Here is a 54,468-nt window from a genome sequence, read left to right on the forward strand (position 1 = left end):
CGCGCGCAGCCTCGGCAAGCCCGCGCCCAGTGCCGACACCAACGCCGAGCCGACAATGACACCGTCGGCGTAACGTGCGATCTGCGCGGCTTGTTCTCGTGACCGCACCCCCAACCCGACCCCGACCGGTATGTCCGACACTGCCTTCACCCTCCCCACCAGCTCGGGCGCGGCCTTTGAAACCACATCGCGCGCCCCGGTCACGCCCATCGTCGACGCCGCATAGACGAACCCACGCGACGCCTTGACCGTGATTGCCAATCGTTCGGGCGTCGATGACGGCGCCACCAGAAAGATGCGGTCCAATCGATGCTCGTCGGATGCGGCGAACCAGGGTTGCGCCTCGTCGGGAATCAGGTCGGGAGTGATGAGGCCCTGCCCGCCGGCCGCTGCCAGGTCCCGGGCGAATGCGTCGACTCCGTAGCGCAGCACCGGGTTCCAGTACGTCATCACCACGGCATTTCCACCCGCCCGGCTGATCGCCTCAACCGCGGCCAACGTATCCCGGACCCGTACTCCCCCACGCAATGCCGCCTCGGTAGCCCGCTGGATGGTGGGTCCGTCCATACCCGGGTCCGAATACGGAACACCGACTTCGACTATGTCGCAACCAGATTCAACCAGCGCAGTCATTGATTCCACCGACGTGCGCACGTCGGGATACCCGGTGGGCAGATAGCCGATCAGCGCCGCGCGACCAGCTGCCCGACACGACTCGAAAAGTGGCCCCAGCCTGCTAGTTTCACGTTGTTCGACAGTCATCATCAAACAAACCTGTCCGCGTCCGCGCCGGGTGTCAGCAGGCCGAACCATCTGGCGGCTGTCTCGACGTCCTTGTCGCCGCGTCCTGACAGATTCACCACAATGACTGCGCCCCTTCCTAATTCAACACCCAGCTGGAGCGCACCGGCCACTGCGTGCGCGGATTCGATGGCGGGGATGATCCCTTCCATCCGGCACAGCAGGCCGAATGCCTCCATCGCCTCGGAGTCGGTGATCGGTTGGTAGCTGACGCGTCCGGTCTCCTTGAGCCATGCATGTTCGGGGCCGACTCCGGGATAGTCCAGACCTGCTGAGATCGAATGCGATTCGATGGTCTGGCCGTCTTCGTCCTGCAACAGATAGGAGTACGAGCCCTGAAAGGCACCGGGCGAACCTCCGGTGAATGTTGCCGCGTGCCGACCGGTCTCGACGCCGTCACCGGCCGCCTCGTATCCGACCAATCGCACCCCCGGATCGTCGAGGAACGCGTGAAAGATACCGATCGCATTGGATCCGCCGCCCACGCATGCCACGACCGCGTCCGGCAACCTGCCTGCCTGGTCCTGGATCTGGACGCGTGCCTCCATGCCGATGATTCGCTGAAAATCGCGCACCATCGTGGGGAAGGGATGCGGCCCGGCGGCCGTGCCGAAGCAGTAGTACGTGCTGTCGGCATTGCTGACCCAATCCCGGAACGCCTCGTTGATCGCGTCTTTGAGCGTCTGGGAGCCGGTCTGCACGGAGACGACCTGCGCCCCGAGCAGTCGCATCCGTGCCACGTTGAGTGCCTGGCGCGCGGTATCGACGGCACCCATGTAGACGACGCACTCCAGGCCTAGCAGTGCGCATGCGGTGGCGGTGGCCACCCCGTGCTGGCCGGCGCCCGTCTCGGCGATCACCCGGGTCTTACCCATCCGGCGGGCCAGCAACGCCTGACCGAGCACGTTATTGATCTTGTGAGAACCCGTGTGGTTCAGGTCTTCTCGCTTCAAGAACAGTCGTGCTGACCCGGCATGTTCGCCGAGTCGGGTTGCTTCGTACAGCGGCGACGGACGGCCGGCATAGTTGGCTTGCAACGTGTCCAGGGTGTCCAGGAAGTCCTGGTTGACGCGTTCCTTCTCGTAGGCGACGGTGACCTCCTCGATCACCGCCATCAGCGCCTCGGGGACGTAGCGGCCACCATAACCACCGGGGCCTCCGAAATGACCGCCGGAATCAGGATCGTGGCTGGTCCGTTCGGCGATGGCAGCACTCGTACGCGGCAGGTCCGGGCGAGATAGATCTGCCATCACCGACGCTCGAGGTGCACGCGGGTCATCAACGACTAACGAGCCGGCTTCGGGCAGGACGGGTGGGTGCCCGCAGTGACGAGATCGGCAACCGCCGCACGCGGGTCACCGCTTTTCACCAGACCTTCACCGACCAGCACCGCATCAGCGCCCGCGCCGGCGTACGCCAGCAGGTCACCGGTGCCGCGGACCCCGGACTCGGCGATCCTGATCACGTTGCTGGGTAGCCCGGGAGCGATTCGCGCGAAGCAATCCCGGTCGACCTCCAGGGTCGTGAGATCGCGGGCGTTGACGCCGATGACCTTGGCTCCGGCCTTCAACGCCCGGTCGGCTTCCTGCTCGGTGTGCACTTCGACGAGCGCGGTCATACCGAGTGATTCGGTGCGGTCCAGCATCGACACCAACACCGACTGGTCGAGCGCGGCGACGATGAGCAACAGCATGTCGGCACCGTGCGCACGCGCCTCGTGAATCTGATAGGGCTGCACCACAAAGTCTTTGCGCAACACCGGAATCGAGACGGCGGCACGCACCGCGTCGAGATCATCGAGGGAACCGTGGAACCGCCGCTCCTCGGTCAACACACTGATGATGCGAGCACCGCCGTCTTCATAGGCCCGAGCCAGCTTCGCCGGATCGGCGATGGTCGCCAGCGAGCCCGCCGATGGGCTGGCGCGCTTGACCTCGGCGATCACCCCGATGCCGGGCGCGCGTAGCGCGGCCATCACGTCAAGCGGCGGTGGCGCCGCGGCCGCGGCAGCCTTGATCTCCGGCAGGCTGACACGTGCTTCGCGCGCGGCGACGTCGGCCCGGACTCCCTCGAGGATGGAGTCAAGCACGGTTGCCGGACTCATGCCTGCTGTTTCCCTTCCCAACGGTTCCCAACGGTTCCCAACGGTTCCCAACGGTCTCCAATGGTCTCTAACCGTCACCACCGTGACCCGCGCCCCGCAGCCGATTGCGATGACGTTCATGAAGGGTAGCGACCCTCGGCGCGCCCTTCGTCACCGACCCTCGGTGTCGGACCCGTGCGGTCGGTCGGTCGGGTCGACACCGTGGTCAAGGGCATCCCAAATCATTCGTTCCGACATGGGTCCGTCGTCGCCGTGGCGCGCCGTAGCCTGGCGCGCCGCAGGTCCGGCGTACTTTGTGGGGCCCGGATGCGCCGACTCGGCATTCGACGCCGAGCGCAGCAGCACCGCGGCGGCCATCAGGGTGCACACCGCAGCGCCCACCGCCACCGCTGCACCCCAGTAGTAACGTCCGCTGCCAACCAGGGCGGTCAGCGGGACATGGGCAAGTTCGGCGCCACGGGCCGCGACGTCGGGAATCACCCACAGACTGACACCGAGATAACCGACCGCGAAGCTCGCCGCCGCCAGCAGAGCCGCCAGCACCCGCAGCGGCCAACCGCGCACTGCGAGTGCCGCCACCGCCGCAGCCAGCAGCAACATCGCCACCGGCAGCAACGCAGTCGACCAGGTCGCACCGGTCAACGTCACCTGCCGAGGCGGCCCCAGCCCGTCGAACGAGCGAATGACAACCCACGGCAGCCGCGATGCCACCCACAGCGCCCCGGCGGCAATCACCAGAAGCACTTGAGCGATTGCGATCGGTCGAGTCGTCCGGCGACGGGGCCGGGCGGACGAGGAGTCGGTCACGGCGGCGTTCCTCCACCGGGCTGTTCCGCGACGTCCGGACTGGTCAGCGTCTCGGCGGCGGCAATCGCACTAAGCACCGCCCGCGCCTTGTTGCGCGCCTCGTTGTATTCGTAGGGCCCGTTGGAGTCGGCCACCACGCCGCCACCGGCCTGGACGTAGGCGGTGCCGTTCCGCATCAGCGCGGTGCGGATGGCGATCGCGAAGTCAGCGTTGCCGGCGAAGTCGAGGTAGCCCACCACGCCGCCGTACAGACCACGGCGGGTCTTCTCCACCTCTTCGATCAACTCCATGGCCCGCACCTTCGGTGCGCCCGACAGCGTGCCCGCCGGGAAGCAGGCGGTCACCGCGTCCAGGGCGGTATGACCGTGGTCGAGCAGACCGGTCACCGTCGACACCAGGTGCATGACGTGGCTATAGCGTTCGATGTGGCTGTAATCCTCGACCCGAACGGTGCCCGGGGTACAGACCCGGCCCAGGTCGTTGCGGCCCAAGTCGACCAGCATCAGGTGCTCGGCCAGTTCTTTCTCGTCTGCCAGCAACTCCTTCTCCAGCAGCTGATCCTCTTCGTCGGTGTTTCCGCGCCATCTCGTCCCGGCGATGGGGTGGGTCGTCGCCCGGCCCTCATGGACGGTGACCAGCGCCTCGGGACTGGATCCGACAATCGAAAAGTCAATTGCACCAGCGCTATTCGGTATGTGAAGCAGATACATGTAGGGGCTCGGGTTGGTCACCCGCAGGATTCGGTAGACGTCGATGGGGTCGACGTCGGTGTCCATCTCGAAGCGCTGCGAGGGCACCACCTGGAAGGCCTCGCCGGCAGCGATTTGTTCGACCAGGTATTCGACGATCGCGCCGTACTCTTCGGCGGTGCGCTGCGCGCGGTAGCGCGGCTCGGGTCTGCTGAAGGTGGCGACCGTCGACGGTAGTGGTTGACCCAGTGCCGCGGTCATCACGTCCAGGCGCGCGACCGCGTCGTCGTAGGCCCAGTCGACCCGCTCATCGGTGCCGTTCCAATTCACCGCGTTGGCGATCAGCGTGATGGTGCCCTCGTGGTGGTCGACCGCGGCCACATCGGTGGCCAGCATCAGCAGCATGTCCGGCAGCTGCAGATCGTCGACTGCCAGTTCGGGCAACCGCTCGAGGCGCCGCACCATGTCGTAGGCGAAGAAGCCGACCATGCCGCCCGATAGTGGCGGAAACCCGGGATCGGATTGGCTCGGCGCCGCTGTGGCCAAAAGGTCAAGGGTCGCCTGCAGCGCGGCCAGCGGGTCGCCTCCGGTCGGGGCATCCTTCGGGACGGTGCCCAGCCACACCGCTTCGCCGTCGCGCACCGTCAATGCCGTCGGCGCTCCGGCGCCGATGAAGGACCATCGCGACCACGACCGACCGTTCTCGGCCGACTCGAGCAGGAACGTCCCCGGCCGGTTGGCGGCGAGTTTGCGGTACGCCGACAGCGGAGTTTCGCTGTCGGCCAAGACCTTGCGAGTCACCGGAACCACCCGGTGCTCTGCCGCCAGCACACGGAAATCAGCCCGCGTGGTCGTGGTTGCAAGGTTGGCGTGCACCGACCTATCCAACCAGATGCGCAGATCAGCACCGGCCTATCCCGGTGACCGGAAAGCCGGAGACGCGGCTCAGAACTCCGGAATGACCCGCGCGACCTGACCGAACCTTACGGCCCGAAGAAGTCCAATGCCGGCGGCAAGAACTTGAAGGTGCTCTTCAAGCTTCCCAGGGCATTCGCCGTGAGGTTGTTGGTGCCGGGGAGCAGGCCCGAGACCCCGGCCGCGTTGAAGTTGCCAAAGCCGGCTTGGGCGGAACAGCCGGTGCCGAGGAAGACGCCGGCGACGTTGGCGTTGCTGGAGATATTGGTAAGGGTCCCGGCCATGACACTGCTGTTGTTCCCCTGCGCGAAGCCAAGGTTGAGGTTGCTGGTGGCGCCGCCGGCGACAGCCGGGTTGCCCCCGGCCCTAACCGTGTTGTCGTTACCGAAGGTCACGGCCGAAGTTGCCGCTGCCGGACCCGGCGAGAGCCGAGCTGTAGTTACCGGAGACGGCGGCGAGGTTGCCGAAGTCGCGATTGCTGAACCCGGCAGAAGCTCCAGAGTGGTCGCCGGTGACGAAGGCGGTGCTGCCGAGCCCGCCGAAGCCCCCGGTGGCATTGCTGTAGTCGCCCAACACGGTTGCCGTACACAGCGTGCCGTTGCAGTGGCAAAGGAACCCCAGCCCGGGGTGAGCATGGTGGTGTTGGCGGTGGCGTTGCTGTTGGCGCCGACGGCAAACGCGACACCCCCGAAACCGGAGGTGGCGTGCGCCGTGCCCGACTGGAATAGCGTCGTCCCGAACATCGACAAGGCGATGTCCGGACCCGCCGGGGCGGACGCACTGACCTGGCCGGGCAGGCTTTGCGGCATCCGCTGGAACGGGGTCAGCCGCGCGGCCACCGCCGAGGCGCAGCCGTGATAGCCGGCCATCGCGGCCACTCCCGCCTGCGCCGCCGCCGCGGTCAGCCACCCCATGTAGGGTGCGGCCGCGGCTGCCATCGCCGCCGACGCCGGCCCCTGCCAGGCGGCGCCCGCCAGCTCCGAGGTCACCGACGAAAACGAGGTTGCCGCGGCCTGCAACTCGGCGGCCAGCCCATCCCAGGCCGCCGCCGCCGACAGCATCGGACCCGGGCCTGCACCGACGAACATCCGCGCCGAATTGACCTCCGGCGGCAATACCGAAAAATTCATCACAGCCGTCCCTTCTTAGGTGGCCTGCCGGGCTGGCCCCCCAAATCCACGGTGACGGCCGTGGCGCTCCCAGTTGACGCGAGCAGTTCGGTACCAGAACTTCATGACAATCACGGCACCAAATCCTGGTAGTCAGCAAACTGGTGCAGGTCTTTTCGGAAACGTTTTCCGACCGCGCTTCCCGCCCCGTCGGCCCGCAAACCGCGAGCCGATCCAGCGCCGCCACCTCGAACCCCGCGACCACCCGGCTACCGCCGGCCCTGCCGACAAATCTCTTCGACCACCTGCCGGTCGAGATCCTCGCCGAGCAGAGTCGGCCGGTCGGCGTAGCCTGACGGCCATGAAAACTGGTGACACCGTAGTCGACTTCGAGCTTCCCGACCAGACCGGCTCGCCTCGCAAGCTCAGTACGCTGCTATCCGACGGACCGGTGGTGCTGTTCTTCTACCCGGCGGCCATGACGCCGGGCTGCACCAAGGAAGCCTGCCACTTCCGCGACTTGGCGGCAGAATTCGCCGCCGTCGGCGCCACCCGGGTCGGCATCAGCGCCGATCCCGTCCACAAGCAGGCCAAGTTCGCCGACATGCAGCACTTCGACTACCCGCTGCTGTCCGACACCGACGGCACCGTCGCCACCCAATTCGGCGTCAAGCGAGGCCTGCTGGGCAAGTTGCTTCCGGTCAAGCGGACCACCTTCGTCATCGACACCGACCGCCGGGTGCTCGAGGTGATCTCCAGCGAATTCAGCATGGACACTCACGCCGACAAGGCACTGCAGACGCTGCGCGCGCGGTCTTGACGCCGCGTCACGGGACGATCGAAAGAAAGAGATACGCGGCCAGCAACACCAAATGCACCTCGCCTTCCAGCCGGGTGGCCCGGCCCGGCACCACCGTCAGCATGCTGACCGCGACGGTCAGTATCAGCAGCACCAACTGGGTCGGACCGAGACCAAGTAACAGCGGGCCACTCAGCCAGAGCGAGGCCAGGGCGATCGTCGGGATTGTCAGCCCGATGCTGGCCATCGCGGAGCCGTACGCCAGGTTCAAGCTGATCTGCAGGCGACCCTGCCTGGCCGCGCGCGCTGCCGCCAGCGTCTCTGGGAGCAGCACCAACATGGCGATCACCACGCCGACGAACGACGGCGGAAACCCGACCGCCGCGACGCCGCGCTCGATGATCGGCGATTCCACCTTGGCCAGGCCCACCACCGTCACCAGCGCGACCAGCAGCAGCCCGAGGCTGCGCAGCGCCACACGGGTACTCGGAGGGTCCGCATGGCGATCGTCATCGACGGCGCCTTTTTGGGCCACCGGCAAAAAGAAATCTCGATGCCGGACCGTTTGAGTGAACACGAAAAGTAGGTACAAGCCCAACGAGGCGACCGCGGCGAACGCGAGCTGGCTGGGGGAAAACTGCGGCCCCGGTTTGCTGGTGGTAAACGTCGGCAGTACCAGGCTCAACGTTGCCAACGTGGTGACCATCGCCAGGGCGGAGCCGCTGCCCTGGTCGTTGAACAGGGTCACACCGTAGCGGCGGGAACCAAGCAGCAGCGCCAACCCGGCGATCCCGTTGGTCGTGATCATGACCGCGGCGAACACGGTGTCGCGGGCAAGCGTGGCCGTCTCGTGTCCCCCGCCAGCCATCAGCGTGACGATGAGAGCCACCTCGATCACGGTCACCGCGATGGCCAACACCAGTGACCCGAACGGCTCGCCGACCCGGTGCGCGACCACCTCGGCGTGATGGACCGCGGCCAGGACCGCACCGGCGAGCAGCACCGCCACGAGCAGGCCCGTCACGGGCCCGATTTTCTGGCCCCACGTCAATGCCAGCGCGATGAACGCAAGCACCGGCGCCACCACGCTCCAGGGCATCCGTTTGACCATCAACCGCCATTGTTGCCGATGCCCTCAGCCGGCCGATCATCCCCTAAGCCGGTTGGCGGGACCCGAAGTGGGTGCCTGTCATTTCGGGACGGTATTCGCGGCGGACCGAAAGAGGTCGCCGAGCGCCGGATTGCGGGCCCGACGCAGCGGTGTTAGCACCGCGGTCGTCCGCAAGCGCGCGGTGGGCCATGGCGCCGCGTCAGTAGCATGCTCACATGCCGACCAGCGACGGCCAGAGTGACGGCCTCAGTGAAGGCGAGTTGTTCGCCGGATACACCATCGTGCGCCGGCTCGGCACGGGTGGGATGGGCGAGGTTTACCTGGCGCAGCATCCGCGGTTGCCGCGGCGCGATGCCCTCAAGATTCTGCCCCGCGAACTGACCGGCGACCTCGAGTTTCGTCAGCGCTTCAACCGCGAGGCCGATCTGGCCGCGAGCTTGTACAACGAACACATCGTCGGCATTCACGATCGCGGCGAATTTCACGGACAACTGTGGATCTCGATGGACTACGTCGAGGGCACCGATGCCGCCCAACTGCTGCGCAGCCGGTACCCCTCCGGGATGCCGCACGGGGACGTCGTCAAGATCATCTCGGCCGTTGCCGACGCGCTCGATTACGCCCATTCGCGTGGTCTGCTGCATCGTGACGTCAAACCCGCCAACATTCTGCTGGGCGAAGCCACGCCCCAACGGCGGATTCTGCTGGCCGACTTCGGGATCGCCCGCCGGCTGGGCGAATTCAGCGGGCTGACCGCGACGAACATGCTGATGGGAACCATCGCATATTGCGCCCCCGAGCAACTGCGGGGTGCAGATCTGGACGGACGGGCCGACCAGTACGCACTCGGGTGCACCGCGTTTCACCTGCTGGCAGGCTCGGCTCCGTTCCAGCACTCGAATCCGGCGGTGGTCATCAGCCAGCACCTGTCGTCGCCACCGCCGTCGATCAGTACCCGGCGTCCCGAACTGGCCCACCTCGATGGCGTCATTGCCAAAGTGCTGGCCAAGGACCCCGCCGAGCGTTACCCGACGTGCACGGATTTCGCTGCCGCACTCGCCGGCCGGCCCGGCGCCGGCCCGGCAACCGTGACGAGTCCCGCGGCGGCGACGGACTTACCGACGCAGGTCAGCACCTCCCCGGCGGCATCGCCCGAGGCGGGCCGTAACCGGGTCAAGCCGGCCACATTGATTGCGGCCCTGGTCGCCCTGGTGCTGGTAGTGGTCGCGGTGGTCCTCGGGGTCCGATTGCTCCGCGGCCCCTCCGCCCAGCCGGGCAGCGGCACCCAGTCCGCGTCGGCGACACCAGGCGGCAGGGCTACGCCTTCGCCGACACCGGCGCTGCGGTTGTCCAACTACCTCACCGATGAATCGAACGTGTTGACTCCGGCCGAGTACGCCGTCGTCGACCGGGCGCTGGTGAAGCTCTACAACGTGCGCGGCATCCGGCTCTGGGTCGTCTACGTCAAGGACTTCGGCGGCCTCAAACCGGCCAGGTGGGCCGAAAACACCATGCGCGCCAACGGCTTCGCCGACACCGACGCCATGCTCGCGGTTGCCACCGACGGGCCGGCCTTCTCCTTCCGGGTGCCGGCGGCCGTCACTACCGGGCGAGTCATCGACGTCGAGGTCATCCGCCGCGAACGTATCCAGCCGGCGGTGTTCCGGCGCGAGTGGATGCGAGCGGCGCTGGACGCCGCCAACGGCCTGGACGTGGCCGCCCGCTAGCTCTCGGGTTCCAGCAGCACGACCGCGTCAAAGCAGGTGTGATCGCCGGTGTGGCAGGCTCCGCCGACCTGGTCGACCGTCAACAGCACGGCGTCCCCGTCACAGTCCAGGTGCACGGAATGGACGCGCTGGGTGTGCCCCGAGGTCGCGCCCTTGACCCATTGTTCGCCGCGGGACCGCGAATAGTAGGTAGCCTCACGGGTTTCCAGGGTGCGCGCCAAAGCGTCGTCGTCCATCCAGGCGACCATCAGCACATCGCCACTGCCGCGCTCCTGCACGACCGCGGTGAACAAGCCGTCGGCGTTGCGCTTGAGGCGCGCGGCGATCGCGGGGTCGAGGCTCATCGCACGGTAATCCCTGCCGCGGCCATGGCGGCCTTCACCTGCCCGATCGTCAATTCCCGGAAATGAAAGACGCTGGCGGCCAATACCGCATCGGCTCCGGCGGCGACCGCGGGGGCAAAGTGCTCCACCGCGCCGGCACCCCCGCTGGCGATGACCGGCACGGTGACCGCGGCCCGAACCGCCCGCAACATCGCGAGGTCGAATCCGGCTTTGGTGCCGTCGGCGTCCATCGAGTTCAGCAGGATCTCCCCCACGCCCAGGTCGGCGCCGCGCGCCGCCCACTCCACGGCGTCGATGCCAGTGCCACGGCGACCGCCATGGGTGGTGACCTCCCAGCCCGACGGTGTCGGCGGCGAGCCAACCGGTACGGTGCGCGCGTCGACCGACAAGACGATGCACTGGGAACCGAATTGCCTTGCCATATCACCCAGCAGATCGGGGCGGGCAATCGCGGCGGTGTTGACCGAGACCTTGTCGGCCCCCGCGCGCAGCAACGCGTCGACGTCGGCCACGGTACGCACCCCGCCGCCGACGGTGAGCGGAATGAACACCTGCTCGGCGGTGTGGCGCACCACCTCCAACATGGTGGCCCGGCCCGACGACGACGCGGTCACGTCGAGGAAGGTCAGCTCGTCGGCGCCTTCGGCGTCATAGGCGGCGGCGAGTTCCACCGGATCACCGGCGTCGCGCAGATTTTCGAAGTTGACTCCCTTGACTACCCGCCCGGCGTCCACGTCCAGGCACGGGATCACCCGCACCGCAAGGCCGGTCTGCGTGTACATGTCAGTAGTCCTCCGGTTCCCCGGTGCCGCGCACCATCTCGAGAATCTCGTCATAGACGCCGGGCGCCGCGGCCAGCACCGAACGCGCTGCCGGGGTCCAGGGTTCGCCGGCCAGGTTGGTGACGACGCCGCCGGCGGCCCGAACCTGCGCCACGCCCGCCGCATGATCCCACACATGACCGCCGAAAGTTATTGCACCACCGAGGATTCCGTCGGCAACATAAACCAGGTCGATACCGGTCGACCCGTGCATGCGCAACCGCGACGAGACGCGGCTCAGGTTCTCCAGGACCGCCAGCCGATAACGCCCGGGGAATTCCCCCCGGGAATCCGCACTGAACGTGCCGACGCCGATGAGGCTGTCGGCCAGCCTGGCGGGCGCCAGTGGCGGCTGTGGGACACCGTTTTTCAGCAACGGGCCGCCGGTGACCGCGGTATAGCGCTCGCCGATGAACGGCAGCCAGGTCAGGCCGGCCACCGGATCACCATGGTGCAGCAGACCCAACAAGATCGCCGCCATCGGCGACCCGGCGGCGTAGTTGAACGTGCCGTCCACCGGATCCAGTACCCACACCCACGGCGAATCGACGGGCGTGCCGCCAAATTCCTCGCCGTGCACACCGATCCCGGTAGCCTCAACCAGCGCGTCAACCACTTGCCGTTCGATCGCCAGGTCGACCTCGGTGGCGAAATCGTTGCCTTTCTTGCGCACCGCCGAATCGGCGCGGTGCCCGTCCAGAAACCGCGGCACCGCGGCGTCCAGGATCGCCGATGCCTGCTCGACCAACGGTTTCAGCTGCGCAGCCAGATCCATGGCAGGCCTATTCCCGTACCGCGGCCAACGCCTGCGGCAAAGTGAACCGCCCGGCGTAGAGAGCCTTACCGACGATGGCGCCCTCGACACCGTCGCCGGTAAGCGTGGCGATGGCCCGCAAATCGTCCAGGCTGGATACCCCGCCCGAGGCGATCACCGGCGCCTCGGTGCGGTCGGCGACCTGCTGCAGTAGCACGAGGTTCGGACCGCGCAGGGTGCCGTCCTTGCTGACATCGGTGACGACGAACCGCGAACACCCTTGCCTATCAAGGCGTTCCAGTACTTCCCAGAGGTCTCCGCCGTCTGTCTCCCAGCCGCGTCCGCGCAACCGGTGCCGCCCGTCGACGATGTGGACGTCCAACCCAACGGCGACCTTGTCGCCATGCTCGGCGATCACCCGGGCGCACCATTGCGGGTTTTCCAGCGCGGCCGTGCCCAGGTTCACGCGGGCGCATCCGGTCGCCAGCGCAGCGGCCAACGAAGCGTCGTCGCGGATACCGCCGGACAACTCGACCCGAACGTCGAGCTTGCCGACCACGTCGGCGAGCAGTTCGCGGTTGGAGCCGCGCCCGAATGCGGCGTCGAGGTCGACCAGGTGAATCCACTCGGCGCCGTCGCGCTGCCAGCCCAGCGCGGCGTCCAGGGCCGAGCCGTACTCGGTTTCACTGCCGGCCTTGCCTTGCACCAGGCGCACGGCACGACCGTCGACCACGTCGACGGCGGGCAACAGAATCAGCGGCATTTTCACAGTTCCCCAACCCAGTTGCTCAGTACGGCCGCACCGGCGTCCCCGCTTTTTTCCGGGTGAAACTGGGTGGCGGCCAGCGGTCCGTCTTCTACGGCGGCCAGGAACGGCACCTGGTGGGTGGCCCAGGTCAGCAGCGCCCCCGGGTGCCCCTCCCAGCGCTGGGCGGCATAGGAGTGCACGAAATAGAACCGGGCGTCTGCGTCCAAGCCGTGGAACAACGTGCTGCCCGCGGCGGCGTTCACCACATTCCACCCCATGTGCGGAATCACCGGGGCGTCCAGCCGGGTGACGGCGCCGGGCCATTGCCCGCAACCTCGGGTCTCCACTCCGAATTCGACGCCGCGCGCGAACATGATCTGCATGCCGACACAGACGCCGAGCACCGGATGCCCCGCCGCGACCCGCTCGGCGATGATCCGCTCTCCCCCGATCTTGCGCAGGCCCGTCATGCACGCTTCAAAAGCTCCGACGCCGGGCACCAGCAGCCCGTCGGCAGCCGCGGCCGCCTTAGCGTCCGCGGTCACTTCCACCGACGCGCCGACCCGCTGCAACGCGCGTTGAGCCGACCGTAGGTTGCCCGAGCCATAGTCCAGGACAACGACCGATTTGCCTGTCACAGAACACCTTTGGTGGACGGCACACCTGAAACCCGGGGATCGGGTTCGACGGCCTGACGCAGGGCCCGCGCGACCGCCTTGTACTGGGCTTCGGTGATGTGGTGTGGATCGCGACCGTACAGGACGCGCACATGCAGGGCGATGCGAGCGTTCATCGCCAGCGACTCGAACACATGCCGGTTGATCACGGTGTGATAGGGCACCGAGCTGCCGGCGATCGTGGTGTGCTGCAAATGATCCGGCTCCCCGGTGTGCACGCAGTAGGGCCGGCCGGACACATCGACAGCGGCATGGGCCAGCGTCTCGTCCATCGGGACGAAGGCGTCTCCGAAGCGGCGGATGCCCTTCTTGTCGCCCAGGGCCTGGCCGAGTGCCTGGCCCAGGGCGATCGCGGTGTCCTCGATGGTGTGGTGCGCCTCGATGTGGACGTCGCCGGTGGTACGCACGGTCAGGTCGAAGCTGGCGTGACTGCCCAGCGCCGTCAGCATGTGGTCGTAGAACGGCACACCGGTGTCGACGTCGACCTGCCCGGTGCCGTCGAGATCCAGCTCGACGACGATGTCGGATTCGCGCGTGCGGCGTTCGACGCGGGCGCGACGGGTTGCGTTGCTTGTTGAGGGGGCGGTCATGGCGCTCCTACGGGGCTGGTGGCCGGAACCAGTTCGGTGGCAGCGATTCGGGCGCTCGCCCGCAGGAACGCGTCGTTCTCGTCGGCCAGGCCGATGGTGGCGCGCAGGTACCCGGGAATACCGACATCGCGAATCAGCACCCCGGCGTCCAGGTAACACTGCCAGGCGCCCGGTGCGTCGGCGAATTTACCGAACAGCACGAAGTTGGCATCACTGGGGACTACGTGAAAATCCATGGCGGCCAATGCGGTTGACACCCGTTCGCGTTCGGCGATCAGCGCGGCGACGCTGCCCAGGGTGTCGTCGGCGTGCCGCAGCGCGGCACGGGCCGCCGCCTGAGTGACCGCGGACAGGTGATAGGGCAGCCGCACCAGCAGCATCGCGTCTACCAAAGCCGGCGTGGCAATCAAGTACCCGAGCCGGCCGCCGGCGAACGCGAACGCCTTGCTCATGGTGCGGCTGACGACCAGCTTGGTCGGATACTCGGCCACCAACCCCACCGCGCTGGGCTGCGACGAGAATTCGCCGTAGGCCTCGTCGACGATCAAGATCCCGGGCACCACGTCGAGCAGCCTGCGCAGATCGGGCAGCGAAACACTTTGTCCGGTCGGGTTATTGGGGCTGGTGATAAAGACCACATGCGGCCTTCGCCGGGCGACGGCGGCCACGGCGGCGTCGATGTCCAGGCTGAAGTCATCGGCCCGCACCGCCTCGATCCACTCGGTGTGAGTACCGCCGGCGATGATCGGGTGCATCGAATAGGACGGGACGAAACCGATCGCGCTGCGCCCCGGCCCACCGAACGCCTGCAGCAGCTGCTGCAGGATTTCATTGGATCCGTTCGCGGCCCAGACATTTTCGACGCCGAGCTGGACGCCGGTTTGCGCGGTCAGGTACGCAGCCAGGTCACCACGCAACGCCACCGCGTCCCGGTCGGGGTAGCGGTGCAAGTCGACGGCGGCTGCCCGCACCGACCGCACCACGTCGTCGACCAGCGCCTGGCTGGGCGGATGCGGGTTCTCGTTGGTGTTCAGCCGTACCGGGACCGCCAATTGCGGTGCGCCGTAAGGTATTTTACTGCGCAAGTCGTCGCGCAACGGCAAATCGTCAAGCGTGGGCCCGGCTTCCGATGCGCCCGTCACCGCTCGAACCTCCGCCGTACCGCCTCACCGTGGGCCGGCAGGTCTTCGGCCTTGGCCAGGGTGATGACGTGCCCGGAGACGTCTTTCAGCGCCGCCTCCGTGTAGTCGACGACATGGATGCCGCGCAGGAAGGTCTGCACCGAGAGCCCACTGGAATGCCGGGCGCAGCCGGCCGTCGGCAACACGTGATTGGACCCGGCGCAATAGTCGCCCAGACTGACCGGCGCCCAGGGCCCGACGAAAATAGCTCCGGCCGAACGTATTCGGTCGGCGACTTGGGCCGCATCGGCGGTCTGGATCTCCAGATGCTCGGCGGCATAGGCGTTGACGACCCTGACGCCCGCATCGAGATCATCGACCAGGATGATCGCCGATTGGCGGCCACGCAACGCGGCCGTCACGCGTCCGCGGTGCACCGTGGTCTGCAATTGGGCGGCTACTTCGCTGTCGGTGGCGTCGGCCAAGTCCGCACTCGGGGTGACGAGCACGCTGGCTGCCATCTCGTCGTGTTCGGCCTGGCTGATCAGATCGGCGGCGACGTGCGCCGGATCGGCCGTGTAGTCGGCGAGGATGGCGATCTCGGTCGGCCCCGCTTCGGCGTCGATGCCAACCTGGGAGCGGCACAGCCGCTTTGCGGCCGTGACGTAGATATTGCCGGGCCCGGTGATCATGTCGACGGGCGTCAACTCGGCGCCGTCGGTGTCGGTGCCGCCGTAGGCCAACAACGCCACCGCCTGGGCTCCGCCCACGGCCCAGACCTCGTCGACCCCCAACAGCCGGGCCGCGGCCAGGATGGTCGGATGCGGCAGTCCGCCGAAGCTGGTCTGCGGTGGACTGGCCACCACCAGCGAGTCAACACCGGCGACCTGCGCGGGCACCACGTTCATCACCACGCTCGACGGGTACACCGCGTTGCCCCCGGGCACGTACAAGCCCACCCGCTGAACCGGAACCCACCGCTCGGTGACCGTCGCACCGGGGCCCAGCGTCGTGGTGACATCGCTGCGCCGCTGGTCGGCATGCACCGCGCGGGTCCGCTCGATCATCACCTGCAGTGCTTCCCGTACCTCGGGTGCAAGTTCAGCCAGCGCGGAGTCCAACGCGATATCCGGCACCCGCACCGCCGCGGGGCGTACCCCGTCGAACGACTCGCCGAAGTCCAATGCGGCCTCGGCACCGCGCTCGGCCACTGCTTGCACAATCGGCCGGACCTTGGGCAGCACGGTCGCTACGTCGGCGCCGCCACGCGGCAGCGCCGCCCGCAACCGCGCGGCCGTCAGCTCCGTTCCCCGCAGATCGATACGGGCCAGCAGCGCGGGCGGTGTAGTCACGACGACCATTGTCCCAGAGCAGCTCAAGTCGATTTCCGGCCGGTACAGTGCGGTAGAGCGGCCCCACTGTCCGCGTTTCGCGAAAGGCAGCCAACATGTCGGCAAAGGACCACCCGAACAACGCCCCGGGCGTCCCCATGGTGTTCCCGCCCTGGTTCGAGAATTTCCAGATCAAATACATCAATCCCGCGCTCAAACCGGTCGCCCGTTACCTGCCCGGCGCGGCCACCATCAGCCATCGCGGTCGCAAATCCGGCAAGCCGTACCGGACGATCGTGACCGCCTACCGGAAGGGAAACGTGCTGGCGATCGCACTGGGCCACGGCAAGACCGACTGGGTGAAAAATGTGCTGGCCGCCGGCGAGGCCGACGTGCTGTTCACCCGACGTCAGGTGCACATCACCAACCCACGGATTCTGCCCGCCGGTTCTGACGGCGCGGGGTTGCCGTTTATGGCACGCATGCAGGCGAGCCGGATGGGGATATTCGTCGCCGACATCGCCTGAGCTCGGCCGAGTGTGCACTCCGGGGTTGCGGATGCGACCGGCGTCCGGCCCGACGGTCACGCACGATGCTCTCGGCCCACAGCCGGGGCAAGCCGCGATCAAGGCCTGGCGAACACGGTCTTTCCGGTCATCACCGGCCAGGCCGACGGCGCGTCGTCCCAGGCCACGACGCGATCGACCGCGGGCGACAGGTCGCAGCCACCGGCGATCACGCCCAGGATTTCCGGGATGACGGCACGCGCATTGACGCGTCCGGTCACAAACCTCACGCCGCGGGTGTACATCGACAGCAACGGCATCTCGACCATGGGTTGGTAGTAGATCCCGGTATCGGTACACACGCCGTCCGGCCACGTTGCCCGCAGCATGGCGGCCAGCAGCGACGGGTCGGCCGAGGTGTGCACCGTGACGGGATACGGGTCCCACTCCTTGGCCGGCTTCGGCCGGTCATGCACGGTTGCCCCGAGTTTTTCGGCGACCGCGAGGCGCTGCGCGTCGGTATCGACGTAGTCGACGTGGGCTCCCAGCGCCGCCGCGAATGCCGCCGCGTACAGCCCGATCGACAACCGCCCCACGACCAAGACTCGGCGGTCGGCGGGCTCGAGCCCGGACAAGTCGTCCTTGAAGGGCCCCACGGTGCGCCAGGCGTCGGGAATGTTGTCCGAAAGCGACGCAATGGCGATCAGGTCGCTGGGGTTGATGCGGGCAGGAACCGCAATCAGCATCGCGTCGGCGTAGGGCACCGATACCAGGTCGGCCATGAATCCACCGCCATCCAGACCGGCGAGCGGACCCATGCCGTACATCGCCATCAGCGGCACCGAGTTGCACGAGCCCGTCGTGCCGCGACGACATTCACGGCACTTGCCGCAGCTGATCTGGAAGGGCACCACCACCCGATCGCCCACCTGGATGGTGCTGACGCCGTCACCGACCGCCACGACTTCGGCCACCCCCTCGTGACCAACCGGATACCCGGGCGGCAGCGGTAACCGGCCATCGACAACTGCGACATCGAGGTCACAGCAGGCCACGACTAGCGGCCTCACCAGCGCTTGGTCCGGGGTGGTGAGCACTGGGTCCGGCGCCTCGCGCCATCCGTATCGCCCGGTCTCCTCGAAAACCAACTGTCTCATTCCGCTATTCTTGAATGATCACTCAAAAACTGTCAAGTATTTTCTACCCATGCCCAGACCAGACCACAGCCATGCCGCGTTGATCGGTACAGCCGCCACCCTGTTTCGTCGTCAGGGGTACGCAGCGACCGGGCTGAAGCAGATCCTCGACGAAGCGGGCGTCAAAGCCGGGTCGCTCTACCACCACTTCCCCGACGGCAAGCAACAATTGGCCGCTGCGGTCGTCGGCACGGCCGGGGCCGCCATCGAGCAACTTCTGCGCAGCTTCCTGGCCACCGACCGCCCGGTGGCCGACGTCGTCGACCAATGGGTCGACCTGTTGGTCGCCGGACTGGCCGGCGACCATCGCGACGGCTGCCCGATCGAGCCGATCGCCACCGAGGCCGTGCACGCCAGCCCACTGGTACGCGAAGCCTCCGCACACGCATTCAAAGGATGGTGTGCGACGATCGCGGAGCGACTTTGCGCCGACGGTTGGGTCGCCACCGATGCGGATTCGGTTGCGCTCGCAGTGGTTTCGTTGATCGAGGGAGCCTTGATCCTGTCCCGCGTCACCGGTGATGCGGCCGCGCTACAAGCCGTCAAGCCGGCAGCGCGCACCCTCCTGTCCGGCTAGCTTGGCTACATATCCAGACCGATATCGAGGACGCGCACCGAGTGCGTCAGCGCCCCCACCGCCAAGTAGTCCACGCCGGTTCGGGCGTAGGTCGCCGCTGTCTCCAGGCTGAGCCCGCCGGACGACTCGAGCAGCACGGTGGGTGCACGGGCATCACGGCGCTGCACCGCCGTCTGGGTCTGCCACACCGGGAAGTTGTCCAAAAGGATCAATTCGGGCTTTTCGGGCAACACCGCATCCAGTTGCTCGAGCGAGTCGACCTCTACCTCGCAGGGCAGCTCGGGCGCGGCAGTGCGCACCGCCCGCAACGCCTCGACCACCGATCCCGCGGCCGCGACGTGGTTGTCCTTGATCAACGCCGCATCCCCCAGGCCCATCCGGTGATTGACGCCACCGCCGACGCGTACCGCATATTTCTGCAACGCACGCAGACCCGGCAAGGTCTTGCGGGTGTCGCGGATCTTGGCCTTGGTGCCGTGCACCGCGTCGACCCAGGCCGCGGTCGCCGTGGCGATTCCCGACATGTGGCAGACCAGATTGAGCATGGTGCGCTCGGCGGTCAGCAGTCCGCGCACGTCGGCCCGGAGGGTCAGCAACGGCTCGCCCCGCTGCAGCCGGGCGCCGTCATCGACGCGGTGCAGCACCCGGTATCCGGGCTTGCCGATCACCTCGTCCAACACCATCAGGGCGACGTCCACTCCGGCGATCACCCCAACTTCCCGGGGAACCATCGACGCTGTGGCCACCGCGCCGGCGGGCACCGTCGCGATCGTGGTGACGTCCGGCCCGAAGCTCAAGTCCTCATCGAGTCCGCGCCGAATGATCTCCCGAGCGGCATCCCGCTCCCGATCAGACAGCGCCATCAGCCCACCGCAGCCAACGCCGGCACACCCACCGTGTGGTGGTCATCGGCCAACCGAACCACGATGCTGCGCGCCTGCTCCGGGGTGGCGTCCGGGTACTCGGCACGATGGTGACAGCCGCGGCTTTCGGTGCGCGCCAAGGCGGCGGCAGCAACGACGCGGGCGGCAACCGCCAGCGACACGTCTTCGAAATCCCGACGGCCCGCGACTCTGCGCACCGGTCCGGCCAGCGATCCGGACAGCCGCTGCAGCCCGTCCGCGGTGCGCACCACTGATGCTTCCCGACTCATCGCCCGTTGCAGCTCGGCACGCTCCGGGGCAGTGTGCAGGATCGGCTCAGGCAAGCTCGCGCGGCGCCGTCCGACTGCCGCCGCATGTGCGGCCGCAGCCCTTCCGGCCCGGCCGCCGACAACAAGGCCTTCGAGCAGGCTGTTGGAGGCCAGCCGATTGGCGCCGTGCATCCCGGTGCGGGCAACCTCACCGGCGGCGAACAACCCCGGCAGTTCGGTCTGGCCGGATACATCGGTGACGACGCCGCCGCAGCTGTAATGCGCGCCCGGGACCACCGGGATGGGCCGACGGACCGGGTCGATGCCGACGGCACGGCACGAGGCGGCGACCGTCGGGAACCGCGATTCGAAACCGTCGATGCCACGCGCGTCGAGGTAGACGCACGGATCGCCGGTGGCCCGCATCCGTGCGTCGATGGCAGCCGCGACGACATCGCGGGGCGCCAGGTCACCCATCGGATGTACGCCTGCCGTAATGGAACGGCCTTGGCGGTCAAGCAATTTCGCGCCTTCACCGCGCAGTGCCTCGCTGACCAGCGGGCACCGGCCGCCGCTGCCCACCGCGTAGAGCATCGTCGGATGGAATTGGACGAACTCGAGGTCGCTGACCGCCACACCGGCCCACAACGCCAGCGCGATGCCGTCGGCGGTGGAGCCGTCGGGGTTGGTGGTCGCGCTGTACAACTGCCCGAGCCCGCCGGTGGCCAGGATCACCGACGGAGCACTGATGATGCCGACACCGCGCGGGCTGAGCACCAACACGCCGGTCACCGCGGCGTCGTCGTGGAGCACCCGCATGACCACATGGCCGCCGCGGATGTCCAGCGCCCCGGCCGCGTGATCGAGCGCCCGCTGAACCTCAGCGCCGGTGGCATCGCCACCGGCATGCACGATGCGTCGCTGCGAGTGCCCGCCTTCACGCGTGAGCGCCCAACGGCCAGCCGAAATTTCGTCGAATCGCGCTCCGTCGCCGACGAGTTCGGTAACCGCACGGTAGCCGTCGGCGACGATCGAGTACACCGCGCCATCGTCGCACAAGCCGGCCCCCGCGGCCAGCGTGTCGGCGACGTGAGCGTCGACAGAATCGTCGGTGTCCGGCAACACCACCGCTATCCCGCCCTGCGCGTAATGTGTCGCGGTCACTCCGACCAGCTGGGCCGCCTTATTGAGCACCACAACGCTGCGGCCCGCGCGATGGGCCGCCAGCGCGGCGGCCAGGCCAGCCACGCCGGTACCGACCACAACGACGTCGACGGCATCGCGCCAGGCTGGCGCGGTCCTCATTCGCCACCGCCAGGTTGTCCGATTTCGATCATCCGCTGAACACTGCGCCGGCCGGCGGCCGCGACGTCGGGATCGACATGGACTTCGTCGGCCCCCTCCACCAGACAACGCAACAAAGCCGCGGGCGTGATCATCTTCATGAACTTGCACGACGCACGGTCGTTGACCGCCTGAAAGTCGACTTTTGGCGCCGCCCGCCGCAGTTGATGCAGCATTCCGACCTCGGTGGCGACCAGCACCTTGCGGGCACTGGTTTGGCGGGCCGCGTCCAGCATTCCACCGGTGGACAGAATCTTGACCCGCTCCTGGGGGAAGGCGCCTTCTCCGGCAAGGTAGAGCGCCGAGGTGGCGCAGCCACATTCCGGATGCACGAACAATTCGGCATCGGGATTGGCACGCGCCTGGCCGGTGAGCTCTTCACCGTTGATCCCGGCGTGCACGTGGCATTCGCCGGCCCATACGTGCAGATTCTGGCGACCGGTCACGCGGCGCACGTGGGCACCGAGGAATTGGTCCGGGCAGAACAGCACCTCACGATCGGGGTCGATGGAGGCGACCACATCGACTGCGTTCGACGAGGTGCAGCAGATATCGGTGAGCGCCTTGACCTCGGCCGTGGTGTTGACGTAGGAGACGACGACCGCGCCGGGGTGTTCAGCCTTCCAGGCACGCAATTCGTCAGCAGTGATCGAGTCGGCCAGTGAGCAGCCGGCCCGTTGGTCGGGAATCAGCACTGTCTTTTGCGGGCTGAGGATTTTTGCGGTCTCGGCCATGAAGTGCACCCCGCAGAAAACGATGGTGTCTTCGGGCGCATCGGCGGCGATGCGCGACAGTGCCAGCGAATCCCCGATGTGGTCGGCGACGTCTTGAATGGCGGGCAGCTGGTAGTTGTGGGCCAGTATCGTGGCTCCGCGCAATCGCGCCAGCCGACGCACTTCCGCGGCCCACTGCGCGTCACCGTCGACCCCGGTGTAGCCGGTTGATGTATTGGTGACCCGAGCGGTCATGTCGGTGATGCCCGTGCCGAGCGTGTCCATGCGACTCAAGACCGTCACGGCGGCTCCTTTCGCGCCAGCAGGTTTTCGACTTACAATCGAAAACATGCCCCATGGTAACACCGCGCATGAAGTGCTGGCCGTCGTATTCCAGGTTCGCCTGGTCACCGCCGGCACGGAACAACGGTCAAAGGCCGAAAAACCACAGCTCAACGTGCTGTTATGGCAACGCGCCCAGGACCCGCAAAAGGGCGCGTGGTCACTTCCGGGGGGACGGATGCGCAACGACGAGGATTTGACGACCTCGGTTCGCCGCCAACTGGCCGAGAAAGTCGATCTCCAAGAGCTATCCCATCTCGAACAGCTTGCCGTGTTCTCCGATCCGCATCGGGTGCCGGGCACTCGGGTGATCGCGTCGACCTTCCTGGGGCTGGTTCCCTCCCCCGCCACCCCCGAGTTGCCCGAAGACACCCGCTGGCATCCGGTGAATTCCCTGCCACCGATGGCCTTCGATCACGGGCCGATGGTGGCCCATGCTCGCGCCAGGCTCGTCGCCAAAATGTCGTACACCAATATCGGGTTCGCTTTGGCTCCCAAAGAATTCGCGCTGTCCACGCTGCGCGGCATCTACGGTGCCGCGTTGGGCTATCAAGTCGATGCCACGAATCTGCAGCGGGTCCTGGCGCGTCGCAAGGTGATCACGCAGACCGGTACGGTGGCCCAATCCGGGCGCAGCGGCGGCCGCCCGGCGGCGCTGTACCGGTTCACCGATTCGCAGCTGAGGGTCACCGACGAATTCGCCGCATTGCGGCCCCCCGGCCAGGCCTGAAAGTTCCGGCACGACGGCTTCGGCTTCCGCAGCTTTTCCGGGCAGGCGTGTCGGCAAGGATCGCGGTCTCACCGGAGCTGATTGCCCAGCTCACTGATTGTGACGAGCGGCACGCCGCCTCCTTGTCGCTCCAGCGACCGACGATGCCGTAAGTTGCATAAGAACTGAGTAAGGCTATATAAGAGGTAGCTAAGAGGCGCTGGCCGCCGTCGAGGTGCCGGCGCCTGACTATGACTGGGCTCATTGCGCTGTCTCCTGGTCCGGGACGGATTGATGCGCGAGACGCCAAGGCCGAGAAGGGAGCCTGATGGTTAGCGTCGGCAATCTGGCAGATGCGCGCGCCGCGGAATGGATCGGCCGACCCTCGCATGAGGAGTTGCAACGCAAGGTGCGCCCACTGCTGCCGTGCGACGATCCCTTTTATCAGCCGCCGGCGGGCTACCAGCATGCCGAACCCGGAACGGTACTGAGATCACGTGACGTCGAGCTGGCGTTTCTGGGTCTGATACCGCAATCCATCACCGCGACCCAGCTGCTGTACCGGACGACCGATATGAACGGCAACCCCGAGGCGACGGTGACCACGGTCATCCTGCCCGCCGAAGTTGCACCGGGGCAGACCTGTCCGCTGTTGTCGTACCAGTGTGCGATCGACGCCATATCCTCCCGATGCTTTCCGTCCTATGCGCTGCGGCGCCGGGCCAAGGGCCTCGGATCATTGACTCAGCTGGAGCTGTTGTTGATCACCGCCGCCGTCGCCGAGGGCTGGGCGGTATCGGTACCCGACCACGAAGGCGTTCGAGGACTGTGGGGGGCTCCGTACGAGCCCGGCTACCGCGTGCTCGACGGCATCCGGGCGGCCCTGAATTCGGAACGTCTCGAGTTGTCCCCGTCGGCGCCCATCGGGCTGTGGGGCTACTCGGGCGGCGGCCTGGCGAGCGCCTGGGCCGCTGAAATGTCTGGGGACTACGCGCCGGAACTGGACATCGTCGGGGCTGTGCTGGGATCACCGGTCGGCGACCTAGGTAACACTTTCCGCCGGCTCAACGGCACCCTGCTCGCTGGACTGCCCGCGCTGGTGGTGGCTGCGCTCGCACACACCTATCCCGGGCTGGACCGGGTGATCAGGCAACACGCCAACGACGCCGGGGTCGACCTGCTCAAGCGGCTGGAGGGGATGACAACCATCGAGGCGGTCATCCGCACGGCGAACAAGGACTTGGGCGACTATTTGGACGAGCCGCTCGAGGACGTCCTGTCCACCCCCGAGATCGTGCACGTGTTCCAGGACATCAAGCTGGGTGCCGCGGTACCGGCACCGCCGGTCCTGATCGTGCAGGCGGTCCACGACTATCTCATCGACGTTGACGACATCGACGCGCTGGCCGAGGCGTATTCGGCCGGCGGCGCCAGAGTCACCTACCATCGGGATGCCTTCAACGAGCACATGGTGCTGCACCCGCTGTCGGCTCCGATGACACTGCGCTGGCTCACCGATCGGTTCGCCGGGCGGCCGCTGAGCGAACATGTCATCCGGACTACCTGGCCGACCATGTTCAACCCGATGACCTACGCCGGGATGGCCCGACTGGCCGTCATTGCCGCCAAGGTCATCACCGGGCGTAAAGTCCACCGCCGGCCGCTCTGACGGCGGTTAAGCCACTCCGGCTTCTGACACCGGCTCGGTCGACGCGTTTGCCGCCTGCTCACCGACCGGACGGCGCCCTAAGTCGTCACGTGCGGTCCCGGCCGCAATCAACGCGTACACCAGTGACGCGATGGCCGCCGGCGACAGCAGCGTGGCCGCCACCAGCGCCGGCCGCCAGGCAAAGAACACCGGCGGCGCCTGCGTGACGTACGTCAATGAATGATCGCCGCTTGCCAGCGGCACGGTGTCGAAATCCAGCGTGCCGTAACGCAACCGAACCAGCAACGCCCCCACCGCCGCCGCTGCCGCGGCGGCGGCGATCAAGCCGAGCGAAAGCGCGACGACCATCCCCGGTCCCCGGTGTTCGCGCCACTGCCACACCAGCACTGCCGCCACCACCGCCACCACACCCGACAGTCCGAGCATCAAAAACGGGGCGATGAAGAAGTTCTGCGATTCTTCGCCCAAATAGTCATGCACCCGCTCGCCCGCCCGGGTGAGCGCCACAACCGCATGGATCGGTGGCGCCACCCATGCCCACAACGCACCGATCACCACACCGGTCAGCGACAAACCGAGCACCACGGTGATGGATGCACTTTTTCGGGATGCGCGATCGGCGCCGGACGACTCTGGACCGGCCGGCGCGCCGGCCGTCTGCGGCGCCGGCGGACACTGCGGCACGGATTCTTCGGTCACCGCTGCGCCTCCAGATCGGATGAATCCACCTGTCCGTGCCGGGAACATCGTGCCCGCCACCCATCGGGACGAACCTGCACGGTCATTCGCCGGCCGCACTCCGCACAGAACCGTGGTGGCTCGAGACCCAATTGAGCGGCTGTCGGCGTGGCCGTGCCCGCCGGTTGCCCGGTGTAGACGTTGTAGGCACCGCCACCGATCGGATCGCCCCGATTTTCGACCACGTTTGCCGCCTTCTCACAAGGTGGCGTTGAGCGCCTTGATCGGCATCTGTAGGTCGTCGAGCAGCTGCAGGTCGGCCTCGGCGGGGCGGCCAAGGGTGGTCAGGTAGTTGCCGACGATCACCGCGTTGATGCCGCCCAGAATGCCCCGCTTGGCACCAAGGTCGCCCAGGGTGATCTCGCGGCCACCGGCGAAGCGCAGCATCGTGCGCGGCAGCACCAGCCGGAAAGCCCCCACAGCCTTGAGCGCTTCGCTGGCCGGCAGCACCTCCAAGTCGCCAAACGGGGTTCCCGGGCGCGGGTTGAGAAAGTTCAACGGCACCTCGTCGGGGTTCAGCTCGGCGAGGTTGGCAGCGAATTCGGCCCGCTGCTCCAACGTCTCGCCCATGCCGAGGATGCCGCCGCAGCACACCTCCATGCCGGCGTCACGCACCATCGTCAGCGTCTGCCAGCGCTCCTCCCAGGTGTGTGTGGTGACGACGTTGGTGAAGTACGAGCGGGCCGTCTCCAGGTTGTGGTTATAGCGGTGCACACCCATCGCCGACAGCTGCTCCACCTGCTCGGCGCTGAGCATGCCCAGCGAGCAGGCGATGTTGATCTCGACTTCGTTGCGAATCGCCTCGATACCGGCCGCGACCTGGGCCAGCAGCCGGTCGTCGGGCCCGCGTACCGCGGCCACGATGCAGAACTCGGTGGCACCGGTCTTAGCGGTCTGCTTGGCCGCCTCGACCAGGCTGGGAATGTCCAGCCAGGCGCTGCGCACCGGGGAGCTGAACAGCCCCGACTGAGAGCAGAAATGACAATCCTCGGGACAGCCGCCGGTCTTCAGGCTGATGATGCCTTCCACCTCGACCTCAGGACCGCACCACCGCATCCGCACCTCGTGCGCCAGCCCCAGCAGCTCCTCGAGCCGCTCGTCGGGCAGCTGCAGCACCCGCAGCACCTGATCCTGGTTCAAACCCTCACCACGCTCCAGCACCTGCTGGCGGGCCTCGGCCAAAATGTCGGCCAGATTGTCCGGGTCGGGCACGCCCTGCTGGCCGGCGTCGGTCGTCGGTCGAATCGGCGCTTGAGTCACCAGGTACTCCCCTACATCTTTGTCGTATCCGAGCGTTCGGACCGCAGTTATGGCTCGGCGCCGCATGCGAATACGCGGCCCGAACCAAAACGGTGTTCAGGCTAGGGTAACGGGCTGCGCGGGCCCAACAGCTTGTGGGCATGCCGCCGCGGCACCCGCCGCTGGGTATCGCGCCTGCTTAGGCACCGTTTGGCGTGGGTACGGTGATCTTATTGGGCCATTTCGATGGCCTCCCAGTGAGAGCCCAACCGTGAACCCCATGACCAGTGACCTGCACGTCGAGTACGTGGCCCATCATGCTTTGTTGCTGGCGCTGCCGGCGTTTTTGCCCGCGGTCATCGTCGTCGGTGTGGTGCTCTACGTCGCCATGCGAGACCGGCGCGGCTGACGAAAACAGGATTGACGAGCGCTTCATCTGGGCATTCGGGATGCGGAAAGTGTCAGCGGCTCGCCGATGAGATCCCGCGGGCCCCGGCGTGAAGGCGATGGCGATGGATTTGACGGTTGTTGCGGAGGCCCCGCCGGCGCGCGGCGCCGACTTGAATCAAGTGATCGGGCTCTCGATCGCCGCGATGGTGATCAGCGTGGTGATGCTGTGGATCGGGTATGCGCACCGCAGCCACCGGATCGGCTGGCTCGCCCGGTTCGCCGACTGGATGGGAGTCAAATTCAAACGCCCCTCCTGGGTGGCGCTGCCGGTACTGGTGTTCACCACGTCGATCATCTGCGCGCTGTTCGGCTTCATCTGGGACGTCAGCTGGCACATCGGCAACGGCCGCGATCCCGGTCCGCTGGCAAACCCGGCCCACTACTTCATCATCATCGGCCTGTTCGGCGTGTTCCTGGCCGGCATGATCGCGGTGGCGCTGCCCTTCGACACGGCGGGCCCCGCGCCAGTGCGCATCACCCGCAACTGGCATGCTCCGGTCGGCGGTGTGCTGATGGCCGGCTGCGGACACTACGCGATGATCGGCTTTCCGCTCGACGATATCTGGCACCGCATCTTCGGCCAAGACGTCACGCTGTGGGGCCCGACCCACTTGATGATGATCGGCGGCGCCGGATTTTCCCTGTTCGCGGTGCTGATGCTGGAGTACGAAGGCGGCCGGACCATGGCCGAAGGGGGTACCGAACGCCGATTCGTGAAATTCTTGCGCTATCTGTCCTGCGGCGGATTGCTGATCGGCTTGTCCGTCTACCAGATCGAATACGACTTCGGTGTGGAGCAGTTCCGGCTGGTGCTGCAGCCGATGATGATCGCCGGCGCCGCGGCACTGGGGCTGGTGGTGGCTCGCATAACTTTGGGCCGTGGGGCCGCGATCGTGGCCGCGTTGTTTGCGATCGCGTTGCGCGGGGCTGTTGCCCTGCTGGTGGGACCCGTTTTGGGGGCTCCGACGAACTGGTTCCCGCTGTATCTGGGTCCCGCGGTGGTCGTCGAATTGCTGGCCTTGACGCCGGTGTTCAAGCGCCCGATCGCCTTTGGCGCTGTCGCGGGTCTGGGCGTCGGCACCGTCGGGCTCTGGCTGGAGTCCCTGTGGATCGGGGCGGTCTATCACTACCCGTGGCCGGTGAGCATGTGGGGCGAAGCGCTGGCGATGGCGGTGCCGGTGGCGGTGCTGGCCGGGCTTTGCGGGGCGATGACCGGCATGGTGCTCACCGGCCAACGCCTGCCGCGTCGCGGTATCGGGATCGCCGTCGTGGTGGTGACGGTGTTGGCGATCGGCGGCGCAGTGGCCAACGGACTGCACATCGTCGTGCCTCAACAGGCGACCGCGACCATCACATTGACCGACCGGCCCAGCGACCCGGGCAAGCGTATGGTGTCGGCCGATGTGCAGCTCAATCCACCCGACCTCGTGCGCGGTAATCCGGAATGGGTCACCATCCTGTCCTGGCAGGGCGGAATGCAAAACCACCAAGGTCTGGTGATCGACCGACTCGATCGAGTCGGCCCGGGACACTATCGGTCCACCCAACCGATTCCCGTCTGGGGCTCGTGGAAGACCCTGCTGAGGGTTCAAGACGGTTACACGATGACCGCCGTGCCGATTTACGAGCCGGCCGATGAGGCGATTCCGGCGGCCGAGGTACCGGCCCTGGCATCCAGCACCCGGCCGTTCGTCCAGGAAATCACCATCCTGCAGCGCGAACGCGACCAGAACACGCCGTTGTGGTTGTTCACCACGGGGTCGGTGGTGGTGCTGATCTTCACGCTGATGGTGATCGCGGCCCTGACCTGGGGTGCCGGGCGGATCAATGCCGCCGAGACCGCGCCCAAAGAGTCGGAAGAGGTGAAACAGCCCCTCCCGAGAGGGGCGTAACCCGATGATTCGTCGTATTGGCAGCACCATCTGGGTGGCACTGCTGATCTGGGGTTTGCTGGCCTGTGGCGCCTCACCCAGTCCGCCCCCCACCGCCGGCTTGGCGGTCAACGTCACCATCGCCAACGACCAGGTGACGCCGTCGAATGCCACCCTGCAAGTCCAAGGTCAAGGAGCTGATCACCCTGCGCGTCACCAGTGACGCCACCGATGAGCTGCACGTGCACTCGGTGCCCGATCACAAGTTCCAGGTCGCCGCCGCACCGAACCAGACATTTCAATTCAGCGTGGATGTGCTGGGCACTGTCGACGTCGAATTGCATCACCTCAAGCGCACCATCGCCACGATTCACGTTCAGCCGTGACCGGCGCCGGCAGCAGGGCAGTGCTGGCGCACGGCCTCGGCGGGTCGAGCGATCTGCCGGTGCCTTACGCCTATGCGATGGTCGGGGCGGCCCGGGGGTTGACGTTCACGTTTGCCCTCGTCGCGTCGGCGAGGCGGCAGCCGCGGTTCGACCCGGCAAAACCCGGACACCCGTTGCCCAGGGCGCTGACCACACTGGTTGATTCCCGCGTCACCCGGTGGACGGCTGCCGGGCTGGGGTTGGCATGGGCGGTGCTGGCCGGGATATGGGTCCGGCCACGGCCTGCTGGGAGCGTTCTACGTGCTGCTGTGGGTCGGGTTGGTTGCGGCGTCGCTGGTGTTCGGCCCGGTGTGGCGAGTGGTCTCACCGGTACGGACGGTGTATCTGCTGCTGCGGCGCTGCATTCCGGAGCGCATGGGCCGGCCGCGATTGCCCTATCCCGACGCCTAGGGGTACCGGCCGGCGGCGGCGGGCCTGTTCGCTTTCCTCTGGATGGAATTGGCCAGCCCCGAGTCCGCATGGCTGACCGCGGTGCGGACGTGGCTGCTGGTCTACGCCGTGGTGTTGCTGGGCGGGGCCTGGCTGTACGGTCAGCGCTGGTTGGCGCGGGCGGACCCGTTCGGCGGGTACAGCATCGCGGTATCGCGGCTGTCGCCGTTTCGCAGGAGTCCGTCCTCAGGGCGAATCGTCGTGGGCAATCCTTTCGACCATCTGCCGTCGCTGCCGGTGCGCCCCGGGGGTCGTCGCGATGTTGGCGGTGCTGCTCGGGTCGACGGCGTTCGACAGCTACTCGTCGTCGCCGACCTGGCGCAATTTCTCCGATCGGGTGTCCCAGGCCAGCCACGGTATCCCGGCGGCGGTGACCTCGTCGGCGCTGCGGACCGCCGGGCTGATCGTGTTCATTTCGGTTGTGGCACTGACATTTTCGTTCGCGGCGCGGGCGACCGGCGGGGTTGAGTCCGAACGGCGCCGGGCGCTGCCCGGCCAGATGGCGCAGTCGCTGATCCCGATCGTGGTGGGTTACATCTTCGCGCACTATCTGACTTACCTGGTGGAGCGTGGACAGCAGGCCGTCATCGCACTTGCCGATCCGTTCGGGCAACGGTCTAACCTGCTGGGGCTGGCGCACCTGAAGGTCGCGTAAGTGTTGTCCATGCACCCACCGGTGCTGGCCACGATCAAGGTCGGGTGCGTGGTCACCGGCACATCGTGGCGGTGGTCGCGGCACACGACAAGGCCCTGCGGCTGCTGCCGGCCGGCCATCAGCTCACCGGGCAACTCACCATGATGCTGGTCATGGTCGGTTACACGTTCGCCGGCTTGTATCTGCTGTTCGGCGGATAGTCAGCAGATCGGGTGCTCGAGCCGTTTGTTGCCCTCCCAGCGGCGCAAGCCGGCGAAACTGCCGTTGAGCTGCGCCGGGCGTCCCGCGATGCGCAGCGCTCGTCCCAGCTGGCCGCCACCGACGCGGCGGGCCAGCGTGACGTGCGCGGTCCAGTGACCGGGCAGGCTATTGGACATCGGCGCCGGCGCCGTATGCGGCAGGCAGACCCGGTGCACCTCGGCATGCAGTGCCAGCAGCTCGCTCGTCGGCACCACCAGGCGAGTGAACACCACGTTCGCGCGGCCGAAGAGCACCGGAGCGCCGATCGCACAGTTCAATGGCAGTTTGGCGGCAACCGGGCGCAACAACGCGTCGACATCGGAGTCGATGTGGTCGGCGACGGCCAACGTCACGTGCGGCCGGCTGGCCGGCGCCTGGCTGGGGATACCGGCGGCCGCCAGCTCGGCCCAGATACGGCGGATCGCCGCCTCGGTGTCTGGGTCGAAGACCAGCTCGATCGAGTGAACCATCAGGCGACCAGCGTTCTCACCCACTCGGGGTCGAACGTGGCCGCGCTGATGGCCGCGAAGTCTTCGGCCACCCCGGCGCCCGCTGGAAGTACTGCCCGCACCGGAGCCATCCGGGCCAGCGCTGACCGATTGGAGGTCTCGACCAAGCCGGGGTGGGCCGGCCAGCTGCCGATCACCAGTCCGGCACAGGAAACCCCTTGGGCGGCAAGCGCTTCCAGGGTAAGCGCAGTGTGGTTGAGGGTACCCAGTCCGGCACCGACCACCACCAGCACCGCGGCCCGCAGGGCGACGGCGAGATCCCGCAGTGTGACGCCGCCGTCGGCGAGTTCGACGAGCAACCCGCCCGCGCCCTCGACGAGAGTCAGCCGGCCCGGGAGGTCCAGACCCCTGATGAGCTGCAACACCTCATCGCGCGTGGGCAATGCCATCCCGGCCTGCGCCGCCGCCGCCACCGGCGCCATGGGCAGCGGGTAGCGCGCCAACCCGGCCAGCTCGGTCACCCCCGACAGCCGGCCCACCTCGGCCAGGTCGTCGTCGCCGGCGCCGGTGCCGGTCTGCACCGGCTTACACACCGCTACGTCGATGCCGGCCTGGCGCGCATGTGACGCCAGCGCCGCACTGGCGATGGTCTTACCGACGCCGGTGCCGGTCCCGGTGACGAGCACTACGGTCAACCGCGCGCCACAGCCAGAGCGTCGGTCAAGACCCGCCGAGCCAACTCCAGCTCGTCGGCACTCAGCGAGGCGCGCGCCGTCAGCCGCAACCGCGACGTCCCGTCGGGCACCGTCGGCGGGCGGAAACAGCCAACCTTGACGCCGGCGTCCAGGCAGGCCGCCGCGGTGGCCACCGCCACCTCCGGATCACCCAGCACCACGGACACCACCGCCGACTCCGGCGGTGACGGCACACCGCAGATCCCGGCAAGGCGGCGGGCATGTGCGAGGACGGCGCCTGGGCGCCACGGCTCGGCCTTCAGCACTCGCAGCGCGGCACCCGCTGCGCCCACCGCCGCCGGCGCCAGACCGGTGTCGAAGATGAACGGCCGGGCCGCGTCGATCAGATGAGCACGCACTGCCGCCGGCCCCAGAACCACGCCGCCCTGGCTGCCCAGCGCCTTGGACAACGTCGTCGTCATCACCACATCAGGCGCACCCGCCAGCCCGACTTCGTGCACCAGCCCACGCCCGCCGCCGCGCACCCCCAGACCATGCGCCTCGTCGACGACGAGCAACGCCCGGTGCCGACGGCACACCTCGTGTAGCTCGCGGATGGGCGCCAGGGTGCCGTCGGCGCTGAACACCGAGTCGGTGACGACGACGGCGCGCCGTTCGGAGCGCGATCCCAGTGCCGCCTGCACCGCATCAAGGTCGCGGTGCGGGGTGACGACCACGCGGGCCCGCGAAAGCCGGCAGGCATCCACCAGGGACGCGTGCGAGTAGGCGTCGGACACCAACAGCGAACCGGCACCGGTCAAGCTGACAACAGCCCCCAGGTTGGCGGTGTAGCCCGAGGAGAACAACAACCCTGACGAGGCGCCGACGTATTCGGCGAGCTCGGCTTCGAACTCCTGGTGCAGCTCGGTGTCGCCGGTGACCAGGCGGGAACCGGTGGCACCGGCACCCCACACTCGCAGCGCCTGGACACCGCCGTCGATGACATGGGGATGTTGGGACAGGCCGAGGTAGTCGTTGGATGCCAAGTCCAGTTCGGTGGCAACGGCGGGACGCGGCCGCAGCGAGCGCCGCAACCCGGCCGCGCGGCGCTGCCGCTCGACCTCGTCGAGCCACGCCAGCGGTGACGTCTCGATCGGTGCCCGCGGGGAGACGTTCATAGGCGTTCAGACTACGAGTCGCGCGACCTCGACCATCGCGGAGGTGATCTGCGCGATCTCGGCGGGCGGACAAATGTAGGGCGGCATCGCATAGACCAGGTTGCGGAACGGGCGTAGCCAGACACCATGGTCCAGCGCCACCGGGGTGGCGACAGTCAGATCGACCGGCCGGTCGCATTCGATGACGCCGATGGCGCCACACACCCGTACATCAGTGACCGCGGGCAATGCTCGGGCGGGCTCCAGCCCTGCGGTCAGTCCGGCCGCTATCTCGGCGATCCGCGAACGCCAGTCCTGTTCCAGCAGCACCTCGAGGCTGGCCACCGACACCGCACAGGCCAGCGGATTGGCCATGAAAGTGGGCCCGTGCATCAGCGCACCGGCCGCACCGGCGCTGATGGTGTACGCAATGCCGGTGGTACACAAGGTGGCGGCCAAGCTGAGATATCCGCCGGTGAGCGCCTTGCCCACGCACATGATGTCCGGGCTCACCCCGGCATGGTCGGCGGCGAACAGTTCGCCGGTGCGGCCGAATCCGGTGGCGATCTCGTCGAAGATCAACAACACCTCGTGGCGACGGCAGATGTCGCGCACGTCGCACAAGTAACGCGGGTCGTGGAAGCGCATTCCGCCCGCGCCCTGCACGACCGGCTCCACGACCACGGCGGCCAGCTCGCCGGCATGCTGGGCCAGCTGCACCTCGAACGCCGCGCCGTAGCCGGGGTCGTAGTCCCGCGGCACCTGCGGAGCGAACACCTGCCGGGCCAAGATGTCGGTCCACAGCGAATGCATGCCGCCGTCGGGGTCGCAAATGCTCATCGGCGTGAACGTGTCGCCGTGATAACCGCCCCGCCAGGTCATCAGCCGGTGCTTGCCGGGCCGGCCGCGGCTGCGCCAGTACTGCAGCGCCATCTTCACCGCGACCTCCACCGCCACCGAGCCGGAGTCGCTGAAGAACACCGTGTCCAGACCGGACGGGGTGAGCTCGACCAGCAGCCGGGCCAGCCGGGCCGCCGGCTCGTGGGTCAGGCCGCCGAACATCACATGGTTCATCGTGGCCAGCTGAGTGGTCAAGGCCGCATCCAGAACGGGATGGCCGTGACCGTGGATGGAGGTCCACCACGAACTCATCGCGTCGAGGACCCGGATCGGGTGGCCGTCGCGGATCAACGTGAGCCAGGCGCCGTGCGCGGCGACCGCCACGATGGGCGGCAGCGCCTCGGCGCCGATGGTGCTGTAGGGGTGCCAGAGGTGGGCGGCGTCGATCGCGCTGATCTGCTCGGGCGTCAACCCGGGCGTTACCGCGGCTGCCATGGAGACCGAGAGTAATGCAGACGCCCCGCCGCCCACCGCGGTCGCGGGTCGCGGAAACCTCGGCCATCCGGGAGCATGCATGGCATGGCTGCGCCGAATCGTCCCGAAGACCGTCCCGGCTCCAGTACCGCCGACCCCCAGGCTCCGCGGGTGCTCAAGCTGCGGATCGTCCCGTGGGATGTGATCAGCACGGTTGTGGTATTGGGGTTGCTGCTTTATCTGGTGACCGCAACCAGTTGGCCGTCGCGGCTCTTCGCTTTCACCGACAACGTGTGCCTCTCCGAAGATTGCCCTCCGGTCCCCTACGGCGCCAACTATTACATCTATCCGCTGATGTGGGGCGGCATCGGCGCCGCCATAGCCGCGGCGGTCATCGGCCCGTTCGTGTCCATGGTGAAGGGCTGGTACATGTCCTTCTGGCCGATCATCGCAGTCGGCGTCATGACCGTCACGTCCGTGCTCGGGTATGCGCTGGCCGGCTTCAGCGAACGATATTGGCACTGATCGCCGCATCTGGTTGATCACCGGCGGCAACGTCGGTGAGACCGAAATCACAACGGCCCGCACAAGATTGGACCAGCCCAGTCACCGTCCGGTCACGTTAAGACAAAAAATCCCGGCCGGGTCTGGCGGTTGTCCGATTCTGTTGTCAAAGTGACTGTAGTGACTGGTGTGAATTACGTGGTTTCGGCCAGATGATTCACGCTTCCGAGTGCATGCAGCGCCGGCAGGTCTCGATGTAGCGGCCACCGCGTGAGTCATGCAACGGCGGCTGAGGCGCGAAGTCACCGCGCTGACGCAAGAAGGGCCCGGCAGGGTCCAGGAGGTTGGATCCCCATGAAACGCATCTACGCCTTCGCCATCGGTCTGGCGATGATGGTCAGCCCGATGCCGGCCGTCCCGGGCCTCGCGGCCGCCGACCCCGGCCTGAGGTCGACCGATTATCAGCAGGCCACCGACGTCGTCATCGCCCGCGGTCTCTCGCAACGCGGGGTGCCGTTCTCGTGGGCCGGCGGCGGTGTCACCGGCCCCACTCGCGGCAAGGGTTCCGGCATCTACACCGTCGGGTTCGACGCGTCGGGGCTGATCCAATACGCCTACGCCGGTGCCGGGATCAAGCTCCCGCGTTCCTCCGGCGAGATGTACAAAGTGGGCCAGAAGATCCTGCCGCAGCAGGCACGCAAGGGCGACCTGATCTTCTACGGCCCGGAAGGCACCCAAAGTGTCGCGATGTATCTCGGCAACGGCCAGATGCTGGAGGTCGGCGACGTCGTTCAGGTGTCGCCGGTGCGAAGCAGCGGCATGACTCCCTACCTGGTCCGGATTCTCGGTACCCAGACCGCGCCGGGGCAGCAACTGCCGCCGCAAACACCATTGCCGCAGGCGCCGGTACAGCAGACACCGCCGCCACAGACACCGCTGCAGCAGGCGCCCGCAACCCAGGCACCACTGCAGCAGTTGCCGGCACAGCAGGCACCGCTGCAGCACCTGCCGGCACAGCTAGCGCCCGCGCAGCCGGCCCCGGCGCAGCCTGTACCCACCGGTACCCCCCGGTAACCTTCTGCTCAACGTGGGGCCGGTGGTGGGTTTCGGTAAATTAGCGGTCGATCATGCAGACCCTGGCACCGCCTCCTACACCGACCGCGATGGGGTCGCGGGCGGCGGGCTTTTATCGGCATGATCTCGACGGCTTGCGGGGTATCGCGATTGCGCTGGTCGCCGTATTCCACGTGTGGTTCGGCCGGGTCTCCGGCGGCGTGGACGTGTTCCTGGCGTTGTCCGGCTTCTTCTTCGGCGGGAAGGTACTGCGGGCGGCCCTTGATCCAGCGGTGAAGCTCTCGCCGACAACCGAGGTGTTCAGGCTGGTCCGCCGCCTGGTTCCGGCGCTGGTCGTGGTCCTTGCCGGCTGCGCGTTGCTCACCGTGTTGGTGCAACCGCAGACCCGCTGGGAGACGTTCGCCAACCAGAGCCTGGCCAGCCTGGGCTACTACCAGAACTGGGAACTGGCCAACTCGCAGTCGGACTACCTGCGCGCCGGCGAAGCCGTCAGCCCGCTGCAGCACATCTGGTCTATGTCGGTGCAGGGCCAGTTCTATCTGGCATTCCTGTTCCTGGTTGCCGGGTGTGCGTATGTATTCAGGCGTCCGCTGGGCGCCCGCCTGCGAACGCTGTTCGTCGTGCTGCTCAGCGCGCTCACGGTCGCGTCGTTCGGCTACGCGATTGCCGCCCACCAGGCCAACCAGGCCAACGCGTATTACGACAGCTTCGCGCGGGCGTGGGAGCTGCTCCTGGGGGTGCTCGTTGGTGCGTCGGTGCCCTACATCCGCTGGCCGATGTGGCTGCGCACCGTCACCGCCACTGCCGCGTTGGCGGCGATCTTGTCGTGCGGCGCCCTGATCGACGGCGTCAAGGAGTTCCCCGGCCCCTGGGCGCTGGTGCCCGTCGGCGCAGCGATGCTGATGATCATGGCCGGAGCTAACCGGCAAGCCCTTCCCAGTACCAGCCATCGACTGCCCCTGCCGAATCGGGTGCTGGCCATCGGGCCGCTGGTGACGTTGGGCGCAATGGCCTACTCGCTGTATCTGTGGCATTGGCCGCTGCTCATCTTCTGGCTCTCCTACACCGGCCACCGGCACGCGAACTTCCTCGAGGGCACCGCGGTGCTGCTGGTCTCGGGTTTACTGGCCTACCTGACGCTTCGCCACGTCGAGGACCCGCTGCGGTACCGGGCGTCCGCCGCCACCGCGCAGGCAACTCCCGCCGCGATGCCCTGGCAGCTGCGCTTGCGCCGGCCGACCATCGCGCTGGGATCGATGGTGGTGCTGCTGGGCGTCACGTTGACCGCGACGTCGTTCAGCTGGCGTGAGCATGTCATCGTCGCCCGCGCCTCCGGCAAGGAGCTCAGCGGACTCAGCGCCAACGACTATCCCGGCGCCCGAGCCCTGACCAACCATGCCCGGGTGCCCACCCTGCGGATGCGTCCTACCGTCCTGGAAGTCAAAGAGGACCTGCCGGCGTCCACCCGGGACGGGTGCATCAGCGACTTCGTCAATCCGGCTCTGGTCAACTGCACCTACGGCGACGGGGACGCGCCCCGAACCATCGCGCTGGCCGGCGGGTCGCATGCCGAACACTGGCTGCCGGCGCTGGACCTGCTGGGGCGGCTGCACCACTTCAAAGTGATGACGTACCTCAAGATGGGCTGCCCGCTGTCCACCGAGGAAGTCCCGTTGATCATGGGCAACAACGCCGCGTACCCACAGTGTCGGGAGTGGGTGCAGGCGACCATGGAAAAGCTCGTCGCCGATCGTCCCGATTACGTGTTCACCACGGCTACCCGGCCGTGGAACATCAAGCCCGGCGACGTGATGCCGGCCACCTACATCGGGATCTGGCAAACATTGTCGGACAACAACATTCGCATCCTCGCCGTTCGGGACACCCCGTGGATGGTCAAGGACGGCCAACCGTTCAAACCGGCGGACTGCCTGGCCAAGGGAGGCAATGGGCAATCCTGCGGGATCAAGCGGTCCGACGTGCTCTCCGACTACAACTCCACCCTGGATTTCGTGGCGCAGTTTCCGCTGCTGAAGCCCGTTGACATGTCGGATGCGATATGCCGGCAGGATTTCTGCCGCGCGGTGGAGGGCAATGTGCTGATCTACCGCGACTCTCACCACCTGACCCCGACGTACATGCGAACCATGGCACCCGAGCTGGGGCGACAGATCGCGGCGATCAGCGGCTGGTGGTGATCGGGCGCCGTCCCGATGCGGCGCGAAACAGCCGGACACGAGCGCGAATCACCAAACGGCGCCACACCGAACGCGGCTAAGGTCAAGCCATGTCGCCGAACAACACCGAACGCTCAGGCGGGGCCGGGCCCCCGCTGCGTACCGTGTGGCCGGGCACCCCGTATCCGCTGGGAGCCACCTATGACGGTGCCGGCACCAACTTTTCGGTGTTCTCCGAAATCGCCGAAGGAGTCGAACTGTGCCTGATCGCCGACGACTGTAGCGAAACGCGGATCTCCCTGGACGAGGTCGACGGATACGTCTGGCACGCCTATCTGCCGAACATCATCCCGGGCCAGCGCTATGGGTTTCGGGTCCACGGGCCCTTCGACCCCTCGGCGGGCCATCGTTGTGATCCCAGCAAGCTGCTACTCGACCCGTACGGAAAAGCCTTCGACGGCGACTTCACCTTCGGGCAGGCGCTGTTCTCCTACGACATGAGCGCGGTGGATCCAGAAGGCGATTCGGCCGACCCGGGCATCCCCCCCATGGTTGATTCCCTGGGCTCCACGATGACCAGCGTGGTGATCAACCCGTTCTTCGACTGGGGGTACGACCGGGCACCCGTGACGCCGTACCACGAGACGGTCATCTACGAGGCGCATGTCAAGGGGATGACGCAAACTCACCCCGGCATCCCCGAGCAACTACGGGGCAGCTACGCGGGCCTGGCCCACCCGGTGATCATCGACCACCTCAAGTCGCTGAACGTCACCGCGCTGGAACTGATGCCGGTGCACCAGTTCCTGCACGACTCCCGGCTACTCGACTTAGGGTTGCGAAACTACTGGGGCTACAACACGTTTGGCTTTTTCGCCCCCCATCACCAATATGCGTCGAACCGGCAACCCGGCGGCGCGGTGGCCGAGTTCAAATCGATGGTGCGCAGCCTGCACGACGCCGACATCGAGGTGATCCTGGACGTGGTGTACAACCACACCGCCGAAGGCAACCACCTGGGTCCGACCATCAACTTCCGCGGCATCGACAACGCCGCGTACTACCGGCTCGTCGACACGGACCTGCGGCTGTACAAGGACTACACCGGCACCGGTAACAGCCTCAACGCCCGCCACCCACACGTGCTGCAGCTGATCATGGACTCGCTGCGCTACTGGGTGCTCGAGATGCATGTCGACGGATTCCGCTTCGACCTGGCCGCGACCCTGGCCCGAGAGCTGCACGACGTGGACCGGTTGAGCGCATTCTTCGATCTGGTACAGCAGGATCCGGTGGTCAGCCAGGTCAAGTTGATCGCCGAGCCCTGGGACGTCGGTGAGGGCGGCTACCAGGTCGGCAATTTTCCCGGTTTGTGGACGGAGTGGAACGGGAAGTATCGGGATACTGTGCGCGATTATTGGCGGGGCGAGCCCGCAACCCTGGGCGAGTTCGCCTCCCGGCTGACCGGGTCGTCGGACCTTTACGAGGCGACCGGCCGCCGCCCCAGCGCCAGCATCAACTTCGTCACCGCCCATGACGGCTTCACCCTCAACGACCTGGTGTCCTACAACGAAAAGCACAACGAGGCCAACGGCGAGGCCAATCGCGACGGAGAAAGCCACAACCGGTCGTGGAACTGCGGCGTCGAGGGACCCACCGACGACCCCGACATCACGGCACTGCGCCGCCGCCAGATGCGTAACTTCTGGGCCACCCTGATGCTCAGCCAGGGCACACCGATGATCCTGCACGGCGACGAGATCGGGCGCACCCAGGACGGTAACAACAACGTCTACTGCCAGGACTCCGAATTGTCATGGATGGACTGGACTTTGGTGGACAAGAACTCGGACCTGCTGACCTTCGCGCGCAAGGTGACCACGTTGCGCAAGAACCACCCGGTATTTCGCCGGCGCCGGTTCTTCGAAGGAGAACCGATCCGAAGCGGCGCCGAGGTGCGCGATATCGCCTGGCTGACGCCGGACGGCCAGGAAATGACACACGAGGACTGGGGCAAGAGTTTCCACCAGTGTGTGGCGGTGTTTCTCAACGGCGACGCGATCACCGCGCCCAACGCCCGAGGTGAGCGCGTCGTCGACGATTCATTCCTGTTGTGCTTCAACGCTCACGACGAACCGGTGGAGTTCGTTATGCCCCACGGCGGTTACGCGCAGGAGTGGACCGTGGAGCTCGACACCGACGACCCGGCCGGCCTCAAAGAGGTAGGCAACCAGGTCGTCAACGCCGGAGAGCAGATCTCGCTGCCCGCCCGTTCGCTGCTGGTGCTTCGTAAGACGTTGTGACGCATGCCTTTGCCCATCCTGTCCAGCTACCGGCTGCAACTACGCGGTGCCTCGAGCGGGTTCGCGTTCACCTTCGCCGACGCCGAAAACCTGCTGGACTACTTCGACGACCTCGGGGTATCGCATCTGTACCTGTCCCCGATCATGACCGCGGCCGCGGGGTCCAGCCACGGCTACGACGTCACCGACCCGACCGCGGTGTCCCCAGAGCTTGGCGGTGCAGACGGGCTGGCCAGGTTATCCGAGGCGGCCCGGGCCCGCGGCATCGGTCTGGTCGTCGACATCGTGCCCAACCATGTGGGCATCGACCAGCCCGAGCAGAATGCCTGGTGGTGGGACGTCTTGCGGTACGGTCGTTCGTCGGCCTACGCCAGCTACTTCGACATCGACTGGAATCTCGACGAGGACGGCCGAATCGTGTTGCCGGTTCTGGGCTCCGACGACGACGTCGCCGACCTGAAAGTCGACGGCGACCTGCTGCGGTTGGGCGATCTGGCGCTGCCCATCGCTCCCGGCACCGCGGCGGGCACCGGCCCGGAGGTGCACGACCGCCAGCACTACCGGCTGGTGGGCTGGCGCACCGGGCGATGCGGCTATCGCCGGTTCTTCTCGATCACCTCGCTGGCCGGGCTGCGGCAGGAGGACCGGGCGGTGTTCGACGCCACCCACGCCGAAGTCGCCCACTGGCTTGCCGAGGGACTCGTCGACGGCGTGCGCATCGACCATCCCGACGGCTTGTCGGATCCATCCGGATATCTCGCGTGGTTGCGCGAACTGCTCGGTCCGGACGCCTGGATCGTGATCGAAAAGATCCTGGCCGTCGACGAGGCACTGGAGCCCACGCTGCCTGTGGCGGGCACCACCGGCTACGACGTATTGCGGGACATCGGCGGACTCTTCGTCGATCCCAGCGGAGCCGCGGAGCTCACCGCCTTGGTCGAGTCCGCGGGAGTGAACTATCAGGTGATGCGGGAAATGTTGGCCGCGTTGAAGATCCGTTCGGCCACCGCCACCCTGGCAAGCGAGTTGCGCAGGCTGCGCCGCGCCATCGTGGCCGCGACTTGCGCCGATGATCCGTTGCTGCCCGACGCGGTGGCCGCGCTGCTCACCCATATCGATGTCTACCGCTGCGACTACCCGGGCCTGGCCCCAGTAATGGCCACCGCCTTGGCCGAAACCCAGGCGGCGGCACCGGAATTGGGGCCCGCACTGCAGATCGTCGCCGCGGCACTGGCCCGTGGCGGCGAACCGGCCACCCGGCTGCAGCAACTCTGCGGCGCGGTGACCGCCAAGTCGGTCGAGGACTGCTACTTCTACCGCGACTCCCGGCTGGTTTCACTCAACGAGGTGGGCGGCGAACCGCACCGATTCGGGGTGGGGGCAGCGGAGTTTCATCACCGCGCCGCCACCCGCGCGCGGATGTGGCCGCGCACGATGACGACGCTGACCACCCACGACACCAAACGCGGTGAGGACGTGCGCGCCCGGATCGGCGTGCTCTCGCAGGTTCCGTCGCTGTGGGCCGAGTTCGTCGCCCGCTGGGAGATCCAGGCCCCATCCCCCGACCCGGCGACGGGACAATTCTTGTGGCAGAACATCTTCGGGGTGTGGCCAGTCAACGGCGAGGTGACCGGCGAGCTTCGCAACCGGCTGCACCACTACGCCGAGAAGGCCATTCGGGAAGCGGCCTGGCATACCTCGTGGAACGACCCGAACACCGATTTCGAGGACGCGACACACCGCTGGCTCGATACCGTGCTCGACGGTCCGGTGGCACAGCAACTGACCGGGCTGGTGGCTCAGCTGCACCCGCACGCGGCAAGCGACGCGCTGGGTCAGAAGCTGCTCGCGCTGACCGTACCCGGGATACCCGACATCTACCAGGGCACCGAGCTGTGGGACGACAGCCTGGTCGACCCGGACAACCGTCGACCCGTCGATTACGCCGCCCGCCGCGCCGCACTGAAAGCGTTGGCACACCCTAAAATTCGGGTCGTCGCCACCGCACTTCGGCTACGGCGCTCCCGTCCGGACAGCTTCCTGCACGGCGGCTACGTCCCAGTGCTGGCCGACGGCGACGCCAGTGACCATGTGGTGGCGTTTTGTCGCGGCTGGGAAGGCCAGGACATCCTGGTCGCGGTGACCCGCTGGACCGTGTGGCTGGAGGAAACCGGCTGGGGTAACACCGTGGTGCCGCTACCGGACGGGTCCTGGACCGACAGGCTTTCCGGCGCCACGGCAAGCGGACCGACCTCGGCCGCCGAACTGTTCGCAGACCTGCCCGTCGTCCTGCTGGAGCGCAACCGTGACTGAATTTCGGGTCTGGGCACCCAGACCCGAGCTGGTACGCCTTGACGTCGACGGCCGGGCGCACGCGATGACTCGTTCGGACGACGGGTGGTGGCACGCCGACGTGGATGCGCCACCGCACGCCCGCTACGGATATCTGCTCGACGACGACCCCACCGCGCTGCCCGATCCCCGATCACCGCGGCAACCCGACGGGGTGCATGCGCGCTCGCAATTATGGGACCCGGCCGATGCGAACTGGACCGACGGCGATTGGCCGGGCCGTTCGATCGACGGCACGGTGATCTATGAACTGCACCTGGGTACCTTCACCGGCGCCGGCACATTCGATTCCGCGATCGAAAAGCTGGACTATCTGGTCGATCTCGGGATCGATTTCGTCGAGCTGATGCCGGTCAACTCCTTTGCCGGCACCCACGGCTGGGGATACGACGGCGTGCTGTGGTACAGCGTGCACGAACCCTACGGCGGCCCCGACGGGCTGATCCGGTTCGTCGACGCCTGCCACGCACGCGGTCTGGGGGTCTTGATCGACGCGGTGTTCAACCACCTCGGCCCGTCGGGGAATTACCTGCCTCGGTTCGGTCCCTACCTCTCGTCGGCGAGCAACCCCTGGGGCGAAGGCATCAACATCGCCGACGCCGACTCCGACGAGGTGCGCCGCTACATCATCGGGTGCGCGCTGCGCTGGATGCGCGACTTTCACGCCGACGGGCTGCGGCTGGACGCCGTGCACGCGCTGGTCGACACCACCGCCATCGATATCCTCGAAGAACTTGCCAGCGAAACCGATTGGCTGTCAAAGCAGCTGGGGCGGCCGCTGTCGCTGATCGCCGAAAGCGATCGCAACGATCCGCGGCTGATCACGCCGCGTGATCGCGGCGGCTACGGGCTGACCGCGCAATGGTCCGACGACATCCATCACGCCATCCACACCGCGGTGTCCGGCGAGTGCCAGGGGTACTATGCGGATTTCGGCTCGCTGGCCACGCTGGCACACACCCTGCGGCACGGTTACTTTCACGCCGCCACCTATTCGTCGTTCCGGCACCGCCGCCACGGCCGGCCGTTGGATACCGCGACCATCCCGGCCACCCGGCTGCTCGCCTATACCTGCACCCATGACCAGGTCGGCAACCGCGCCCTCGGAGACCGTCCGTCGCACAATCTGACCGCGGGCCAATTGGCGATCAAAGCCGCATTGGTTCTCGCCTCTCCCTACACCGCAATGCTTTTCATGGGCGAGGAATGGGCGGCGTCGACCCCGTTCCAGTTTTTCAGCTCGCATCCCGAACCGGAGCTGGCCCGGGCCACCGCCGAAGGCCGCAAGGCCGAATTCGCCGAGCACGGCTGGGATGCCGAGGAAATCCCCGACCCCCAGGACCCGCAGACGTTTCAGCGCTCCAAGCTGAAGTGGGATGAGGTCCATGCCGGCGAACACGCCCGCTTGCACCGCTTTTATCGCGATCTGATCGCGTTGCGGCGCAACGAGATTGACCTGATGGATCGCTGGCTGGAGCACCTGATTGTCGACTACGACGAAGACCAGGCCTGGATTGTCATGCGACGCGGCCAGTTCGGCATCGCGTGCAACCTGGGCGCCGAGCCGGTGCCGATGCCCGTCACCGGAGACGTGGTGCTGGCGTGGGGTGAGCCGGCAGTCGATGCCGATCACACCGCGCTGGCAGGCTATTCGGTCGCCATTCTCCGCTGCAGATAACGGCGCGAGCAGGCGCAGAATCGCACTGTTGTGGCCACAACAGTGCGATTCTGCGCCTGCTGGACAACCGGAACCTCACACGCTGCGACGGCCGGTGACGTGCATCGCCTCGGTAATCGAGTCGGCGAGGGGGTCGATCTCGCCGACGGTCAGATCGGCAATGGTGATGCGGATTCCGGGCGGGGTCGCAATCCGAAACCGTGATCCCGGCGCCGCCGCCCAGCCGGTGTTGAGCAGCCGGGTGATCGCCACCGTTTCGTCGGGCACCGGAATCCACACGTTCAGCCCCGATCGGCCATATGCGATAACACCGCGGTCGGCCAGAGCAGCACACAACCGCATGCGGGTATCCGCGTAGCGCCGTTCGGCCTTGCGAATCAGGCGCATCGCCTCCCCGTCCGACCACAGCGTGACAGCTAGATCCTGCAACAGGTGGCTCACCCAGCCCGGCCCGAGCCGCAGCCGCCCCTGCACCCGTTCAACCGTCCGCTGGTCTCCGGCAAGGATGGCCAGGCGCAGGTCGGGGCCGTAGGCCTTCGACGCAGAACGCACGAAAGCCCAGTGGCCGGTTGAGCCGGCCAGGGTGTGCAGCGGCGCCCCCGCGATGCCGGCACAGTGGTCGTCCTCGACGAGTAACACGTCGTCCGATCGGCCCGCCAGCAGATTGCCCAGCGCGGCCGCACGATCCGCGGACAACACCGCCCCGGTCGGGTTCTGCGCACGGGTGGTGACCACCAGCGCCCGCACCCCGCGGCCCAGCGCCCGAGCAAGATCGGCAACCAGCGGCCCGTCGTCGTCGACTCGTACCGGCTCCACGTTAAGCCTCAGTGCCGCAAGTAGATCGAGCAGATTGGCCCAGCCCGGGTCCTCGACGGCAACCCGGTCACCGGGTCGCAGGTGTGCGGTCAGTATCCGCTCGATCCCGTCGAGCGCGCCGCTGGTCACCGCGAGGTGACGGGCCGGAACGCCATCGGCGGTCAGCGCGGCGCGAGCATGGTGTACCAACTCGTCCGACATCGGCGGCTGTCCGTAGAGGACGGGTGGTCCGGGACGAGCACGTAGTCGCGCGGCGGCGATGGGCAACAAAGCGGGGTCCGGGTTTCCGGTAGACAAGTCTCGGGCGCCTTCGGGGACGTCGAGGCCGAGTGTGGACCGGGGGGTGGTGGCCGGGCGGTTCCGCACCCGGGTCCCTCGCCGCCCCGCGGTCTCAACGGCCCCGCGATCACGAAGGATGCGGTAAGCGGCGGCCACCGTGTTGGGATTCACGCCGAGTTGGCCCGCGACGTCGCGGATCGGCGGCAGGGTGTCCCCGGGCGTGAGACTGCCTTGGGAGATGGCTTGTTCGACGCTGGTGGCTATGGATTCGGCACCCGTCCCGGTTATCCTATATTGTGCTGGCACAGTCATAATTATGTACTAGTACGGAATCGGTGGCAATCATATGACCCTTGCATACCAACCAACGCCGCGCACCACTCCCTCTCGGTACCGGGAGCGTGCACGTTACGACAGCGAGACCGTCCACCGCATCCTGGACGAGGCGTTGTTCTGTCATCTCGGCTATGTTCGCGACGGCAGGCCGGCGGTCTTGCCGACCATGCATGTTCGCTACGGCGAGACGCTGTACATCCACGGCTCCACCGGCAGCGGACCAATGCTTGCCGCCAAGGCTGCCGGCCTGCCCGTCTGCCTCACCGTGACCGTCGTCGACGGGCTGGTGCTGGCCCGTTCGGCGATGCACCATTCCTTGAACTATCGCTCGGTGGTCGTGATGGGCACCGCACGTGTGGTTGACGACGACGCCGAGAAGTTGCGTGCCTTGCACGCGCTGCTCGATCACATCCGGCCGGGCCGCGCCGCCGATTGCCGGACCCCCAACATCCGTGAACTGGCCGCCACCGCGGTACTTGCGCTGCAGCTTGTCGAGGTTTCGGCCAAGGTGCGCCACGGCGGACCGGTCGACGATCCGGAAGATCGTGTGCTGCCGCATTGGGCCGGGGTCATCCCGCTGGCCGTGACGGCGGGGACACCGCAACCGGCCGACGATCTCGACCCTGCTACCCCGCTGCCGGACTACCTGACCGCCGCGCGCAGACCCTGAGATACCGGTGCGCTCACCGCATGCGGCTAGCAGAACCCGGCTCGGTGGCGCTCGCACGCCAAGTGCTGTCCCACCATGTCCCGACCAGCACGACGACACTGCCCCAGGCCATGCCCAGGAGCCAGCCGGCCAGCACGTCGCTGATGTAGTGCACTCCCAGATAGATCCGCGAGAACCCGACTATGGTCGACCATCCCATCGCCATAGTCCAGACAATGACTCGCCCGGTCCATGAGGTGATCACCCAGCGGGTCACCAGCCATGCGGAGAGCAAGGTGACTGCGGCGGTGCCCGCCGCGTGCCCGGAGGGAAAGGAGTATCCGCCTTCGGCGATCGCTGCGAAAGGCAGGGCCGGCCGATCGCGGACTACCACTGCCTTCGCAACCAGAACCGCCGCTGCAATGCCACCACCACCGACCACAGCAAGCACCACCGGCCGCCACGACCTGCACCGCCAGACCACAGCGGGGCAGGTCAGCGCGGTGAGCGCCGCCATCCCGACCGGACCGCCCGCAGCGGTGACCACCCGCAGCGTCGCGGTCAACCACAGGTCGCGGTGGGCCGCAAGCCATTTGGCAGCCGGCTGGTCGATCCCCGCGATGCCATCACCCTCGAGGACATCATCGAGCACTTCGGTGAAGCAGACTGCCAGCGCCGTGACCACTGCCGCGCCGATGAGCAGCGCGACACCGGCGACCTCGGACACCGGCAGCCGACGAATCAGCGCCCCTCCCCAGGCGCCGGCCTGCTTGCGTAGCCACGCCACCACGCGGCCGATCACGGCGACGTTGCACGCCCCCGCCCACAGTCCGCGGATCGGCGTCTCGTTCCGGGCGAGCCACGTCGCCAACACCGCCAGTACGACGAGACAACCCACGGTCGCTGCGCTCACCAGACCGAAACCGGGGGTACCGGGTCCAGATGGCTGGCTCATGTTTCGAACCCAACTCGGAACGGGAACGCGACGGCGGTCCGGGCGTCGACCACGCTAGCAATCCATCGGCCCGGGCCGATGTGAGCGACCGGTTACAGCAAGTAGCGGTAGGCCGGCGAACCCGGCTCGAGGGCCTCGATGTGAAGTTGGGTCGCCCGCATCCGGGCCAACAATCCGTCCAAGTCCGCGGCGGATCCCAGCTCGATACCTACCAGCGCTTCGCCAGTCTCCCGGTTGTTGCGCTTGACGTACTCGAACAACGTGATGTCGTCGGTAGGACCGAGCACACTGTCAAGGAACCGGCGCAGCGCACCGGGCTCCTGCGGGAAGTCCACCAGGAAATAGTGCTTGAGGCCCAGGTGCACCAACGAGCGCTCCAGCACCTCGCCATACCGCGACACGTCGTTGTTGCCACCAGAGATCAGGCACACCACGGTGGACCCGGGCTCGATGTCGGCTTCCAGCAAGCCGGCCACCGACAGGGCGCCCGCCGGTTCGGCGATGATGCCCTCGTTCTGATAGAGATCGAGCATCGCGGTACAGACCGCGCCCTCGTCGACGGTGGTGATCGACACCATGTCCCCGGCGGCCGCCAGCGCCGTATACGTCAGGGTTCCGGCCCGGCTGACCGCAGCACCGTCGACGAATTGGTCCACGTGTTCCAGCGTCACCGGCTCGCCCGCGGCCAGCGCGGCCATCATCGCGGCGGCCCCGGCCGGCTCGACGCCCAGCACCGCCGTGGCCGACGTCCGCTCGGCCAGGTAAGTGGTAATCCCGGCGATGCAGCCGCCGCCGCCGACCGGCACCACCACCAGGTCGGGCTCTTCGACGATCGGGCCGAGCTCGGCGAGGATTTCGACGGCGATGGTGCCCTGCCCGGCGATGGTGCGCAGGTCGTCGTACGGGTGTACCAGCGTGGCGCCGGTGCGCCGAACGTCTTCCAGCGCCGCTGCGGCGGCCAGGTCATAGGTCGCCCCACCCACGATCAACTCGATGAACTCCCCGCCGTGATAGCGGATCCGGTCTCGCTTTTGTTTGGGTGTCTTCGCCGGGACGTAGACGCGGCCGCGCACACCCAGTGACCGGCAGGCGAAAGCGAAGCCCTGCGCATGGTTACCGGCCGAGCAGCACACTACGCCGGCGGCCAGTTCCTCATCGGTCAGTTGCACCAGCAGGTTGTAGGCCCCGCGCAGCTTATAGGAGCGCACCACCTGCAGGTCTTCGCGCTTCAGGTAGACCGTCGCACCGGTGACAGCCGACAACCGGTCACTTCGCTGCAACGGCGTCGGTGTAATGACCGGGGCAATCCGCTTCGCCGCACTGTCGATGTCAGCCGCGGACAGCAGCGGTGAGCTGCTCGGGCTCTGGCTCAGTTCAGCGGACACCGATCAATGGTGCCATGCCACCTGCCGCTCAACTCAGCTCACCGGTGTCAGCACGAACACCGGGATCTGGCGGTCGGTCTTTTTCTGATATTCGGCGTAGTCCGGCCAGGCCTGCACGGCCCTGTCCCACCACGTAGCCTTCTCGTCGCCGAATACCTCACGGGCCTCGTAGTCGCCCGTGATGGTGCCATCGCGAAGCTCGACCCGCGAGTTCTTCTTGATGTTGTAGTACCACACCGGGTTCTGCGCGGCACCGCCCAACGAGGCGACGATTGCGTACTCGCCGTTATGCTCCACGCGCATCAGCGGCGTCTTGCGGAGTTTGCCGGTTTTGGCCCCGACGGTGGTCAGCAGCACGACGGGTTTGCCCTGCAGTTCTGTGCCTTCGGTCCCGCCTGACTCCGAGTACTTGTCGGCCTGTTCGCGCGACCAGTCGAGCGGGCTGGGCGCGTATTCACCATGTAGCGGCATAAGCACACTCTAGAGAGGCTGCCCGTCTGGTCGCTGTCGACACCGACGCCGGCAAACTTCGGTTAGCCGAAACCAAAGTGACTGTTATGCTGAATTTATGACCACAGCCGAACGATTGCGCTCGTTCGCCGCCCCGAATAATACGGACGTGCTGATCGCGGGTGTGCCCTGGCCGCGGCACAAGTTGTTCGCCGTGATCGCCGGGTTCATCGCCCTGGTAGTGCTCGGGGTGCTGACAACCAGCGCAGCCGCGTCCGTGCTGGGCGCCACCGCCGTCGGAATCGTGGTCGGACTGGTGTTGAAGGTGCTGATGCCGGCCCAGCGGTAACCGCGGTTCACCGCGTTCTGGCCAACTCGGCGATCGTGTTCACCCTCTGTATTGCCGTCGCAAGCTCGTCGGCGAACTGGCGGCGGCGCCGGCCAATGTCCGCGCTGTCGGAGTAGTCGGCCTCGTCCACGAGCTCGCGATGGCGAGCCAGTCGAAGTGCGGTCTTGAAAAGCTCCATCGACCTTGACTCGGCATTGGCGATTCTGCGCTGTAATTCCCACTGCTTGCCCACCTGCAGACACTCGGCAAGAAACGCCTGCTCGTCGAACACATCGTCTTCGCAGGCCGCCAGCCGGTCGGCAACGATGTGATAGGCGTCCAGGAAGGGCCGCAACACCAGATGCGCCAGCAGCAGATCGGCCGACTCCAGCAACCGCCGCACCTGCTCCGCGGTGGCCGCCTTGGTGGTGTCTTCCACCGGCCCGATCAGCCGTACTTCATCGGCGAGGTCCTTCTCGAACTGCGCCCGCGCCGCGAACAGGAACTCGAATTTCAGCAGCTCGCGAAGCCGCAGCGCCTCGTCGCGCACGGTAGCCGGTAACACCGAACCATTCCCGGAACGTTCGGAGATCTCCGCGGCCGCCAACAACGCCATCTCTGCGATGGCACGGTCGACAAAGATGTGGATTGCGGTGTTGCGATAGAACGCGGCGACGAGGTGCTGGTCCTCGCCGATGCCCCACACCGCTTCGGTACCGGCTTCGTAGACGCGGACCACCCCCGACGCCACCATCTGGTGCAGCGCCCATCGGATCGTGGAGCGATTCGTCAGGTCCGCCGCGCCGGCCACCGACCAGTGGCGCGCCGCGATGTAGCTGGCCAGCGGGTGCACCGTGGCCAGCACCTCGCTGATGGACAGCGACCGGTCGGCACCCAGCAGCGCCAGACTGACCACCGCGGTGGGCGTGACCGGCGTGGCACGGTTGATGCGGTGCTCCACGTCGAGGGCAATGCGTTCGATCTCGGTCCCGGTCCCCGAGTCGTCGGCCCGCAACTCCTCGAGGCGTTTGCGCAGCGGCAGCGGCTCGCCGAAGTCCAGGTAGGCCCGGCCGAGCCGTTCACCCTGCTGGCGCGCGAGCCGGATCAGGAAGCGCAGGTCTTCCGGTGGTTTCACCGCACCATAGGCCTCGGTGGTCATGGCCTCCACCTCGTGCAGCTGGTCGTACACGATGGATGTCGGCACCAAATACACCTCCGGACCGTCGATTTCGTCGACGGCGTCGGCGATGTAGCGCAAGATCCCGAACACCGGAGGGCGAAGTTTGCCGGTCCGGGTCCGGCCTCCCTCGATCGACCAGGTCAGGTTGGCATGATTTTGCACCAGCTGCGCGGCGTAGGCGCGCAGCACGAACCGGTAAACGGGAATGTCTTTGGTCTGGCGCCGGATGAAGATGGCGCCGGTGCGCTTGGCCCATGCACCCATCGGGAAGAAGTTCAAGTTCGCGCCGCCGAAGGTCAGCGCCGGTGATAGCCGATTGGCCAGGATCACCTCGGGTAGCAGTAGGCCGTCCAGGTACGAGCGATGCGAGAACGCGAACGCCAGGGTCGCTCGGCGATCCAGCTTGCGCAGCGCGGCGATCTGGTCCTCGTCGACCAGCACGTCGTAGGCCCGCATGAGCCAGCGGCTGAAACCGCGCCACGCCTCCACGGCCCGCTCGTCGAGCGAGGCCGCCATCTCCCGCAGGTAGCCCGCGGCCTCGGCGCGCACGCTGTCGGGATCACGTCCGAGCTCGTTGGCCAGCTGAGCCAGGCGTTCGTCATACCACGGGGTGCCCAGCAACTGGACGACCTCGGCCGGATCGGTCGACAACGGCGTGATCGATTCGTCGACAATTCCGGTGCGCTGCAGCAGCTTTCGCACCGCAACCCGACCGACTTCGCGTGCCGTCACCGCCGCTCCCCCAGTGCTGCCGGTTGCGCGGTCGCCGCGACGGCGGGTTCGTGGACGTCGGGTCCCGGCTTAGCCGCGTAGAGTTCCTCGATCTCGGCGGTGTACTTGGCGAGAATCGGGCGGCGCTTGAGCTTCATGGTCAGCGTGATCTCGTCCCCGCCGGGTTCCCACAAGGTGGGCAGTACCCGGAACCGCTTGATCTGCTCCACGCGGGAAAGTTTGGTGTTGCCTTCGGCCACGCCGGCCGCGATCCGGGCGATCACTTCGGGGTCGGCGGCCAGCGCCGCGGGCGAGGCGTCGGCCAGTCCGTGCTGAGCGGCGTACGGACCGACCGAGTCGGCGTCGAAGACCAGCAGCGCGGTGTTGTAGGGGCGCCCGTCGCCGATCGCGATCATCACGCCGACCATCGGGCAGGCGGCCAGGATGGTGTTCTCGATGTTGGCCGGCGACATGTTCTTTCCCGCCGCGTTGATGATCAACTCCTTCTTCCGGTCGACCACCCGCAGATAGCCGTGCTCGTCGACGTCGAATATGTCGCCGGTGTGCAGCCAACCGTCGGCATCGATGGCCGCCGCGGTCTTCTCCGGCTCCTTGCGGTAACCCTTCATCACCAGCGGACCGCGGACCAGATATTCACCGTCCTCGGCGATCTTGCCCTCCAGCCCGGGCAGCAGCTTGCCGACGCTGCCCAGCCGCGCGTCGCGGGAGTGACACGCGGTGGCCGCACAGCTCAGCTCGGACATCCCCCAAATCTCGGCGATCGGGATGCCGATGCCGGCGAAGAAACCCAGCGTCTCCTTCGGGATGGGCGCGGCGCCCGAAATCGCCCACCGAAGCTCTCCGAAGCCGAGCCGCTCACGAAGCTTCGACAACACCAGCTCGTCGGCCTTGGCCCATTCGACGGCTAGCTCATCGGGAATCGGCATACCGGCGAGCACCGCTTCCGAGCGTCTGGCGGCCACCGACATCGCCCACTGCAGTGCCTGCCGCTTCACCTCGTCGGTCTCGTGGCTGACCGTGAATTCGATTCCGGCCTTGAGTTTTTCCCACACCCGGGGCACCGCGCCCCACACGGTGGGCCGCACGTCGGGCAACGCCGCCGCGATAGCGCGACCATCGGAAACCACCGTGACCTGGGTGCCGAACATCTCCTGGAGGTACAGCCCGGTCATCCGGTCGGCGATATGCGCCGACGGCAGAAACGACGTGACCCGGTCACCGAACTCGATTCCGAGCACGTCGTCGATGGCGTAGCCCTCGAACAGCAGGTTGGTGTGCGTCATCTCCACACCCTTGGGGTTCCCGGTGGTTCCGGATGTGTAGATGAGGGTGACGACGTCGTCGGGCCGGACCGCGCGCCACGCCGCCTCGAAGTCGAAATCAGCTGGCGCGGCCGCATAGAGCTCGGCGACCGAGATGGTGCCTTCCGGCGCGCCGTCAATGCAGACGATGTAGTCGATGGGGGCACCGCTGGCACGGATGCGGTCGACGTATTGCTCCTCGCAGAGCACCACCTTGGTGCCGGCGTTGGCGAACACGTAGGTCAGCTGCTCGGCGGGCAACGTGTTATAGACCGAAAACGACGTGGCGCCAACGTGTTGGGCGCCCACCTCCAGCGGATAGAACTCGATGCGGTTGGCCATCATCAGCGATACCGTGTCGCCGCGTCGTACGCCTAAACGCGCTAGGCCGGCCGCAGCCCGTCGCACCTGCGCGGCGTACTCGCGCCAGGTCAGCGTCTGGGCGCCACCGGGGGTCCGCAGTGCCACCGCGTCTGGGTCGATCACCGCGATGCGCTGGAATGCCTGGCACAGGGTGGTCGGACGCTCGGTTATGGTCATTTCCGTTCTCCTTGGCGCCAGATCAGCACTGCCCACATCACACCGGTGAGCGTACGTCCGCGATTATCAGGCGCGGAATACCCCGGCGTGCCTCGCCTACTTTGAGCGCGTGGCCGGTGGTGGTGGCTCACCTACTTTGAGCGCGTGGCCCGGAAGGCTTGCCCGATGTGGAAGGCAAGATCGATATGGCCGCGAGACGGCAGGTAACCAACAAGCTGCGGACCCAGTACGGCAGGGCATCGAAGGCGGAAAAGACCAAGATTCTGGATCGGGTGGTGGCCACCACGGGGATGGGCCGCTCGACGGCACGGCGGATGCTGACCGGCCCGAGACTGCCGGACCCGGCCGAGCAGGTCGATGGGCGCACGCTGCGGGCGCGGACCTTCAGCGACGACGCCCGCGCGCTGTTGGAGCACGTGTGGGCGTTGATGGGCATGCCGTGTGGCGAGTATCTGGTGGTCATGCTCGGCGCCTGTGGTTGCCGTTGCTGGCCGAGGCCGGTGATCTTGACCGGCCGTTCGCCACCGAACAGGCAACTGTGCTTCCCCCGGTTTCTCGGAGACTTCCGAACCAGGTTTGATCTTGAGAGCCTGGAGGAAGGAAGTGTGCAGTGGCAGCGAACAGGAAGTATCCGGCCGAGCTGCGTGAACGCGCGGTGCGGTTGTATCGGGAGTCTGATCCAAAGCCGGTGATCGCACAGCTGGCGCGGCAGCTCAATGTTCATCCCGAGGCCTTGCGGAACTGGATCCGCCAAGACGAGGCCGACCGCGGCGAGCGAGACGACCGGCCGACGACGGCGATGATCGAGGAGAATCGGCGACTGCGCGCGGAGGTCAAGGATCTTCGGGCCGTCAACAACGTGTTGAGGGCGGCGAGTGCCTATTTCGCCCAGGAGATCGGCCCAACCCGGAGGTGGTCATGAATTTCATTGATGCCCATGACTTCTCGGTCGATCTCGTATTGCGGGTCCTAGGTGTGGCGGCATCGACTTACTACGGGTGGCGGGCCCGGCGGGCTCAGCCGAGCCTACGGGCCCGCCGGGACGCCGAGCTGCTTGTGCTGATCGACGAGATCCGCGGCCAAAGCGAGTTCGCGGCCACCTACGGCTCGCCTCGGGTATGGCTGGAGCTG

At 67.0% G+C, this 54,468-nt stretch carries 48 protein-coding genes and 5 pseudogenes (1 of these 53 cut by a window edge); 21 read left to right on the top strand and 32 right to left on the bottom strand.

The window, feature by feature from the left end; all coding sequences use genetic code 11:
* From trpA to CDN38_RS30220, 6 genes and pseudogenes are all read right to left on the bottom strand, one after another.
* Positions 1 to 765, bottom strand: the 5' portion of a protein-coding gene (gene trpA / locus CDN38_RS01035; protein ID WP_099318741.1) for a tryptophan synthase subunit alpha. The gene continues 48 nt to the left of window position 1, outside the view; only the first 765 of its 813 coding nucleotides appear in the window; its start codon is at positions 763 to 765; the stop codon falls past the left edge of the window.
* Complete coding sequence (gene trpB / locus CDN38_RS01040) at positions 765 to 2,051, bottom strand: tryptophan synthase subunit beta (protein WP_075511344.1); 1,287 nt, start codon at positions 2,049 to 2,051, stop codon at positions 765 to 767. The genes trpA and trpB overlap by 1 nt, the downstream gene beginning before the upstream one ends.
* 35 nt (positions 2,052 to 2,086) lie before the next feature.
* Positions 2,087 to 2,905, bottom strand: coding sequence for an indole-3-glycerol phosphate synthase TrpC (trpC, locus tag CDN38_RS01045; RefSeq protein WP_075511343.1), 819 nt, complete (start codon positions 2,903 to 2,905; stop codon positions 2,087 to 2,089).
* A gap of 150 nt (positions 2,906 to 3,055) precedes the next feature.
* Positions 3,056 to 3,712: a TIGR02234 family membrane protein gene (locus CDN38_RS01050; RefSeq protein WP_099318742.1), complete on the bottom strand. Its 657-nt coding sequence runs from the start codon at positions 3,710 to 3,712 to the stop codon at positions 3,056 to 3,058.
* Complete coding sequence (locus tag CDN38_RS01055; protein WP_075511341.1) at positions 3,709 to 5,277, bottom strand: anthranilate synthase component I; 1,569 nt, start codon at positions 5,275 to 5,277, stop codon at positions 3,709 to 3,711. Before CDN38_RS01055 ends, CDN38_RS01050 begins: the two co-directional genes overlap by 4 nt.
* A 908-nt stretch (positions 5,278 to 6,185) precedes the next feature.
* Positions 6,186 to 6,446, bottom strand: a pseudogene (locus CDN38_RS30220) (PPE domain-containing protein); the annotation flags it as partial.
* A gap of 340 nt (positions 6,447 to 6,786) precedes the next feature.
* Here CDN38_RS30220 and CDN38_RS01070 point away from each other — a divergent pair.
* Complete coding sequence (locus tag CDN38_RS01070) at positions 6,787 to 7,245, top strand: peroxiredoxin (protein ID WP_075511338.1); 459 nt, start codon at positions 6,787 to 6,789, stop codon at positions 7,243 to 7,245.
* Between the two features lie 7 nt (positions 7,246 to 7,252).
* Here the strand turns inward: CDN38_RS01070 and CDN38_RS01075 are convergent, their stop codons facing one another.
* Complete coding sequence (locus CDN38_RS01075) at positions 7,253 to 8,335, bottom strand: calcium:cation antiporter (RefSeq protein ID WP_075511337.1); 1,083 nt, start codon at positions 8,333 to 8,335, stop codon at positions 7,253 to 7,255.
* A gap of 215 nt (positions 8,336 to 8,550) precedes the next feature.
* Here CDN38_RS01075 and CDN38_RS01080 point away from each other — a divergent pair, with 215 nt between their 5' ends.
* Positions 8,551 to 10,062, top strand: coding sequence for a serine/threonine-protein kinase (locus CDN38_RS01080; protein WP_075511336.1), 1,512 nt, complete (start codon positions 8,551 to 8,553; stop codon positions 10,060 to 10,062).
* On the opposite strand, the gene hisI is transcribed toward CDN38_RS01080, so the two are convergent.
* Genes hisI through hisD form a run of 8 tightly spaced genes read right to left on the bottom strand, consistent with a single transcriptional unit; the run spans position 10,059 to position 16,451 of the window.
* Positions 10,059 to 10,406: a phosphoribosyl-AMP cyclohydrolase gene (hisI, locus tag CDN38_RS01085; RefSeq protein ID WP_075511335.1), complete on the bottom strand. Its 348-nt coding sequence runs from the start codon at positions 10,404 to 10,406 to the stop codon at positions 10,059 to 10,061. The genes CDN38_RS01080 and hisI overlap by 4 nt on opposite strands.
* Positions 10,403 to 11,188, bottom strand: a complete 786-nt coding sequence (gene hisF / locus CDN38_RS01090) for an imidazole glycerol phosphate synthase subunit HisF (RefSeq protein ID WP_075511334.1) — start codon at positions 11,186 to 11,188, stop codon at positions 10,403 to 10,405. Before hisF ends, hisI begins: the two co-directional genes overlap by 4 nt.
* Position 11,189: 1 nt before the next feature.
* Complete coding sequence (locus tag CDN38_RS01095) at positions 11,190 to 12,002, bottom strand: inositol monophosphatase family protein (RefSeq protein ID WP_075511333.1); 813 nt, start codon at positions 12,000 to 12,002, stop codon at positions 11,190 to 11,192.
* A gap of 7 nt (positions 12,003 to 12,009) precedes the next feature.
* Positions 12,010 to 12,744 (bottom strand): bifunctional 1-(5-phosphoribosyl)-5-((5-phosphoribosylamino)methylideneamino)imidazole-4-carboxamide isomerase/phosphoribosylanthranilate isomerase PriA, encoded by a 735-nt coding sequence (priA, locus tag CDN38_RS01100; RefSeq protein WP_075511332.1) that lies wholly within the window; start codon positions 12,742 to 12,744, stop codon positions 12,010 to 12,012.
* A gap of 2 nt (positions 12,745 to 12,746) precedes the next feature.
* Positions 12,747 to 13,367, bottom strand: a complete 621-nt coding sequence (gene hisH, locus CDN38_RS01105) for an imidazole glycerol phosphate synthase subunit HisH (RefSeq protein WP_075511331.1) — start codon at positions 13,365 to 13,367, stop codon at positions 12,747 to 12,749.
* A complete protein-coding gene (gene hisB / locus CDN38_RS01110) occupies positions 13,364 to 13,996 on the bottom strand; it encodes an imidazoleglycerol-phosphate dehydratase HisB (RefSeq protein ID WP_075511330.1) in 633 nt (210 codons plus the stop codon). The genes hisH and hisB overlap by 4 nt, the downstream gene beginning before the upstream one ends.
* On the bottom strand, positions 13,993 to 15,138 hold the full coding sequence (locus CDN38_RS01115; RefSeq protein WP_075511329.1) for a histidinol-phosphate transaminase: 1,146 nt from the start codon (positions 15,136 to 15,138) through the stop codon (positions 13,993 to 13,995). The genes hisB and CDN38_RS01115 overlap by 4 nt, the downstream gene beginning before the upstream one ends.
* A complete protein-coding gene (gene hisD, locus CDN38_RS01120) occupies positions 15,135 to 16,451 on the bottom strand; it encodes a histidinol dehydrogenase (RefSeq protein ID WP_099319307.1) in 1,317 nt (438 codons plus the stop codon). Before hisD ends, CDN38_RS01115 begins: the two co-directional genes overlap by 4 nt.
* A 113-nt stretch (positions 16,452 to 16,564) precedes the next feature.
* On the opposite strand from hisD, the gene CDN38_RS01125 reads away from it, so the two are divergent.
* Entirely contained in the window at positions 16,565 to 16,975 is a 411-nt protein-coding gene (locus tag CDN38_RS01125) for a nitroreductase family deazaflavin-dependent oxidoreductase (protein ID WP_075511327.1), read from the top strand.
* A gap of 98 nt (positions 16,976 to 17,073) precedes the next feature.
* On the opposite strand, the gene CDN38_RS01130 is transcribed toward CDN38_RS01125, so the two are convergent.
* Positions 17,074 to 18,111: an alcohol dehydrogenase catalytic domain-containing protein gene (locus tag CDN38_RS01130; RefSeq protein ID WP_099318744.1), complete on the bottom strand. Its 1,038-nt coding sequence runs from the start codon at positions 18,109 to 18,111 to the stop codon at positions 17,074 to 17,076.
* Between the two features lie 49 nt (positions 18,112 to 18,160).
* On the opposite strand from CDN38_RS01130, the gene CDN38_RS01135 reads away from it, so the two are divergent.
* Positions 18,161 to 18,727 carry a TetR/AcrR family transcriptional regulator gene (locus CDN38_RS01135; RefSeq protein ID WP_075511325.1) on the top strand — a complete coding sequence of 189 codons (567 nt, stop codon included), beginning with the start codon at positions 18,161 to 18,163 and terminating at the stop codon, positions 18,725 to 18,727.
* Between the two features lie 5 nt (positions 18,728 to 18,732).
* Here CDN38_RS01135 and nadC read toward each other — a convergent pair whose 3' ends face one another.
* From nadC to nadA, 3 genes are read right to left on the bottom strand one after another with little or no spacing between them, the layout of a single operon-like run.
* The gene (nadC, locus tag CDN38_RS01140) at positions 18,733 to 19,590 is read right to left on the bottom strand and encodes a carboxylating nicotinate-nucleotide diphosphorylase (RefSeq protein ID WP_075511324.1); all 858 of its coding nucleotides are present in this window, start codon (positions 19,588 to 19,590) and stop codon (positions 18,733 to 18,735) included.
* Complete coding sequence (locus tag CDN38_RS01145) at positions 19,590 to 21,164, bottom strand: L-aspartate oxidase (protein WP_075511323.1); 1,575 nt, start codon at positions 21,162 to 21,164, stop codon at positions 19,590 to 19,592. Before CDN38_RS01145 ends, nadC begins: the two co-directional genes overlap by 1 nt.
* The gene (gene nadA, locus CDN38_RS01150) at positions 21,161 to 22,219 is read right to left on the bottom strand and encodes a quinolinate synthase NadA (RefSeq protein ID WP_075511322.1); all 1,059 of its coding nucleotides are present in this window, start codon (positions 22,217 to 22,219) and stop codon (positions 21,161 to 21,163) included. Before nadA ends, CDN38_RS01145 begins: the two co-directional genes overlap by 4 nt.
* A gap of 46 nt (positions 22,220 to 22,265) precedes the next feature.
* Here nadA and CDN38_RS01155 point away from each other — a divergent pair, with 46 nt between their 5' ends.
* Positions 22,266 to 22,988, top strand: coding sequence for an NUDIX hydrolase (locus CDN38_RS01155; RefSeq protein ID WP_075511321.1), 723 nt, complete (start codon positions 22,266 to 22,268; stop codon positions 22,986 to 22,988).
* 307 nt (positions 22,989 to 23,295) lie between these two features.
* Entirely contained in the window at positions 23,296 to 24,636 is a 1,341-nt protein-coding gene (locus CDN38_RS01160) for a lipase family protein (RefSeq protein ID WP_075511320.1), read from the top strand.
* A gap of 6 nt (positions 24,637 to 24,642) precedes the next feature.
* Here CDN38_RS01160 and CDN38_RS01165 read toward each other — a convergent pair whose 3' ends face one another.
* From CDN38_RS01165 to bioB, 3 genes are read right to left on the bottom strand one after another with little or no spacing between them, the layout of a single operon-like run.
* Positions 24,643 to 25,335 (bottom strand): DUF2567 domain-containing protein, encoded by a 693-nt coding sequence (locus tag CDN38_RS01165; protein ID WP_075511319.1) that lies wholly within the window; start codon positions 25,333 to 25,335, stop codon positions 24,643 to 24,645.
* A complete protein-coding gene (gene bsaP / locus CDN38_RS01170) occupies positions 25,332 to 25,559 on the bottom strand; it encodes a biotin synthase auxiliary protein BsaP (protein WP_075511318.1) in 228 nt (75 codons plus the stop codon). The genes CDN38_RS01165 and bsaP overlap by 4 nt, the downstream gene beginning before the upstream one ends.
* 13 nt (positions 25,560 to 25,572) lie before the next feature.
* Complete coding sequence (gene bioB, locus CDN38_RS01175) at positions 25,573 to 26,634, bottom strand: biotin synthase BioB (protein ID WP_142361229.1); 1,062 nt, start codon at positions 26,632 to 26,634, stop codon at positions 25,573 to 25,575.
* Positions 26,635 to 26,893: 259 nt separating this feature from the next.
* On the opposite strand from bioB, the gene CDN38_RS31645 reads away from it, so the two are divergent.
* From CDN38_RS31645 to CDN38_RS01190, 4 genes and pseudogenes are all read left to right on the top strand, one after another.
* Positions 26,894 to 27,022 (top strand): hypothetical protein, encoded by a 129-nt coding sequence (locus CDN38_RS31645; protein WP_267888285.1) that lies wholly within the window; start codon positions 26,894 to 26,896, stop codon positions 27,020 to 27,022.
* 103 nt (positions 27,023 to 27,125) lie between these two features.
* Entirely contained in the window at positions 27,126 to 28,955 is a 1,830-nt protein-coding gene (locus CDN38_RS01180) for a V-type ATP synthase subunit I domain-containing protein (RefSeq protein WP_180276271.1), read from the top strand.
* A 4-nt stretch (positions 28,956 to 28,959) separates the two neighbouring features.
* Positions 28,960 to 29,320 (top strand): annotated as a pseudogene (locus tag CDN38_RS32080) (hypothetical protein).
* Positions 29,317 to 30,664: pseudogene (locus CDN38_RS01190) on the top strand (hypothetical protein). Before CDN38_RS32080 ends, CDN38_RS01190 begins: the two co-directional pseudogenes overlap by 4 nt.
* Here CDN38_RS01190 and CDN38_RS01195 read toward each other — a convergent pair.
* From CDN38_RS01195 to CDN38_RS01210, 4 genes are read right to left on the bottom strand one after another with little or no spacing between them, the layout of a single operon-like run.
* Positions 30,665 to 31,174, bottom strand: a complete 510-nt coding sequence (locus tag CDN38_RS01195; protein WP_075511317.1) for a 2'-5' RNA ligase family protein — start codon at positions 31,172 to 31,174, stop codon at positions 30,665 to 30,667.
* On the bottom strand, positions 31,174 to 31,848 hold the full coding sequence (gene bioD, locus CDN38_RS01200; protein WP_075511316.1) for a dethiobiotin synthase: 675 nt from the start codon (positions 31,846 to 31,848) through the stop codon (positions 31,174 to 31,176). The genes CDN38_RS01195 and bioD overlap by 1 nt, the downstream gene beginning before the upstream one ends.
* Positions 31,845 to 33,005, bottom strand: a complete 1,161-nt coding sequence (locus CDN38_RS01205; protein ID WP_075511315.1) for an 8-amino-7-oxononanoate synthase — start codon at positions 33,003 to 33,005, stop codon at positions 31,845 to 31,847. Before CDN38_RS01205 ends, bioD begins: the two co-directional genes overlap by 4 nt.
* Before the next feature lie 6 nt (positions 33,006 to 33,011).
* Positions 33,012 to 34,319, bottom strand: a complete 1,308-nt coding sequence (locus CDN38_RS01210) for an adenosylmethionine--8-amino-7-oxononanoate transaminase (RefSeq protein WP_075511314.1) — start codon at positions 34,317 to 34,319, stop codon at positions 33,012 to 33,014.
* 84 nt (positions 34,320 to 34,403) lie between these two features.
* On the opposite strand from CDN38_RS01210, the gene CDN38_RS01215 reads away from it, so the two are divergent.
* The 6 genes from CDN38_RS01215 (at position 34,404) to treZ (ending at position 44,386) form a co-directional block, all read left to right on the top strand.
* Complete coding sequence (locus CDN38_RS01215) at positions 34,404 to 34,823, top strand: hypothetical protein (RefSeq protein WP_075511351.1); 420 nt, start codon at positions 34,404 to 34,406, stop codon at positions 34,821 to 34,823.
* 333 nt (positions 34,824 to 35,156) lie between these two features.
* Positions 35,157 to 35,876 carry an NlpC/P60 family peptidoglycan-binding protein RipD gene (ripD, locus tag CDN38_RS01220; protein WP_099318745.1) on the top strand — a complete coding sequence of 240 codons (720 nt, stop codon included), beginning with the start codon at positions 35,157 to 35,159 and terminating at the stop codon, positions 35,874 to 35,876.
* Between the two features lie 53 nt (positions 35,877 to 35,929).
* A complete protein-coding gene (gene sucT / locus CDN38_RS01225; protein WP_075511312.1) occupies positions 35,930 to 38,074 on the top strand; it encodes an acetyltransferase SucT in 2,145 nt (714 codons plus the stop codon).
* A gap of 89 nt (positions 38,075 to 38,163) precedes the next feature.
* Positions 38,164 to 40,356: a glycogen debranching protein GlgX gene (gene glgX, locus CDN38_RS01230; protein ID WP_075511311.1), complete on the top strand. Its 2,193-nt coding sequence runs from the start codon at positions 38,164 to 38,166 to the stop codon at positions 40,354 to 40,356.
* Between the two features lie 3 nt (positions 40,357 to 40,359).
* Positions 40,360 to 42,669 carry a malto-oligosyltrehalose synthase gene (gene treY, locus CDN38_RS01235; protein ID WP_075511310.1) on the top strand — a complete coding sequence of 770 codons (2,310 nt, stop codon included), beginning with the start codon at positions 40,360 to 40,362 and terminating at the stop codon, positions 42,667 to 42,669.
* Positions 42,662 to 44,386 carry a malto-oligosyltrehalose trehalohydrolase gene (gene treZ, locus CDN38_RS01240; RefSeq protein ID WP_075511309.1) on the top strand — a complete coding sequence of 575 codons (1,725 nt, stop codon included), beginning with the start codon at positions 42,662 to 42,664 and terminating at the stop codon, positions 44,384 to 44,386. Before treY ends, treZ begins: the two co-directional genes overlap by 8 nt.
* Positions 44,387 to 44,461: 75 nt before the next feature.
* On the opposite strand, the gene CDN38_RS01245 is transcribed toward treZ, so the two are convergent.
* Complete coding sequence (locus tag CDN38_RS01245) at positions 44,462 to 45,787, bottom strand: aminotransferase class I/II-fold pyridoxal phosphate-dependent enzyme (protein ID WP_075511350.1); 1,326 nt, start codon at positions 45,785 to 45,787, stop codon at positions 44,462 to 44,464.
* Between the two features lie 40 nt (positions 45,788 to 45,827).
* Here CDN38_RS01245 and CDN38_RS01250 point away from each other — a divergent pair, with 40 nt between their 5' ends.
* Positions 45,828 to 46,487, top strand: a complete 660-nt coding sequence (locus CDN38_RS01250) for a pyridoxamine 5'-phosphate oxidase family protein (RefSeq protein WP_075511308.1) — start codon at positions 45,828 to 45,830, stop codon at positions 46,485 to 46,487.
* Positions 46,488 to 46,500: 13 nt separating this feature from the next.
* Here CDN38_RS01250 and CDN38_RS01255 read toward each other — a convergent pair whose 3' ends face one another.
* From CDN38_RS01255 to CDN38_RS01265, 3 genes are all read right to left on the bottom strand, one after another.
* Complete coding sequence (locus tag CDN38_RS01255; protein ID WP_075511307.1) at positions 46,501 to 47,421, bottom strand: phosphatase PAP2 family protein; 921 nt, start codon at positions 47,419 to 47,421, stop codon at positions 46,501 to 46,503.
* A gap of 92 nt (positions 47,422 to 47,513) precedes the next feature.
* Positions 47,514 to 48,806 carry a threonine ammonia-lyase gene (gene ilvA, locus CDN38_RS01260; RefSeq protein WP_075511306.1) on the bottom strand — a complete coding sequence of 431 codons (1,293 nt, stop codon included), beginning with the start codon at positions 48,804 to 48,806 and terminating at the stop codon, positions 47,514 to 47,516.
* Between the two features lie 33 nt (positions 48,807 to 48,839).
* Positions 48,840 to 49,277 carry a nitroreductase family deazaflavin-dependent oxidoreductase gene (locus CDN38_RS01265; protein ID WP_075511349.1) on the bottom strand — a complete coding sequence of 146 codons (438 nt, stop codon included), beginning with the start codon at positions 49,275 to 49,277 and terminating at the stop codon, positions 48,840 to 48,842.
* A 97-nt stretch (positions 49,278 to 49,374) separates the two neighbouring features.
* Between CDN38_RS01265 and CDN38_RS01270 the strand changes: the two genes are divergently transcribed.
* A complete protein-coding gene (locus CDN38_RS01270) occupies positions 49,375 to 49,605 on the top strand; it encodes a hypothetical protein (RefSeq protein ID WP_075511305.1) in 231 nt (76 codons plus the stop codon).
* A 7-nt stretch (positions 49,606 to 49,612) separates the two neighbouring features.
* Here CDN38_RS01270 and CDN38_RS01275 read toward each other — a convergent pair whose 3' ends face one another.
* Positions 49,613 to 51,496, bottom strand: a complete 1,884-nt coding sequence (locus CDN38_RS01275) for a lysophospholipid acyltransferase (protein WP_075511304.1) — start codon at positions 51,494 to 51,496, stop codon at positions 49,613 to 49,615.
* Complete coding sequence (fadD11, locus tag CDN38_RS01280) at positions 51,493 to 53,337, bottom strand: fatty acid--CoA ligase FadD11 (protein ID WP_075511303.1); 1,845 nt, start codon at positions 53,335 to 53,337, stop codon at positions 51,493 to 51,495. Before fadD11 ends, CDN38_RS01275 begins: the two co-directional genes overlap by 4 nt.
* 290 nt (positions 53,338 to 53,627) lie before the next feature.
* On the opposite strand from fadD11, the pseudogene CDN38_RS01285 reads away from it, so the two are divergent.
* The 3 genes and pseudogenes from CDN38_RS01285 to CDN38_RS29165 form a co-directional block, all read left to right on the top strand.
* Positions 53,628 to 53,896: pseudogene (locus CDN38_RS01285) on the top strand (integrase catalytic domain-containing protein); the annotation flags it as partial.
* Between the two features lie 51 nt (positions 53,897 to 53,947).
* Positions 53,948 to 54,259, top strand: a complete 312-nt coding sequence (locus CDN38_RS01290) for a transposase (RefSeq protein WP_075509940.1) — start codon at positions 53,948 to 53,950, stop codon at positions 54,257 to 54,259.
* Positions 54,256 to 54,468 (top strand): annotated as a pseudogene (locus CDN38_RS29165) (IS3-like element ISBvi3 family transposase); the annotation flags it as partial. The gene CDN38_RS01290 and the pseudogene CDN38_RS29165, both read left to right, overlap by 4 nt.

The sequence above is a fragment of the Mycobacterium ostraviense genome, from assembly GCF_002705925.1.
Classification (GTDB): domain Bacteria; phylum Actinomycetota; class Actinomycetes; order Mycobacteriales; family Mycobacteriaceae; genus Mycobacterium; species Mycobacterium ostraviense.

Coding starts and splice junctions, on each gene's coding strand:
- trpB (WP_075511344.1), bottom strand. CDS start 2,051: ATGGCAGATCTATCTCGCCCGGACCTGCCGCGTACGAGTGCTGCCATC.
- trpC (WP_075511343.1), bottom strand. CDS start 2,905: ATGAGTCCGGCAACCGTGCTTGACTCCATCCTCGAGGGAGTCCGGGCC.
- CDN38_RS01070 (WP_075511338.1), top strand. CDS start 6,787: ATGAAAACTGGTGACACCGTAGTCGACTTCGAGCTTCCCGACCAGACC.
- CDN38_RS01075 (WP_075511337.1), bottom strand. CDS start 8,335: ATGGTCAAACGGATGCCCTGGAGCGTGGTGGCGCCGGTGCTTGCGTTC.
- CDN38_RS01080 (WP_075511336.1), top strand. CDS start 8,551: ATGCCGACCAGCGACGGCCAGAGTGACGGCCTCAGTGAAGGCGAGTTG.
- hisI (WP_075511335.1), bottom strand. CDS start 10,406: ATGAGCCTCGACCCCGCGATCGCCGCGCGCCTCAAGCGCAACGCCGAC.
- hisF (WP_075511334.1), bottom strand. CDS start 11,188: ATGTACACGCAGACCGGCCTTGCGGTGCGGGTGATCCCGTGCCTGGAC.
- CDN38_RS01095 (WP_075511333.1), bottom strand. CDS start 12,002: ATGGATCTGGCTGCGCAGCTGAAACCGTTGGTCGAGCAGGCATCGGCG.
- priA (WP_075511332.1), bottom strand. CDS start 12,744: ATGCCGCTGATTCTGTTGCCCGCCGTCGACGTGGTCGACGGTCGTGCC.
- hisB (WP_075511330.1), bottom strand. CDS start 13,996: ATGACCGCCCCCTCAACAAGCAACGCAACCCGTCGCGCCCGCGTCGAA.
- CDN38_RS01125 (WP_075511327.1), top strand. CDS start 16,565: ATGTCGGCAAAGGACCACCCGAACAACGCCCCGGGCGTCCCCATGGTG.
- CDN38_RS01130 (WP_099318744.1), bottom strand. CDS start 18,111: ATGAGACAGTTGGTTTTCGAGGAGACCGGGCGATACGGATGGCGCGAG.
- CDN38_RS01135 (WP_075511325.1), top strand. CDS start 18,161: ATGCCCAGACCAGACCACAGCCATGCCGCGTTGATCGGTACAGCCGCC.
- nadC (WP_075511324.1), bottom strand. CDS start 19,590: ATGGCGCTGTCTGATCGGGAGCGGGATGCCGCTCGGGAGATCATTCGG.
- CDN38_RS01145 (WP_075511323.1), bottom strand. CDS start 21,164: ATGAGGACCGCGCCAGCCTGGCGCGATGCCGTCGACGTCGTTGTGGTC.
- CDN38_RS01155 (WP_075511321.1), top strand. CDS start 22,266: ATGCCCCATGGTAACACCGCGCATGAAGTGCTGGCCGTCGTATTCCAG.
- CDN38_RS01160 (WP_075511320.1), top strand. CDS start 23,296: ATGGTTAGCGTCGGCAATCTGGCAGATGCGCGCGCCGCGGAATGGATC.
- CDN38_RS31645 (WP_267888285.1), top strand. CDS start 26,894: ATGACCAGTGACCTGCACGTCGAGTACGTGGCCCATCATGCTTTGTTG.
- CDN38_RS01180 (WP_180276271.1), top strand. CDS start 27,126: ATGGATTTGACGGTTGTTGCGGAGGCCCCGCCGGCGCGCGGCGCCGAC.
- CDN38_RS01195 (WP_075511317.1), bottom strand. CDS start 31,174: ATGGTTCACTCGATCGAGCTGGTCTTCGACCCAGACACCGAGGCGGCG.
- CDN38_RS01205 (WP_075511315.1), bottom strand. CDS start 33,005: ATGAACGTCTCCCCGCGGGCACCGATCGAGACGTCACCGCTGGCGTGG.
- CDN38_RS01210 (WP_075511314.1), bottom strand. CDS start 34,319: ATGGCAGCCGCGGTAACGCCCGGGTTGACGCCCGAGCAGATCAGCGCG.
- CDN38_RS01215 (WP_075511351.1), top strand. CDS start 34,404: ATGGCTGCGCCGAATCGTCCCGAAGACCGTCCCGGCTCCAGTACCGCC.
- ripD (WP_099318745.1), top strand. CDS start 35,157: ATGAAACGCATCTACGCCTTCGCCATCGGTCTGGCGATGATGGTCAGC.
- sucT (WP_075511312.1), top strand. CDS start 35,930: ATGCAGACCCTGGCACCGCCTCCTACACCGACCGCGATGGGGTCGCGG.
- glgX (WP_075511311.1), top strand. CDS start 38,164: ATGTCGCCGAACAACACCGAACGCTCAGGCGGGGCCGGGCCCCCGCTG.
- treY (WP_075511310.1), top strand. CDS start 40,360: ATGCCTTTGCCCATCCTGTCCAGCTACCGGCTGCAACTACGCGGTGCC.
- CDN38_RS01250 (WP_075511308.1), top strand. CDS start 45,828: ATGACCCTTGCATACCAACCAACGCCGCGCACCACTCCCTCTCGGTAC.
- CDN38_RS01255 (WP_075511307.1), bottom strand. CDS start 47,421: ATGAGCCAGCCATCTGGACCCGGTACCCCCGGTTTCGGTCTGGTGAGC.
- CDN38_RS01265 (WP_075511349.1), bottom strand. CDS start 49,277: ATGCCGCTACATGGTGAATACGCGCCCAGCCCGCTCGACTGGTCGCGC.
- CDN38_RS01270 (WP_075511305.1), top strand. CDS start 49,375: ATGACCACAGCCGAACGATTGCGCTCGTTCGCCGCCCCGAATAATACG.
- fadD11 (WP_075511303.1), bottom strand. CDS start 53,337: ATGACCATAACCGAGCGTCCGACCACCCTGTGCCAGGCATTCCAGCGC.